Source organism: Coleofasciculus sp. B1-GNL1-01, assembly GCF_040220235.1.
Taxonomy (GTDB): Bacteria; Cyanobacteriota; Cyanobacteriia; order Cyanobacteriales; family Coleofasciculaceae; genus Coleofasciculus.
Genome location: NZ_JAVJTO010000035.1, coordinates 1 through 57008, shown reverse-complemented (window position 1 = coordinate 57008; position 57008 = coordinate 1). Strand labels below are relative to the sequence as shown.

At 43.9% G+C, this 57008-nt stretch carries 54 protein-coding genes, 2 tRNA genes and 1 pseudogene; 37 read left to right on the top strand and 20 right to left on the bottom strand.

The window, feature by feature from the left end:
- The first annotated feature begins 148 nt into the window (after positions 1–148).
- The 10 genes and pseudogenes from RID53_RS08495 to RID53_RS08450 all read left to right on the top strand — a co-directional run bounded on the left by RID53_RS08495 (position 149) and on the right by RID53_RS08450 (position 5666).
- Positions 149–280: a hypothetical protein gene (locus RID53_RS08495; protein ID WP_446387693.1), complete on the top strand. Its 132-nt coding sequence runs from the start codon at positions 149–151 to the stop codon at positions 278–280.
- A 516-nt stretch (positions 281–796) separates the two neighbouring features.
- Entirely contained in the window at positions 797–1195 is a 399-nt protein-coding gene (locus tag RID53_RS08490; protein WP_446387692.1) for an HVO_A0114 family putative DNA-binding protein, read from the top strand.
- 83 nt (positions 1196–1278) lie between these two features.
- Complete coding sequence (locus tag RID53_RS08485) at positions 1279–1734, top strand: type II toxin-antitoxin system antitoxin SocA domain-containing protein (protein ID WP_446387691.1); 456 nt, start codon at positions 1279–1281, stop codon at positions 1732–1734.
- Entirely contained in the window at positions 1731–2594 is an 864-nt protein-coding gene (locus RID53_RS08480) for a hypothetical protein (RefSeq protein WP_446387690.1), read from the top strand. Before RID53_RS08485 ends, RID53_RS08480 begins: the two co-directional genes overlap by 4 nt.
- Before the next feature lie 36 nt (positions 2595–2630).
- The gene (locus RID53_RS08475) at positions 2631–2903 is read left to right on the top strand and encodes a BrnA antitoxin family protein (RefSeq protein ID WP_446387689.1); all 273 of its coding nucleotides are present in this window, start codon (positions 2631–2633) and stop codon (positions 2901–2903) included.
- Positions 2904–3097: 194 nt separating this feature from the next.
- Positions 3098–3367: a hypothetical protein gene (locus tag RID53_RS08470; RefSeq protein ID WP_446387688.1), complete on the top strand. Its 270-nt coding sequence runs from the start codon at positions 3098–3100 to the stop codon at positions 3365–3367.
- Positions 3283–3462: pseudogene (locus RID53_RS08465) on the top strand (ParE family toxin-like protein); the annotation flags it as partial. The gene RID53_RS08470 and the pseudogene RID53_RS08465, both read left to right, overlap by 85 nt.
- A 320-nt stretch (positions 3463–3782) precedes the next feature.
- Complete coding sequence (locus RID53_RS08460) at positions 3783–3998, top strand: hypothetical protein (RefSeq protein WP_446387696.1); 216 nt, start codon at positions 3783–3785, stop codon at positions 3996–3998.
- Positions 3991–4419, top strand: a complete 429-nt coding sequence (locus tag RID53_RS08455; RefSeq protein ID WP_446387687.1) for an aspartyl protease family protein — start codon at positions 3991–3993, stop codon at positions 4417–4419. Before RID53_RS08460 ends, RID53_RS08455 begins: the two co-directional genes overlap by 8 nt.
- A gap of 134 nt (positions 4420–4553) precedes the next feature.
- Positions 4554–5666 (top strand): hypothetical protein, encoded by a 1113-nt coding sequence (locus RID53_RS08450; RefSeq protein WP_446387686.1) that lies wholly within the window; start codon positions 4554–4556, stop codon positions 5664–5666.
- 124 nt (positions 5667–5790) lie between these two features.
- On the opposite strand, the gene hcp is transcribed toward RID53_RS08450, so the two are convergent.
- The gene (hcp, locus tag RID53_RS08445) at positions 5791–7440 is read right to left on the bottom strand and encodes a hydroxylamine reductase (RefSeq protein ID WP_446387685.1); all 1650 of its coding nucleotides are present in this window, start codon (positions 7438–7440) and stop codon (positions 5791–5793) included.
- 495 nt (positions 7441–7935) lie between these two features.
- Between hcp and RID53_RS08440 the strand changes: the two genes are divergently transcribed.
- The 5 genes from RID53_RS08440 to RID53_RS08420 all read left to right on the top strand — a co-directional run bounded on the left by RID53_RS08440 (position 7936) and on the right by RID53_RS08420 (position 9538).
- Positions 7936–8154 carry a hypothetical protein gene (locus RID53_RS08440; RefSeq protein ID WP_446387684.1) on the top strand — a complete coding sequence of 73 codons (219 nt, stop codon included), beginning with the start codon at positions 7936–7938 and terminating at the stop codon, positions 8152–8154.
- On the top strand, positions 8151–8420 hold the full coding sequence (locus RID53_RS08435; RefSeq protein ID WP_446387683.1) for a type II toxin-antitoxin system RelE family toxin: 270 nt from the start codon (positions 8151–8153) through the stop codon (positions 8418–8420). Before RID53_RS08440 ends, RID53_RS08435 begins: the two co-directional genes overlap by 4 nt.
- Before the next feature lie 68 nt (positions 8421–8488).
- Positions 8489–8845, top strand: a complete 357-nt coding sequence (locus RID53_RS08430) for a hypothetical protein (RefSeq protein ID WP_446387682.1) — start codon at positions 8489–8491, stop codon at positions 8843–8845.
- Positions 8846–8849: 4 nt separating this feature from the next.
- Positions 8850–9092: a hypothetical protein gene (locus tag RID53_RS08425; protein WP_446387681.1), complete on the top strand. Its 243-nt coding sequence runs from the start codon at positions 8850–8852 to the stop codon at positions 9090–9092.
- Positions 9089–9538: a type II toxin-antitoxin system VapC family toxin gene (locus RID53_RS08420; protein ID WP_446387680.1), complete on the top strand. Its 450-nt coding sequence runs from the start codon at positions 9089–9091 to the stop codon at positions 9536–9538. The genes RID53_RS08425 and RID53_RS08420 overlap by 4 nt, the downstream gene beginning before the upstream one ends.
- Before the next feature lie 281 nt (positions 9539–9819).
- On the opposite strand, the gene RID53_RS08415 is transcribed toward RID53_RS08420, so the two are convergent.
- The 4 genes from RID53_RS08415 to RID53_RS08400 are packed head-to-tail and all read right to left on the bottom strand — an operon-like array spanning position 9820 to position 16783.
- Positions 9820–11022 (bottom strand): cysteine desulfurase family protein, encoded by a 1203-nt coding sequence (locus RID53_RS08415; RefSeq protein ID WP_446387679.1) that lies wholly within the window; start codon positions 11020–11022, stop codon positions 9820–9822.
- 10 nt (positions 11023–11032) lie between these two features.
- Positions 11033–12433 carry an HNH endonuclease domain-containing protein gene (locus tag RID53_RS08410; protein ID WP_446387678.1) on the bottom strand — a complete coding sequence of 467 codons (1401 nt, stop codon included), beginning with the start codon at positions 12431–12433 and terminating at the stop codon, positions 11033–11035.
- A gap of 4 nt (positions 12434–12437) precedes the next feature.
- Positions 12438–15863 carry a hypothetical protein gene (locus RID53_RS08405; protein ID WP_446387677.1) on the bottom strand — a complete coding sequence of 1142 codons (3426 nt, stop codon included), beginning with the start codon at positions 15861–15863 and terminating at the stop codon, positions 12438–12440.
- Positions 15860–16783, bottom strand: a complete 924-nt coding sequence (locus RID53_RS08400) for a DUF4007 family protein (RefSeq protein ID WP_446387695.1) — start codon at positions 16781–16783, stop codon at positions 15860–15862. The genes RID53_RS08405 and RID53_RS08400 overlap by 4 nt, the downstream gene beginning before the upstream one ends.
- A 562-nt stretch (positions 16784–17345) precedes the next feature.
- Between RID53_RS08400 and RID53_RS08395 the strand changes: the two genes are divergently transcribed.
- From RID53_RS08395 to RID53_RS08380, 4 genes are all read left to right on the top strand, one after another.
- Positions 17346–18287, top strand: coding sequence for a GNAT family N-acetyltransferase (locus RID53_RS08395; RefSeq protein ID WP_446387676.1), 942 nt, complete (start codon positions 17346–17348; stop codon positions 18285–18287).
- Positions 18288–18289: 2 nt separating this feature from the next.
- On the top strand, positions 18290–19261 hold the full coding sequence (locus RID53_RS08390) for an N-acetyltransferase family protein (protein ID WP_446387675.1): 972 nt from the start codon (positions 18290–18292) through the stop codon (positions 19259–19261).
- Positions 19262–19656: 395 nt separating this feature from the next.
- Positions 19657–19857: a hypothetical protein gene (locus RID53_RS08385; RefSeq protein ID WP_446387674.1), complete on the top strand. Its 201-nt coding sequence runs from the start codon at positions 19657–19659 to the stop codon at positions 19855–19857.
- 117 nt (positions 19858–19974) lie between these two features.
- A complete protein-coding gene (locus RID53_RS08380) occupies positions 19975–20175 on the top strand; it encodes a hypothetical protein (protein ID WP_446387673.1) in 201 nt (66 codons plus the stop codon).
- Between the two features lie 221 nt (positions 20176–20396).
- Here RID53_RS08380 and RID53_RS08375 read toward each other — a convergent pair whose 3' ends face one another.
- A complete protein-coding gene (locus RID53_RS08375; RefSeq protein WP_446387672.1) occupies positions 20397–20588 on the bottom strand; it encodes a hypothetical protein in 192 nt (63 codons plus the stop codon).
- A gap of 230 nt (positions 20589–20818) precedes the next feature.
- Between RID53_RS08375 and RID53_RS08370 the strand changes: the two genes are divergently transcribed.
- The 7 genes from RID53_RS08370 (at position 20819) to ctpC (ending at position 27165) form a co-directional block, all read left to right on the top strand.
- Positions 20819–20888, top strand: a tRNA-Leu gene (locus RID53_RS08370).
- A 93-nt stretch (positions 20889–20981) separates the two neighbouring features.
- Positions 20982–21055: transfer RNA gene (locus tag RID53_RS08365), tRNA-Tyr, on the top strand.
- Between the two features lie 50 nt (positions 21056–21105).
- Positions 21106–21495 carry a 50S ribosomal protein L7/L12 gene (gene rplL, locus RID53_RS08360; protein WP_446387671.1) on the top strand — a complete coding sequence of 130 codons (390 nt, stop codon included), beginning with the start codon at positions 21106–21108 and terminating at the stop codon, positions 21493–21495.
- 336 nt (positions 21496–21831) lie between these two features.
- Positions 21832–23313, top strand: a complete 1482-nt coding sequence (locus RID53_RS08355; protein WP_446387670.1) for a hypothetical protein — start codon at positions 21832–21834, stop codon at positions 23311–23313.
- Positions 23314–23648: 335 nt separating this feature from the next.
- Positions 23649–24593, top strand: a complete 945-nt coding sequence (locus tag RID53_RS08350; protein WP_446387669.1) for an ABC transporter ATP-binding protein — start codon at positions 23649–23651, stop codon at positions 24591–24593.
- Positions 24594–24775: 182 nt separating this feature from the next.
- Positions 24776–25555 (top strand): ABC transporter permease, encoded by a 780-nt coding sequence (locus RID53_RS08345; protein ID WP_446387668.1) that lies wholly within the window; start codon positions 24776–24778, stop codon positions 25553–25555.
- 317 nt (positions 25556–25872) lie between these two features.
- Entirely contained in the window at positions 25873–27165 is a 1293-nt protein-coding gene (gene ctpC / locus RID53_RS08340; protein WP_446387667.1) for a carboxyl-terminal processing protease CtpC, read from the top strand.
- A gap of 172 nt (positions 27166–27337) precedes the next feature.
- Here the strand turns inward: ctpC and RID53_RS08335 are convergent, their stop codons facing one another.
- The 3 genes from RID53_RS08335 to RID53_RS08325 all read right to left on the bottom strand — a co-directional run bounded on the left by RID53_RS08335 (position 27338) and on the right by RID53_RS08325 (position 30746).
- Positions 27338–27517 (bottom strand): DDE transposase family protein, encoded by a 180-nt coding sequence (locus tag RID53_RS08335; protein ID WP_006100277.1) that lies wholly within the window; start codon positions 27515–27517, stop codon positions 27338–27340.
- A gap of 44 nt (positions 27518–27561) precedes the next feature.
- Positions 27562–28455 (bottom strand): prohibitin family protein, encoded by an 894-nt coding sequence (locus tag RID53_RS08330; RefSeq protein WP_446387666.1) that lies wholly within the window; start codon positions 28453–28455, stop codon positions 27562–27564.
- A gap of 230 nt (positions 28456–28685) precedes the next feature.
- Positions 28686–30746, bottom strand: a complete 2061-nt coding sequence (locus tag RID53_RS08325; RefSeq protein WP_446387665.1) for an elongation factor G — start codon at positions 30744–30746, stop codon at positions 28686–28688.
- A gap of 625 nt (positions 30747–31371) precedes the next feature.
- On the opposite strand from RID53_RS08325, the gene RID53_RS08320 reads away from it, so the two are divergent.
- Positions 31372–32220 carry a tetratricopeptide repeat protein gene (locus RID53_RS08320; protein ID WP_446387694.1) on the top strand — a complete coding sequence of 283 codons (849 nt, stop codon included), beginning with the start codon at positions 31372–31374 and terminating at the stop codon, positions 32218–32220.
- A 14-nt stretch (positions 32221–32234) separates the two neighbouring features.
- On the opposite strand, the gene RID53_RS08315 is transcribed toward RID53_RS08320, so the two are convergent.
- Positions 32235–35093 (bottom strand): CHAT domain-containing protein, encoded by a 2859-nt coding sequence (locus RID53_RS08315; protein ID WP_446387664.1) that lies wholly within the window; start codon positions 35091–35093, stop codon positions 32235–32237.
- 218 nt (positions 35094–35311) lie between these two features.
- On the opposite strand from RID53_RS08315, the gene RID53_RS08310 reads away from it, so the two are divergent.
- Positions 35312–36877 carry a leucine-rich repeat domain-containing protein gene (locus tag RID53_RS08310; RefSeq protein ID WP_446387663.1) on the top strand — a complete coding sequence of 522 codons (1566 nt, stop codon included), beginning with the start codon at positions 35312–35314 and terminating at the stop codon, positions 36875–36877.
- Between the two features lie 53 nt (positions 36878–36930).
- On the opposite strand, the gene RID53_RS08305 is transcribed toward RID53_RS08310, so the two are convergent.
- Positions 36931–38358 (bottom strand): FG-GAP repeat protein, encoded by a 1428-nt coding sequence (locus tag RID53_RS08305; protein WP_446387662.1) that lies wholly within the window; start codon positions 38356–38358, stop codon positions 36931–36933.
- 173 nt (positions 38359–38531) lie between these two features.
- On the opposite strand from RID53_RS08305, the gene RID53_RS08300 reads away from it, so the two are divergent.
- Positions 38532–39485 (top strand): leucine-rich repeat domain-containing protein, encoded by a 954-nt coding sequence (locus RID53_RS08300; protein ID WP_446387661.1) that lies wholly within the window; start codon positions 38532–38534, stop codon positions 39483–39485.
- A gap of 145 nt (positions 39486–39630) precedes the next feature.
- Here RID53_RS08300 and RID53_RS08295 read toward each other — a convergent pair whose 3' ends face one another.
- The 3 genes from RID53_RS08295 to RID53_RS08285 all read right to left on the bottom strand — a co-directional run bounded on the left by RID53_RS08295 (position 39631) and on the right by RID53_RS08285 (position 41310).
- On the bottom strand, positions 39631–40779 hold the full coding sequence (locus RID53_RS08295) for an ankyrin repeat domain-containing protein (RefSeq protein WP_446387660.1): 1149 nt from the start codon (positions 40777–40779) through the stop codon (positions 39631–39633).
- Positions 40780–40810: 31 nt separating this feature from the next.
- Entirely contained in the window at positions 40811–41044 is a 234-nt protein-coding gene (locus tag RID53_RS08290) for a hypothetical protein (RefSeq protein ID WP_446387659.1), read from the bottom strand.
- An 86-nt stretch (positions 41045–41130) separates the two neighbouring features.
- Complete coding sequence (locus RID53_RS08285) at positions 41131–41310, bottom strand: hypothetical protein (RefSeq protein WP_446387658.1); 180 nt, start codon at positions 41308–41310, stop codon at positions 41131–41133.
- Here RID53_RS08285 and RID53_RS08280 point away from each other — a divergent pair.
- From RID53_RS08280 to RID53_RS08265, 4 genes are all read left to right on the top strand, one after another.
- Complete coding sequence (locus tag RID53_RS08280; protein ID WP_446387657.1) at positions 41305–42546, top strand: GerMN domain-containing protein; 1242 nt, start codon at positions 41305–41307, stop codon at positions 42544–42546. The genes RID53_RS08285 and RID53_RS08280 overlap by 6 nt on opposite strands.
- Before the next feature lie 614 nt (positions 42547–43160).
- Positions 43161–43448 carry a hypothetical protein gene (locus RID53_RS08275; protein ID WP_446387656.1) on the top strand — a complete coding sequence of 96 codons (288 nt, stop codon included), beginning with the start codon at positions 43161–43163 and terminating at the stop codon, positions 43446–43448.
- A gap of 112 nt (positions 43449–43560) precedes the next feature.
- A complete protein-coding gene (locus tag RID53_RS08270; RefSeq protein ID WP_446387655.1) occupies positions 43561–44100 on the top strand; it encodes a hypothetical protein in 540 nt (179 codons plus the stop codon).
- Positions 44101–44211: 111 nt separating this feature from the next.
- Entirely contained in the window at positions 44212–44898 is a 687-nt protein-coding gene (locus RID53_RS08265) for a hypothetical protein (protein ID WP_446387654.1), read from the top strand.
- A gap of 11 nt (positions 44899–44909) precedes the next feature.
- Here the strand turns inward: RID53_RS08265 and RID53_RS08260 are convergent, their stop codons facing one another.
- The gene (locus RID53_RS08260; protein WP_446387653.1) at positions 44910–45212 is read right to left on the bottom strand and encodes a hypothetical protein; all 303 of its coding nucleotides are present in this window, start codon (positions 45210–45212) and stop codon (positions 44910–44912) included.
- 524 nt (positions 45213–45736) lie between these two features.
- Between RID53_RS08260 and RID53_RS08255 the strand changes: the two genes are divergently transcribed.
- The 3 genes from RID53_RS08255 to RID53_RS08245 all read left to right on the top strand — a co-directional run bounded on the left by RID53_RS08255 (position 45737) and on the right by RID53_RS08245 (position 48744).
- Positions 45737–46909, top strand: a complete 1173-nt coding sequence (locus RID53_RS08255; protein ID WP_446387652.1) for a phosphotransferase family protein — start codon at positions 45737–45739, stop codon at positions 46907–46909.
- 84 nt (positions 46910–46993) lie between these two features.
- Complete coding sequence (locus tag RID53_RS08250) at positions 46994–48115, top strand: T3SS effector HopA1 family protein (RefSeq protein ID WP_446387651.1); 1122 nt, start codon at positions 46994–46996, stop codon at positions 48113–48115.
- 443 nt (positions 48116–48558) lie between these two features.
- On the top strand, positions 48559–48744 hold the full coding sequence (locus tag RID53_RS08245; RefSeq protein ID WP_446387650.1) for a hypothetical protein: 186 nt from the start codon (positions 48559–48561) through the stop codon (positions 48742–48744).
- A gap of 322 nt (positions 48745–49066) precedes the next feature.
- Here the strand turns inward: RID53_RS08245 and RID53_RS08240 are convergent, their stop codons facing one another.
- The 4 genes from RID53_RS08240 to RID53_RS08225 all read right to left on the bottom strand — a co-directional run bounded on the left by RID53_RS08240 (position 49067) and on the right by RID53_RS08225 (position 55173).
- Entirely contained in the window at positions 49067–49774 is a 708-nt protein-coding gene (locus tag RID53_RS08240; RefSeq protein WP_446387649.1) for a peptidylprolyl isomerase, read from the bottom strand.
- A 289-nt stretch (positions 49775–50063) separates the two neighbouring features.
- Positions 50064–51665: an HlyD family efflux transporter periplasmic adaptor subunit gene (locus RID53_RS08235; protein ID WP_446387648.1), complete on the bottom strand. Its 1602-nt coding sequence runs from the start codon at positions 51663–51665 to the stop codon at positions 50064–50066.
- A gap of 178 nt (positions 51666–51843) precedes the next feature.
- On the bottom strand, positions 51844–54597 hold the full coding sequence (locus RID53_RS08230) for a peptidase domain-containing ABC transporter (RefSeq protein WP_446387647.1): 2754 nt from the start codon (positions 54595–54597) through the stop codon (positions 51844–51846).
- A 3-nt stretch (positions 54598–54600) separates the two neighbouring features.
- Positions 54601–55173 (bottom strand): helix-turn-helix domain-containing protein, encoded by a 573-nt coding sequence (locus tag RID53_RS08225; RefSeq protein WP_446387646.1) that lies wholly within the window; start codon positions 55171–55173, stop codon positions 54601–54603.
- A 289-nt stretch (positions 55174–55462) separates the two neighbouring features.
- Here RID53_RS08225 and RID53_RS08220 point away from each other — a divergent pair, with 289 nt between their 5' ends.
- Positions 55463–56590 (top strand): tetratricopeptide repeat protein, encoded by a 1128-nt coding sequence (locus RID53_RS08220; RefSeq protein ID WP_446387645.1) that lies wholly within the window; start codon positions 55463–55465, stop codon positions 56588–56590.
- A gap of 44 nt (positions 56591–56634) precedes the next feature.
- Here RID53_RS08220 and RID53_RS08215 read toward each other — a convergent pair whose 3' ends face one another.
- Positions 56635–56772: a hypothetical protein gene (locus tag RID53_RS08215; protein WP_446387644.1), complete on the bottom strand. Its 138-nt coding sequence runs from the start codon at positions 56770–56772 to the stop codon at positions 56635–56637.
- Positions 56773–57008: the final 236 nt, after the last annotated feature.

Here is a 57008-nt window from a genome sequence, read left to right as displayed (position 1 = left end):
CCTGAGTTGTTTGACGATAACCTCTTTCTAGCTCTTCCAAGCTTAAGTGGGGGGCAATCGTAATCCGTTTTGGCATAACCACCAGCGATAATTGCACCTGTGGACTATCATACCATGTGCAATCAACCGGATTCGATATAAATTGGGTATGAGTAGCGAGCAAGATGCTCAATGTAGCGAGCAAGATGCTCAATGTAGCGAGCAAGATGCTCAATGTAGCGAGCAAGATGCTCAATGTAGCGAGCAAGATGCTCGCACTACGGCAAGGATTTCGCCATGATTAATATTAAGGTTTAAATGCCGAACGGTTTAAGCATTTGGGTATCACCGAAACCCTTGATCTACCGTAGGGTGGGCATTGCCCACCAGCCTCATCTGAGCGTGCCATTTAAGTTGGGTGCATGTCAACGCAAGTAGGTTGCGCCCTTGGAACGAAACCCAACTTATCCGGTTAGCTGGAATATTGCGTGCTTTCCCTGACATGCTCCCGTTCGTTTCAAATCCACTACTAACGAGCAATGGGATAAGCTAGCCCAAATGGTTCGTCAGGAAATTGTGGCTGGCGATATCATTCCACTTGATTAGGTTTTTCCACCTCTGGACTTGTTCAATCAGACTGTAGCACGAACTGGCAGCGTTTCCCTTTCACAGATGTTGATTGACAAAGGAGATATAATCAAGTTATGATCTGATGATAACTATCTCTACGGAATATAAAGACAAGTATATTTTGAGCCAAGAAGATAGGGACTACGGACTTGAAACCTTACTTGACCTAGATGGGTAAATATTCCCCATGGAAAATAAAGTTATGAAAATAGGTATTATCTCTAAAGAAGATTACATAAAAAGAACTATAGCGATTGCCAAGGGGCAATACAAACCGCAAGACGATGAACCTAAAGTATGGTTTGAATCGATGAAATCACTAGCTCAAGTCTTGAGTAATGAAAATCAAGACTTGCTGAGAATAATCATTGATCATGAGCCACGTTCTATTTCAGAGCTTGAAGAGCTAACCCATCGAAAGAAGTCTAACCTGTCTAGAACACTAAAAACTTTAGAAAGATATGGAATAGTTGAGCTATTCAAAGATAAAGGCAAAGTTATTCCCAAGGTTAAAGCTACAGATTTCCAAGTTGAGTTCAGCCTTGATAATAACCTCTCTAATCTTGCTGATCATGCAATTGTTTAGTTGGCTTATCCCTGTAGGTTAGGAAAATGCTGGGAAACCTAACGCCTACTTTATCTGTATCACTTTACAAGGAAATAGTAAAAATGAAAAATCAGTCAAACATAAAAAGAATAGCTGAAATTATTGCTCTTGTATTACGGTTAATGGGAGGTTATGCCTATTCAAAAACGAAACTCGTCAAACTAGTTTATTTGCTAGATATAATACAATCCAGAAAAGGAAATAAACATTTTAGTACAGCAACTTATAAAAGTTATTACTACGGACCTTATTCAGATGATATAGAAGAAGCAATAAATTTACTGGATAATTTTGGCTATGTAGAAGTTGGCAAAAAAACCAGTGTCAATGGTAACACTTACTATACATTTCAATTAAAAGATACACCTTATTTTGGTGAGTTAAGTCAGAATGAAAAAAATGAGATAAGTCAATATACTTTTCAATTAGTAGAGCTAGAACGGGAAAAATTATTAGAGTTAGCGTACAGTACAAAAGAATTTGAGAATACTCAATTTGGTGAAGAAGTTAAATTATGAATGCCAAACAACGCTTTCCTTTTACGGTTCATAGAAACACTGAGTTTGATAGGTTAATTGACAATTTAATCACGACAGGTGTAATTAATTTAGGTAAAATTGACTCTGCATACAAAGTTGAAATCCAGAAAGTGGACGTGTTTTATGAAATTTTTTCAATCATATTTTTACAATATTCAACGCCAGATATAAGCAATATTGTGTTGTGCAAAGAAACTCAACAAATAATTTTGAAGGGTAATAATATTGGATATATACTTGAAGACCTATCAAGTGAAGCACTAGAAATTTTGACAATCCTAATAACAAAAGAAGATGACGCTGATTATGAAAATGCTTTTAATGCACTAATTTGTGTTTGTCTTGGAAGTATCAAACCTTGTAAATTTATATTTCCTAATACTTATATAACTGAACTGGGTAGAGATACTCATGAGTTTGATGTTTTTGCTTGCACAAACGAAGATAAGTATATCATTGTTGAGTCAACAAGAGGATTTGACAAGAAAGTTGATAACATTGATGCAAGTTATACATGGCACTTCAAGAAAGCTGTTTTCCGAAAATGGATGGTTGAAAAAATATATAGTATAGAGTGTCAATTAGTTTATATTTCTTTAAAAGAACTTTTATCTGGAAGTTCATTTAAGCCATCGCTGCCAAAAGAACTTGATGAAGAAGCTACAATTTTAGATGAATCTAGGGAAAATGAACTTATATCTAAACTCCTGCAAGTAGAAGGTGATAATATCTCTATTATAGATTTTAATGAAAACATATTAATGTCTTTAAACAAAGAAAAAATAATCAATCCAGTATACAATGAGATTTATCAAAAGTTATCGGATGCTTGTTCATAAATAGCATCTTGACATTGCACGAAAGGCTCTCTCGATATGAGCGAAAACGATTTGAACAATACCTCACGTACTAATTGGGAAACACTCGAATCAATGTCTGATGAAGATATTGATTATTCTGACATCCCACCGTTGACCGATGAATTCTTTGAGGGCGCGATACGGCGAATTCCAGCAGATAAAGCACGCCATCTGATTCAGATCGACCCAGATGTAATAGCTTGGTTCAAAGCCCAAGATATAGAATACAAGAGACTCATTAATACTGTTCTACGTCGCTACATTGAAAGCAATGGCGACAAGCACTGAGCCTAACCGATTGGTATACCGGACACAAGCCAGTGCGATCGCTGATCGTCGTAGGTTGGGAAAACGACAGGAAACTTAACCTCTAGTTTATCTGTAGCCCCCTTGCGATCGCGCCACAGTCGTTAGCTTTTCAACCAGACGTTTACAGCGTACTGCTATGATGCTTTGTAGAGGACTATCTACAGTTAGGAAAGATGACTGAATTACTTGAGCGCGTTATTGCACAGCTTGAGAAATTGCCAGAAGAAGAACAAGATGCGATCGCTACTCGTCTTTTAGCCGAATTAGAAGATGAACGCGCATGGAAAATTCGTTTTGAATCCACGACCAACGAGCAATGGGATAAGCTAGCCCAAATGGTTCGTCAGGAAATTGCGGCTGGCGATCTGATCGTTATCACAACAGCCTTCGGTTTAAACGGGTTAGTCAACGTCAACCAATCTACTCGGCTCGTATTGGATTGAACTACCGAGTTTTGGGTTTACTGGAGAAAGACCCTATTTACTGGTTTTGGATTGGGAGTCATGCAGAGTATGATGAGCTGCTTCAAAGGTTGTAGTGCGATCGCGTCTCAGATGCTGGAACTTGTCCAATCGCACCGTAGACGGTCTGCCAAGCTATTATGGTGGTGACTAGCCCTTAGTTTGTGTCACCTATGTCTATCTCTGATCCTTTAGCTCTTCCACCTGGATTCGAGCAGTTAAGCAAGGAGCAGCAAATTGATTATGTTGAGCAACTTTGGGATTTAATAATTGCTGTACCTGAGCAGATACCTGTTCGGTGAATGGCATCTTGAAATTGTACGCGATCGTGTTTCCTCGCAGGATGCTGTTGACCGACAAAGTTAAAATTGGAATAAATAGGCTAGGTTTAACTAATATGACTGTAACAGAGCTTCTTCCGACACTAAAAAATCTCTCCCGCGCCGATAAACTAAGGATTATGCAGTTTTTAGTCATTGAGCTAGCCAAGGAGGAAGATTCGCTTTTACAACCCGGAGCAACCTATACTGTTTGGTCTCCGTATAATTCACATGAAGCTGCCCACAAACTCGCTGAGTTGCTAGAAGAGGATAAGGGAACAAGTAATGCTTAACTCGCAGCGTTTCCCCTTCACAGAAACACAGGATACTTGTGGCATTACCGATCTAGTTCCACTCTTGCCTCTTACTCTTACACATGGCGATGCTTCTGTAGAAGTTACAGGCTTAGTGGATACTGGTGCTAGTGTCAATGTCCTACCCTATAGTGTTGGCGTTCACCTTGGAGCAGTTTGGCAAGATCAGATGACATCTGTAACACTTGCTGGAAATTTAGCACCTGTCGAGGCAAGAGGTTTGATGGTATCTGCAAAAATAGGGTCTTTCTCTCCGGTGCGCTTAGTTTTTGCGTGGAGTCAATCTAATGATGTGCCATTGCTGTTAGGGCGCATGAATTTCTTGGTGGAGTTTGATGTTTGCTTTTATGGATCACAGATGGCATTTGAGTTGAGTCCAAAACAGCCACCAGTCATCTGAGTTATCCTAAAATCTCGAAAAATTCCTAAAATGTTTCAGTATTGAGGTGCAGTCTGTGAAGCTCACCACAATGTATTATATGTATTATAATTAATTACAAGTGTAATAGGAGTTCCAAATATTTGGTAGGATCTGTGGATAACTTGATCAATGTAGCTCGTGAAGCTCACTTGCTAGGTGGTTTGAGAGCTATCAATAAGTCTGGCTCAAGAGTTGCTGTAATTGTTCCGAATATCATCTCAAACAAAAAACATGAAAGATTTAACATTTCTAGTTATCATGACTTTATTGCTAAACTGAGAGAGTTAAAGCTAGAGTTAATAGGCATTGATTTTTATACAAGTTCTCAAGAGATTTTAGGAATTTATCCTCCCGAATGGTATTCATTCAGCCGTATTATGAGTACAAGTGAGCCACTGAATGATCCAGTTAGAGCTTGGAACAACATAAGTTTTTACGCCTATAGACAGCAGAATTACTGCCTTGCAGATATTACCGGAAGAATCAGTTTTGAGCTAAATGCATGTGAATTACGGTTACGTGACTTGTCAGAGAGCTACTATAAAGAGCTTTTAGGTTTGTGCAATCAAAATACCTTTGAAGTTGGAAAAAGATTTAAGACTTTAAATTCATTTAATATTTATCTAGCCGTACATTCTTTTTTAGTTGAGTCTTGCTCTCTAAGAGACTATCTAGCTGAGTTTATGCGACTTTATGTATTTCATCAAAAGTATGGGAATGAACAAGTATCTACGATGGGTGCGCTAAGGAAGAAAATCCTGAAAAAAGAACATGAGTATGACGTTTTGGCTAAAAATTTGTATGAAGCAACAGATCCAGACTCAGAAGATGGCTGGCTAGCCAAGCTAGGTGAGTACAGAGATTTAGTTGTACATTCTGTTCCACTTGAACAAGCAAGTACTAGATCATTTTTAGTTCAGAAACTTAGCCACCTTGGTGATGACAAATGTCTCCCATCTATTGCACTTCCGTTACCAGCTAATCCTGGTAATATTTCTGCAAAGCGCTCTAAAGGTATTTACTTTTCCAGTTTTGATGAATGGTTGGCAGCAGTACAAAAAGATGCTGAGGAGAGCAAACTTGCAACAGATGCTTTAGAGTATTGCTGCTTGGCTAATGCAAATCTTACTCAGCTAGCAACAGATCTCGTTAAGTATTCTCCTATAAAACCGAAAACTCCTGTATTTACCGAAGAAGATATTATCGAGATGCGTACCTTAGAATAATTCCTCTATATATATATATGTTAACTCCTGCCATTGGTAATCCTCCACTTTAAATTAACACCACAAAACCCAAAAACCAGATAAAAGGGGCGCGACAAAAGCCACACCCCCTCACCTAACTAACTCAACCTAAACAAGCCGCTAAATCCTCATCCGGTGTCGTAATCGCCTTCAACTGATACTTCTCCGATAACAATTTGAAAACATTCGGAGAAATAAACGCGGGTAACGTCGGACCCAAACGAATATCCTTAATTCCCAGATACAGCAGCGTCAACAACACAGCAACCGCTTTCTGTTCATACCACGACAGAATCATCGACAAAGGCAATTGATTCACATCCATATCAAACGCCTTCGCTAATCCCAAGGCAATTTGAATCGCGGAATAGGCATCATTACATTGTCCCACATCCATCAACCGAGGTAGAGAACCAATTTCTCCCAACTGTTGGTCAAAGAAACGGAACTTCCCACAAGCTAGGGTGAGAACGATACAATCTTCCGGTACTTTTTCCACAAATTCAGTGTAGTAATTGCGTTCGGGTTTCGCGCCATCACAACCACCAACTAGGAAGAAGTGACGAATTTTGCCTTGTTTAACCCCATCAATCACTTGATCCGCAACATTTAACACCGCATTCCGGGCAAATCCTGCCATCACCTGACGCGGCGGTTGCTCTTCCACAAACCCAGGCATATCTAAGGATTTTTGAATCGCTGGGCTAAAGTCGGGAATGTTACCCTCCTCCGCCGGAATATAGTTGATGCCAGAAAAGCCAACAGGACCAATCGTAAACAATTTCTCATCATAGGTGTCATGAGGCGGCATTAAACAATTGGTGGTAACAATAATCGCCCCTGGAAACTTACCAAATTCTTTGGTTTGATTCTGCCAAGCTGTACCATAATGCCCGTACAGATGGGGATAATTCTGTTTGAGTAAAGGATAACCGTGAGCCGGTAAAAGTTCGCCGTGGGTGTAAACGGTAATCCCTGTATCCGCCGTCTGTTTCAGGATGGCTTCCAGTTGTCTGATATCATGTCCCGAAACCAGGAGAGCTTTGCCCTTTCGCGGATTGAGGGGAACAGGTGTTGGCGTGGGATGTCCATAAGTATTGGTATGTCCCGCATCCAATAATTCCATCGCCCGCAGGTTCATTTCTCCTACCTTTAAGGCTAAATTCACCCAATCATCCAAGGTGAAATCTTGATGATTCAGGGCATCTAATGCTTCTTGAATGAAGTGATACACCTGCTCATCTTCCTGTCCCAATTCTTGAGCATGAAAGGTGTAGGAAGCAGCGCCCTTAATTCCATAGAGAACCGTGAGTTTTAGGGAGAAAATGTCAACATCACGCGCCGATTCACTAATGAAGCCCAATGCTAAATCTTGACCCTGTTCGACTAAACTCTCATTAAAGTCAGGATGATACCCAGACACTCTTGTCCATTTGACGGGTTCGGGACTAACTTCTTTGACTTTAGCTTTTAAATTATCTCGCTTCTCGATACACTCACGAACGTACTTCGTAAAGCGTTTTCGGTCAAAATTGACATTCGTCATCGTGGCGAATAACGATTCGCAGGTGAAGACATCTTCATCGTGAGTAGAAATGCCTAACTGACGGGCTTTAATCACCACTGGCGCAAGTCCGCGCAAGCAGTAGACTAATAAATCTTGAACGGCGTTGAGTTGGGGACTTTTACCACATGCGCCCCACTGATGACAGCCATTACCACTGGCAGTTTGTTCGCACTGTTCGCAAAACATAAGTTACTTTTTCCTATATTTCGTCTCTATGTCTCTACTCTAGGAAATTTTTGGCAGATAACGCTTTGACTTAAGTCAATTTTTGTAATCTCTAGCAGTTTGTAAAGAAGTTTTACAGTTTCATGCCAGTTTTTTGGGCGCAAGGATGGTGCCCCTACAAATAGAAGGCTAATGGATCAAAATCACCTCTATCTTTAGATAGAACTTCAACGTTCAACTGTTTAGCCAAGGTTTAATATCTCTCCAGCGTCTAGCTTCAATGTGATGCTGTTTGAGTAATCGGTTAAATTTGGCTGGCTTTTACATTTCTTAACACAGAGCCGTTTATTTATGTCCGACTACTTAACAGGATTGCCAGAAATAAGCGTCAGCAAGGCATGAGCGTTGCCGAAGACTAGCATTCCCCGATACTACACGAGTGAGCTGCTGCCCAATACCGTAGATCACAGCCCAATTGCGTTACCATAATTGGTAAAGTTTTTTTCTGTAGTGACTATGACTAAGTTGCTTGAGCAAGCGATAGAAAAGGTAAAAACACTCCCTGAGACTGACCAAGATGCGATCGCTGCACTCATTCTGGAAGAACTCGAAGATGAAACTCGCTGGGATCAAACATTTTACCAGTCTCAACATGCACTTGCCCAACTTGCAGAAGCAGCGTTAGCTGAGGATCGTGCAGGCAAAACTCAGGAGTTAGATCCAGAAACATTGTGAAATCACGAACGACAGCTCAATTTCGCAAAGCGTTTGCTGACTTGCCAAAGCAAGTTCAGGAACAAGCTCGCACGGCTTATAGACAATTTAAGCAAGACCCTTGGCATTCCAGTCTCCGCTTCAAACAAGTACATCCAAAACTTCCTATCTACTCGGCTCGTGTTAGCAAGAGCTATCGTGCTGTTGGTGTGTATAACGAGAACGATATTGTTTGGTTTTGGATTGGTTCACACGCAGATTATGATAAAATTATATCTCAGTTGTAGTGACGGCTCTAACCCACCTTATGCTACTATTAAATCCTTAGAGTCTAAAACAGTGTCTGATTTCTGCCGTGATAAATACTTCAGACAAGGAAGAATACGATGCAAAAGACAAAGCATACTACAGCGCTGCGCTCAGCGCTTGGTTTACGACAAAACTTGAGCGGGATAAACAGCTATTAAGCTTGTCGGTCACGGCTATCGGATTACTGGTCACTTTGCTCAAGATAGGTGGTGTCTCAACCATCCGACAAGCTGTCCTTTTTGGGATTGCTATTTTTTTATTTTTGATTACAGCAATCACCATTATTTTGATTTTTGACAGAAACGCAATTCATATTGAGCAGATACTCAGTCAATCTGAAGATCAAGATAAAATTTTAGGTATATTAGATGTGGAAGCAGTTAATTATCTAAGAACTCAATAAAGCAATGGTTACACGGCGAGAAACCCTGAAAAATGAAATAGACAAGCTGAGTGAGGAGCAACTAGAAGTCGTCGCTGCTTTCATTAACTATCAGCTTGGGCGAGTCAGCGTATCAACTCCTATCTGGCAAAAAGCAACACCAACGGAACGGGCGAGATATTTTCGGGAATGGGTATCGCAACTACCTAAAAATAGTCCAAGCTTATCAATAGAAGCGATGAGTCGAGATAGCATTTATGAGGAATGACGCGATACCTGCTAGATACTAATATCATCCTGCGCTTCTGTAATCGTTCGGATTTAGATCACACTCTAGCTGTAGATGCCGTTACTCAATTGCTGAACCAGGGTGACGAGTGTTTTATTACAGCACAAATCTTGATTGAATTTTGGGTAGTTGCTACCCGTCCAGTTGAGGTTAATGGTTTAGGATGGACAACAGAGCAAGTCCATGACATAATCCAACAACTTTTAGTTCAATTTCCCTTATTGGAAGAGTCTCCAGACATTTTTCCCAACTGGTTAAGTTTAGTCAGTGCCAACAAGGTAATGGGTAAACGTACCCATGATGCTCGAATTGTTGCCGTAATGTTGACCCACGCCATTACACATCTGTTGACGTTTAATCCCAAGGATTTTACAGTCGCACAGAACATCATTATTGTACATCCTCAAGAGCTAATAAATCCTTAACGTACAAGTTTTAGTCGTCAATTTATTGGGGGACAGAAACCGCTTAAGATTGGGCGATGAGTTCACCCGGTTGGGTGAATCGACAGGATGAAGTACTATTTCTGCTCCAACTTGTAGTATACCTGTAGTAAATTAAGGATCGAGTTGCACAAATTGCAGCAACTGACCCATCTGCTTAATTCTATGACAACTCTAACCATGCGCCCTCATCGGGGTAAAGCTGATTTAGACGCGATCGCCCTGATTATTTCTCAATCCCGTAGCCATGTTGGAACTTGAGTTTAGGCGTTCTCAGTGAGTAAACGAGAAATGTCTTTAACAGTACTCGCTAAAATATCCGCCGCTTGGTCAATTTCAGCTTCTGTCGTAAATTTCCCGATTCCGATTCGGAATGCTCCCTCAATAACATTTTCAGGAAGATTCATCGCACGCAGAACATGAGAAGGGGCTTCTACGCCCGATGAACAAGCTGATCCCCTGGAAATGGCTAATTTTCCACGTACTCTGGCGATCATGGCACTGTTGGGGATACCTGGAATGGAGATATGCAGGTTTCCAGCTAGACGGGAGTTAATATCTCCATTAATGATAAGTTCGGGAATTTTTGCTTGCAATTGAGCTTGCAGGCGATCGCGTTTAGCGGCGATCGCACTCTCATCTTGTACCATCTCCAACTGTCGCCATCGACAGGCTTCCCCTAAACCGACAATTCCAGGCAGATTTAACGTACCCGATCGTAATCCTTTTTGATGTCCTCCTCCAAACAAGATTGGCTCTAGGGTATAACCACGTTTAACCACCAAAGCGCCAACCCCTTGGGGAGCATAAAATTTATGTCCTGACACCGCTAAATAAGTGATTCCCCATTCAGCAACGTTAATCGGAATCTTACCTACGGCTTGGGAACCGTCGCATAAGAAAGGAATATTATGATTCTGGGCAATACGACCAATTTTTTCAAGGGGATAGATGTTCCCAATCTCGTTATTAGCTGCCATGACACAGAGCAAGGAAACCCCATCCCGACAGATTTGTTCGAGGTGGTTTAAATCTAACCTGCCTTGGGAATCAACGCGAAGGTAAATAATTTCCGCCCGTCTTCTTTTCTCTAATGCTTTACAGGTATCTAAAACCGCTTGGTGTTCTACCGGAGAGATGGCAATGCGAGGTAAAGAGTCATGACTGGCGGCGATAGTGCCTTGAATTGCAAGATTAATACTTTCGGTTGCCCCCGATGTAAAGATAATTTCTTTCGGGGATGCGCCCACTAATTGAGCTAGATGTTGAGCAGCTTGGGAAACGGCTTGGGCGGCGCGATCGCCTACAATATGATCCGTACTGCTGGCATTGCCAAACTGAGACGTCATAGATGCTAAGACTTTTTCAGCAACTCTCGGATCAGTCGGAGTGGTGGTGTGATAATCTAAATAAATCAGGACAGTGAGTGCAAAGTAAGATTTGCCTTTCCCGAAGTCCTGCACCATTGAATTTAAGTCAGTGATATGACCAATCGGGGCTAAAGCCTTGAATAGTAGCTAAAGACATCAAAGGATTAATTGTTAGTTCGTATGCCTTCCTTAATTTTTCGATGTCGAGTAGATCTTCAGCATCGCTCATCTTTAACTCAGAAATATGGGATTCAACGGCTTTTAACCATTTTTGATGACTCAGGACTTGGCAAGAAGCAGTCAAGCCCAAATATTGTAATTTAACAAAATCGTTAAAGTAGGTTACTGAAGGTAAGTTATTAGATTTAGAAGCGTTGACACTTGGATGAGTTGGAATTAAGTTCCAAAGCTGATCATGGGCAACAAATGACCAAGGCAAGTAATGATCCAAACTGAGATTTTTTTGATCTAAAAGTTGTCCTGAATAAATACAGCTAATCGGTTGAACCGCTAAAACCTGTTTCCAGTATTTCGTCTGTGAGGATAAAGAGCCTCTTTGCTGAGGCATAAATATTTTACTGACGATGTTGGGCGCGTTGGGATTACGTTGCTGCATATACTTCACCCATTCCCAGGATGCCCAACCCCGAATAATGGCATAGTGTTTTTCTAAATAAGTCGCCCAATCGGGATGAATGAAAATGGATTCACAATCGTTGTAATCTGTTTGGTCAAATTTATATAAAGGTTTTTGGGAGTCAAAATATTGATCAGCAATGGCAGGAATAGCCTTTTCTAAATCATTACCTCTACCTTTACTAACCTTTGCTGCTTTGAGTTCCGCATCTAAGAAAGGGGCAATGAGGCGAAAGGGAACATAGCGTTTAAGATCAATAATTAAATTGATCAAGTCTTGAGATACAATTGTTTTCCGTAATAACTTTTTGTTGGTGTCTGTAAACTTTAGTATTGGCTCGGTAATCTCTAACGTTAAAGAGTCCAGTTTTTGAGCAATTTTATCTTGCGTTCCAAAGGACAGCTTAAAGTAAGTGTGAGGATACCAAGCATTTGCCAACATTTCGACGATTATTTCTTTAAAGCTGATTGAAGAAAGCACTTCAAACTGTCGTCGTTTAAGAATGTCAAGAAGAGACAGGAAAAAGAGGTATTTATAAGATGTGGTGGTGTTTGAAAAGAGGCGAGATAGCGCAACTACATCAACTTGATCTGATTCGGGTAGCTGTTCAGAGTCAAGTCTGATCAAGTTCATAGGTGCGTTGGTTGTCAGATGACCTAAGTAAAGCTCAACAAACTCTCTAGAGGCTTCTGGATCAATGGCTTGTATAGCTCTGACAATCTCCGCAACGGTTTCAGCGGTAGGATCGGTCTGCTCATGAAACCAACGAAAGACGATAGGACGCTCAACCCCCAACTCTGTCGCCAGTTGGCTTTGGCTGATGTCGTAAGACGTTAAAACTTGTTTGAGTGCTTGACCTGCTTTTCCCATAGTTTCAATTTAAAACTAAGGTTTTGTTAAGTTGAGGATTATCCCGCAAAATCTCCTCCTGCAAGACTTTATTGACCAACTGATCCAGCTTCTGGGATTGATCACGCTCAACCCAGACTAAACGGTGGGTTTCCTTTCCATCCGGTTGCGTTACCGTAATGCGACGCGCATCAAACCCTTCCCCTTGGTCGCGAGTTTCATGATCTAACGCTTCCAGATTCTTAAACCGCCGCGCTAAATCCGACAGTTTAATTTCAAACCCCGTGACATTTTCATCCGTCCATGACTCCGCCGGTTTATCGGCGACAATCATTACCAAAGCTGCTAACCACTCCCTGTCTGTCTTCTCCTCATCCACCGCCGCTTGGGTAAAACTTCGCAACGTTCGTTCGACACATTTCCCCACCAAAGGACGCGATCGCACCCGCAATTCTTCCCGTAGTTTTTGTTCCCGACTACTGACCCCAAACGCATTGTGCAGCAAGCGTTGACATTCACTCAACAAGCCTTTGTAAGCTGTATTAATCTCCCGTAGTACCTGCACCAGTTGCGAACGCAGGCTTTTGGCAATTGTCCCATCATCCCCGGCTTCTGTCTCAATCGGCGGTAAATTGAAGGACCTGGGTAACTGGGTAAATAACAACTCATCCGGTTCAGTTGTCTCCTTGAGTGCGGTCAAAACCCTCTGCGCTTCCTGACTAATTCGCTTGGTTTGCTTCGTATAAGCCGGAAGCCGATTAACAAATTGATATAAAGGAGTCACAACCGTTAACAGCGTAGCATTCCGGATTTTCCCTTTCTTAAGCTTTGATTGGCGTAAAATCGCTTCGAGTTCCTTAAAGACTTGCGATCGCAACCCCACCACTTCAAAATACTTCACCGCGTACCGCGAGGGATCTTTGACCAATAACTCAAAATGTTCTGAACCCAAAATTGGAATATACGTTCCATCTCGATAAACCCCCAGATCATCAACATGGTGTAGCAGAACCGCCGCTAACATCACCGGAATTGCCCCAGGTTTGATACCGTAGGGTGCAGCCGCTAAACGCTGATAAATTTGGTCAAGGCTTTTGGGTTTCTCCTTAGCGGATAAACAAAAGTCCTCAATCGCTTGCCAAAAGGAACCCACGTTAGACCCTTCCGAGGGTGGGTAAAAGTCCCACTCCCCCTCCTCTTGACGGTGAATACCTGTTTCCCCTAACAGGGAATAGTACATACTCACTTCCGGACCATAGCCTTTTAGTCCTAACCTTTCCTGATTCCCCCGTTCAACCATTGCTGTAATCAGTTCCCGTCTGGCTTTTGCGCCTTGGGAGGTGAGATCCCGACGGTTAATCAATTCATTCCACAGAATCGGACTTTGATCATAGACGCGATCGCACACCTCGGACAGCTTGGCATTAAAATCCGTAATGTGACCAATCCGTTCTGCTTCCCCCTGTACCCAACATTGCTGGTCATTCCCAGTCATCTCAAACGCTTGCGCCAGGGTTTCATCCAAAAGCTGTTCGGCTTGAACTACCCGAAAGCGCACTTCTTTGCGGGCTACCCCATCCGATTGTAATTCTGATGCCGTATCTTGAATCGCTTTCAAAGCCGCATATTCTCGGCTACGTAAGCGAAGAACATCTAATTTTGCTGCACCCAGTAAAACCAAAGGTTTGCCATCGTCAGTTACGGCGGGAACCTGAGTTGGCGACTCATCATCCACCCAATATCCCACATAACCATCCGCATCAGCACTGTCGCACTGGAGTTGAGTTAAATCCGATGTGCTATCTAAATAATGCCGTTCAAAATAGCGTAATGTCCCTGTTTTATAACTATGCCGTTGTACCACGATTGGTGGCAATGAACGCAGGGATGCTAACAAATTGACCAAAGAATAACGGTCTTTTTCCAAATACTCCGACAGGGCTTGATCCACATTAAAATCAGATCCCTGCCAAATTCGCAGTTCATCCATGGTGCGACGATGGGTAATTACTCCCCTTCGCAAAAGACCCTCAATAACGGTTTCCCAATAGGCAATTTGATCCGGGTTATTGGGAAAGTCACACATTGCCAACGTGACTAACCGCTTTGTCGCCCGAGTCGCCCCCGTTGTCGTCACCAGATTCAAAATACCAATCGCTTTGAGCACCTTGAGATAATCGGGTTCTAAATACCTCGCATCAGCAATCAAATCTTGGATTTCCACCCATCGTTGTAGATTAGGACGAGATGCCAGTCCCATCCCCGCCGCTTCAATGAAATAGTCGTAAATCCAATCTAATTTTAGAGTCGGTAAACTGAAACTTTCCCCGTCAAGACTAACCGTTTGGAGAAAGTTTCTCAACCCATAAGGTTCAGCACTGGTGAGAAACGTAAATAAGGAACGGTCATTTTGGGCATAACGATGGCAGAGTGTCGGTAACACTAAGGCGGATAGAGGATGTAGCGGATAAACCCCCTTAAAGATATTAGTTGGCAATTCCTCTCCTGTCAAAACCCTTGCTAATCCCTCTGACCACTCATTACCATAACTATTAAGTTGACAGGCAATTTTATCAGGGGATTCAAGGTTAATCACGTTCTCGATTAACCGCATCATTTGTCCAGCCGATTCAGTAAACGGAATATCCTCAAATCGCCCCTGAATCTTCGCCCACTCATTCCGCTGAACTGTGGCTAATCGTTGTCCGTATTCGGCAAAGGCTTGATGGAGAATGCCTAAAATATAAATCGGCGTTTTGCTATCTCCAGGAAGTTCCGCTAATTGTTGTAAGACATAGAGGTCTTCTGTCCCTTGGTTATAAGCGGCATATTCCAGATTTTTCCCTAATTCATCAATAACCAGAAAGACTCCTGTATTCGCTGCCTTAGCCACGTCTTGGACTAACTTCGGTATTTCTCGGTTGTCAATAATTTCTCCAGACTCTATTTCTGTATCTAAGTCCACCAACCTAGCCACAACAGGGATTTGATTCCGCTTAGCAGGAGATTTCCAAAACGTCTCTGCTCCTCGCAGCAATCCCCGCACAATTGTATGACTAATCGGTTCTCTTGCTGCTGTGGCTACAGCTCGAAATAAACCCTTTTCCGGAAGTTGGGTTAACGCTTGATAGTCACTACTTTCTGTACCTAATGTATGCCGAGCAATTTCTAAAGCAGAGGAACGCATTTGGCTCTGAGCAGGAGCGCAGACGGAGGTAAGATAATGGGTAAACGCAGACTTTCCGGTGCCATAAACACTGGTTAATGTCCAAGCATGATTGGCTTCAGCCGTGGTTAAGCCTTTTAAAATCCGTCGCAAAGCATCGACTGCCCGTTCCGTTAAAACATAACCCTTTAAAGCCTCTATTCGAGTTAAATCTCGCTCTACGTTCACTGAACGAGAGTAACGACGGTTGAGACTAAAATATTGTTCAAGCGTTTGACGATTCATTGATGACCTCTCGTTCGGTAATACTGATTTAATATCTCTTCTATAAGTACAGTAGCGTCTTGAGTAAACGAAAATTGAACTAATCCAGCGGTATCAGAAAGGGCAAGTCCTTTCGTGCTACGAGATGTCTTCTCAATCGCTTCGGCAATTGCACTTTCGGGGAGTTTAAAGACGACCCCAGGACTCCCCGTGTCGTAAGTCAGACTGGAAACTGAAATGGTTTTTGAACTGCCACGAGTTTGGGCATAATCTAAACAAGCCGTAACAATAATCTCAGCCGGAAGATTCACTTTTTGTCCAATGCGGAAGGTATAGTATTTAGCGTCTACTGTCATCCGGATAATTCCAAGTTCAGCAAAAGGGCAATCAATAGAGTCTTCTATTAATTTCGTTTTCCCTTCTGGCTGACTATACATGCGGAGAATACAGGTTACATCTTTCTTGAGAGACGATTCAGCGGTACGAGTTCCTAATTCAGTTCTATAGTTTTTGAGTCCTCTGAGCAAATCTTCAGATGTAAATTCAACTTGACGGAATACATTAAAAGCGTAGTACCAAGCCGCAGCCTCACAAGGCGGTTTTAGCAGATACCAATGAAGTAACCATAACGAAGCTGGATCTTCAAGGAATGGATCATAACCCCTATCATCGAGAACTTTCCACCCGAAATCAGTCGGCTGGTCTTCTTCTAGAACCTTAAACGCTTGACACCAGTAGCGAATAGAACGTACCATGTTCTTCCCCACCCCTAAAATAACGGGGGCATCGTCTTTTAGAAATACGCTGGAGTCTTGACGAGCAGCATCAAATCCTTTTTTGAGCCAACTAAACCTTGGGTGAAAGGTTTCATGGCGGGCAAAAATAGGGGCAACTTCTTTTGGTGAAGTCTCTGCTTGGGATATTAGGGTCACTGTGACTATTTCTTGATTAATTATACAGCTTAGTACAAATATACCCTGTCAAGGCTTTTTTGTAAACCCCGAATTAACTTTATTTTTTATTTGTTAAATGCTTTTTGTTGATTATTAGTCCTAGGTATTACATTTTTTATAATAAGTTAAATTACATCAATAAAATCGATTAATCAAGAGCATTTTTATAAAAAATAACACGATACCTGTTGACTATTAAGATTATAAGTAGTCGGACAAAAGAAAACGGCACGCTCATTAAGTGCAAGTAAATCGCCCTCAAACCCTTACTATTGCCTGTTGCCTGTTGCCTGTTGCCTAATCTCAACCGTTAAACTTTAATTGTGTCCACCTACTTATATCCTTAATACGGAATTAATCCTTAACTTACAAGTTGATTAGTAGCCAATTTATTAGAGGATAGAAACCGCTTCAGATTAGGCGATGAGTTCACCCAATTGGGTGAATCGACAGGATGAAGTGCTATTTCTGCTCCAGCTTGTAGTATACATGTAGTAAAATTCTTATGGAGTTGCACAAATTGCAGCAACTCACTCATCTGCTTAATTCTATGACAACTCTAACCATGCGCTCCCACAGGGGTAAAGCCGACTTAGATGCGATCGCACTCCTCCTGAAAACCTGTGCCGCCGTTGATCCGCCCGACGAGTACCCCCCAGTATCCGACATATTAATGCAATTTGATGCGCCCTCAGTGGATCAGCAACGGGATATTCGCTTGTGGGAAGATGCAGAGGGTCAATTAATTGCATTAGCGGGGTTGATGACTCCCACAGAGGGCGATGTCCTTGATGGTTTTCTCTGGTTTCGTGTTCATCCCACGCAACGGGTTGAGTCTCTATACAGGAACATTATCGCTTGGGCAGAAGCACGAATGCAGGAAGTTTGTCAAGAACGTCATCTGGCGGTCAAACTGCTGGCTGGTGCTGGCGCTGAACAAGCTAAACGCATGACTCTTCTGGAAAACTATGGTTTCCGGATTGAGCGCTACTTTCTCACGATGATGCGTTCACTGTCTGAACCGATACCAGAACCCCAGTTACCCGATGGTTTTACCTTACGCCCGATTCAAGGTGAACCGGATGCTCAAGCTTGGGTGGCACTATGTAACGATACGTTTATTGATCACTGGAATTATCACCCAGATACCGTTGAAGCCTTTAAGCACAAGCTGAAGCATCCAGACTTTCGAGCGGACTTATCTGTAGTTGCGATCGCGCCTGATGGTACTTGGGCTGGATTTTGCGACTGCTACATTCCCAAACAAGGGAATCAGGGCTGGATTAATCTGCTGGGTACTCGGCGCGGTTACCGCAAGCAGGGTATAGCACGAAGCATGTTACAAGCAGTGATGCAACAGTTAAACCTAGAAGGTATGGAAACCGCCATGCTGTATGTCGATGCGGAAAATCCTTCTGGGGCGCGGCGGTTATACGAATCGGTGGGTTTCCAGACCACACACAGTCAAATCGCTTATGTTAAGGATATTTAAGGATGAATAGTATTACCCGACGTCCCTATCGTGGGGAAATCGACTTAGACGCGATCGCGAATTTAATCAATACCTGTGAAACTGTTGATCAGCTTGAGGAAGGCACATCCGTCACGGAACTCCAGCAATCCTTTGATGACCCCTTTATCGATAAAGAACGGGATCTCTTTCTCTGGCAAGATGCCGATGATCAGCTTATTGGTTTTGGTCGGCTGTGGATTGTTCCGACTGATACAGTGATTGATGGATTTCTGGGGTTTCGGGTTCATCCGACAGCACGAAGCGGTGATTTGCAGGAACAGATTATCACTTGGGCTGAGGAACGCTTGCGCCAGGTGAGTCAAGAACGAGGTTTACCTGTAAACGTGCGCTGTGGTTCTCGCGCTGATCAAACTGACCGGATTACTATTTTAGAACGTTGTGGTTTTAAGCGCGATCGCTATTTCTTCACCATGACGCGAAGTCTCCAGGAACCTATCCCAGAACCCAAACTTCCAGACGGTTTCACTCTGGGTTACAGCAAAGGAAAAGAAGATGTTGAGGCGTATGTAGAACTGTATAACCAGACATTTATCGATCACTGGAATTATCATGAGTTAACCGTTGAGCGCATATTACATGAATTGCAAGATCCATACTACAAACCGGAATTGAGTCTACTGGCGATGGCTCCAGATGGAACGTATGCGGCGTTCTGCTACTGTCGTGTGAATCCTGAAGAGAATCAACGCAACGGACGCAGTGAAGGCGAGATTGCTGTTCTAGGAACCAGGCGAGGCTTTCGCAAGCAAGGGTTAGGACGAGCCATGTTACTGGCTGGGATGCAACAACTCAAGGCGGCTGGTGTGGAAACAGCCAAACTGGGTGTTGATGCGAAAAACCTGTCGGGGGCGCTGCGGCTTTATGAATCTGTTGGCTTTAGTACGGTAAGGACTCATATTAGCTTGGTTAAACAGTTGCAAGCAGTCGGCTGAAAGTTAAGGGTGAGGAGCGTCTGTTGATTGGGCAGACTCTTCGCTTCGCTAGTCAGGTGTAGTACGGTGTGTAGGGGCGGGTTTTACTATTATCGTTTCTAGCTTTACCTATAAGTGACTAAACCCGCCCCGACCAATATGTTGCAGACGTTCCGGTGCAACGTCTCTACAGGCTTCCCCCGCCCCCACATCTCTGCCCCAGGAACTCCCCGAAAAAAATTTTTGTCCAGTCTCTTGACAAGTCTGTAGTATATATGTAGTATAAATACATGACAGAGAAATGAGAGGCACAACTCTTAACCTCAAACGTCCAGTCTGAACCTTGAAAATTGAATAAAACGTCGGGAATTTTCACGAAGGTCAATCAGGATTTTTGTAATCGGAATCGGTTCATTATGTTATTCCTGTATACCCCCCTGGTTCGTCATGTTCTCACGCCTATCGAGTGGGATACTAAACCGAATCAGCGAAATTCAACCCCATCTATGACGGCAAAAGAACATTTAGAGTCAAATGATAATAGTCAAAATCAAATGACTGCTCAAATCCGTTATAGCCAAACCCTCTATTCTTTAGAGCGGCGCTTCTTACTCTAAGAACTATCAGTGTTTGTGAACCTAACTCAATGCTGGTCGTTTTAACAAAATGAAGATGTTCGCTCCAGAAATAGATAAGATGAACACCAATCGAATCAAATTTGAGGAGGTGCCAGCATGGTTCACATTCGCTTTGAAGGTCGTTCCTATGATATTCCTGAAAATCAGCTTGGTGTCAAAGTTGGCATGAGAGATTCAGTTGTCAAGGAACGCATTGCTAACTATTTTGATGTCGGACGCGATCGCTTAACTGATTATGTTATTGATCGGCGTCCGAGTGGCGACCTAATCATCCGTCCTGAAGCCGTTTACGGTTAAAGTATTTGCATCAGAAATTAGTGGAATTCGCGCCCTAACTGGAAAAGCATACAAACGGTAGAGCATTCGATTGATAATCGAACTGTCAGAGGTTCAAATCCTTTCTCCCCCACTATTTGGGGGAGTAGCTCAGAAACACAAACCGCTTTTTGAACTTGCGCGAATTCCCACTCAATACATCGCGAGATTTACGGGTGCGATCGCGCCCCAACTGAAGAAGCTTACAAACTGGTAACGTCTGACTTAAACTCAGATTGTAGGTTCGATTCCTGCCCTCTCCGCCTCTGGGAGAGGTGTAAAAAAACAAGCTGCTTTGACTTGCGCGATCGCACCAATCCACTCAGATTTTGGATCAGTACAGATAACGGTAATTTTACCGAATTCCCTTCAATCCAAAATCTAAAATTCAGCACTTAATATCCCGCGCCCTTACTTGTGAAGCTTACATACTGTTCCGCCTACGAAGCGGGAGGTTGTAGGTACCCTTCGGGAACGCCTACGGCGAACGAGTCCTACTAGCTGCACTCAATGCAGCTATAGCTCAAATGGATAGAGCGCCAAGTAATACGGCTTTGCTAACTTGCGCGGGATATCTCTTATTTGCAAGTGTTGAAATTCACTTCGCGCCCCAACCGGAAAAGCTTACATACTAGCCAAATGGAAAAGGCGCTTGATTTAGGCTCAAGATCATGCAGGTTCAAATCCTGCGTATGACTCACGGCTTTTTAAACTTGCGCGAAGTGATTCATCCATTCAATTTTGCCCGCAGAAATAAAGAGCGCTAACGCGCCCAAACTGAAAAAGCTTACATACTAGCTCACTGGTAGAGCAATCGACGGTAAATCGGTGTGTTGCGGGTTCGATTCCCGTGTATGAACCAACGGCTTTTTTGACTTGCGCGTTAGCTTTAATATTACGGGGGAAACGTCGATGTCAGTCAAAACGTTTGAAATTCTAGAACAACTTAAATCGTTAACTCTCCTGGAAACCTCTGAATTGGTCAAGCAAATTGAAGTCACATTTGGCGTCGATGCTTCTCCAAAACCCCTATTTTATAACAGCATAACCCACCTAAGTGATGACCATTCACCACTACCACCCGTACCGACTGAGGTTAATGTGATTTTAGATCATGTTCCCGCAGAGAAAAAAATCGCCATTCTCAAAGTGGTACGGACGCTAATGGGATTAGGATTAAAGGAAGCCAAGGATTTTGTTGAGTCAGTACCCCAAGTGGTGAAGGAAGCTGTTACGCCAGAAGTGGCTGAAGAAATCAAGCAACAGTTAGAACTTGCTGGGGCTGGGGTTTCGGTTCAGTAGGAGATTTTGAGTATGCGCGATCGCATTAATAAATCTTGGACATTTCCAGAGATCGAAGCTCTGATTCAAGTATTTTAGAATGTCACCTTTGGTTCGGATGTAGGGGCGACCCGCTTGCACAACGTAACACCGTTGTCCGCTTAATAGGCTCGGGTCGCCCTTTCCTCAACCCCATCTTTGCAAAAACAAATGGCAGTTGTCGCCGCGCCCTAATTGGGAAAGCTTACATACTTACCCTGTCACGGTAAACCCAACAGCTTTCTAAACTTGTGCGGCACTATTTTTTAGTCAAAACGTGCGACATTTGCCTCCATTCTTTTCTTAAAGGAGGTTGTCATGAATACCGCAGAACGCGACTTGCGTTTGGAAATGCTCAATAGTCTGTTAACCACCCCTCACCGAGAATTAAACAAAGTTGCAGACTTGCACAAAATGATGGTGGAACTTGACCCCATTTTCTATGGACACCTCGGTGTATGGTATCAGAAAGAAGGGGATGTTCGTGACCACAAAGAAGTCTTTGTCGGGAATCTGTTAACCAGTCAGTTAACAGAACACCGGGAAGCCGGATTCATGTTGCTGCAAACGTTTCCCCCTTACCAAGTGGCGCGAATTGTGGACTTCATGAAGCAGCATCAACAGAAGGTTCCTCGTTCCGCCCGAACCGCAGTACGGCGCTACTTGCAAAAGCGGGAAAAACAGCCCCAATTCTTTGATCGCGCCGCGTTGCGGGGACGCAAGTCAATGAAGCACCTCTACGCTACCTTGCACATTAAGCCGAGTGAGCGTGCGAATGCCATCCTGTTTAAGGATGCGCCTCCGGAGGATAGTTTAGCGTTTGCGCTCAAGCAGTTAGCAAAAGCAGAGACTCCCACGGAACAAGCACGGCAAATTGTCGCCCATAAGATTCCGTACACGATTGCCATTGGCGCAGTCAAGCAAATCACGCCCACGGTATTAGTCGCCCTGATTAATTCCATGACACCCCAAGAGGTGATTAATAACCTCAAGTCTCTCAAGGCGCGGGGAGCCATGGAACACCCTCAGGTGAAGGCGTTAATTGATGAAAAGCTGGTTGCAGCTCAATCGGATAGCCGTGTATCCGCCCTTAAGGGACGAGTTGCGGCTGAAGCCGCAGGGTTAGATCTCGCCACTACCGCTCAGTTAGAGCGCGTCATGGATGAGCAGGTGAAAAAGCGCGGCAAAATTGCCAAACCCACGGCGCTGTTGGTGGATAAGTCAGGCTCCATGTATCAAGCCTTGGAGGTAGGTAAGCGCCTCGCGGCGTTGATTTCCGGGATTACGGAAGCGGAGTTGTTTGTCTATGCCTTTGACACAATGCCCTACCCCGTCCAAGCCAACCTGAGTCGTGATACCCGATTGGGCGATATCTTGGCGAATAATCTGCCTCAAGAGCATCTCTACAGCCACTGGGAGCGTGCCTTTCAGCACATCCGGGCTGGGGGTGGAACCAGTATCGGCTGTAGCGTTGAGGCGATGCGTCGGCGTAAGCAGTTGGTGGAGCAGATTATCTTGGTGACAGATCAAGGGGAAAACACAGCGCCCTACTTTGGTAACGCTTTTGATGCCTATTGTCAGGAGTTGAATGTGTTGCCAAATGTGATCATCGTCAAGGTAGAGAGTTCCTACGACTGGATTGAACAAAAGTTGCGAGAACGGCAAGTGCAAGTGGATACGTTTACCTTTGCAGGTGACTACTACTCACTGCCAAATCTGATTCCGCTTTTGTCTCGTCCTTCCCGGCTGGAGTTGTTGATGGAAATTCTGGAGACTCCTTTGCCTGTAAGGGATGATTAATTGTAGTGGTGTGACCGATTAAATTGGGCGCACGTCTGTGCGCCCCTACAGTTTCCGGGTATATCAAAGCGAATAAAAAATTGGCATCTAATACAACAGGCATTAACTATAACATACATTCAAATTAAATAACGGATGACATAAGACATAAGACATAAGACATAAGACCAATAACCTGATTGGGTGAGGTGCAGTCTTCACCGCCTGTGATAGCTTGACTTAAGCACATAATACAATATACTACATATTCATGAAGCTTACCTTGGGACTGTTCGATCTGACTCTATTTTCAGGGGCAACAACGTAAACAATCGGCGGTGTAATCACCATTACTTATGACTCTAACAACGGCTCAACCTCAAACCCAATCCGTGGTACTCACGGCTTATGACTTGTGGAAATCTTATGGTTCCAACCATGTTGTTCAAGGTGTCAATTTTACGCTGAATTCTGGAGAAATTTTGGGTCTGCTTGGTCCCAATGGTGCTGGGAAAACTACTACAGTGGGAATGCTTTATGGTGCAGTAATTCCCAGTCGGGGTTTTGTTCAACTTGGACAGCATCAAATCCAATCTCAAGGACGTTTGGCGCGTTCCTCGATGGGAATTGTGACTCAAGACGATAATCTTGACCCCGATTTTAGTGTTTTCGATAACTTGATTTTCTTTGCCCATCACTACCGGATTGTTGGCAAAACTGCCCGAAAACGGGCAGGGGAGTTACTGGCACAAGTGGGGTTGCAAGACTATGCTAAACATCGGGTTGATCAACTCTCTGGCGGTATGAAGCGGCGTCTGGTGTTGGCACGGGCGTTGATTAATCAGCCGCAAGTGGTGTTTCTGGATGAACCGACAACTGGGCTTGATCCCCATGCGCGGCAAGATTTTTGGAAGTTGGTCAGTCAGCTTAAGCAAAAAGGCTGTGGGGTGCTGTTGACAACCCACTATATGGATGAAGCCCAACGATTGTGCGATCGCCTGATTTTACTCCAACAGGGTAAAATGATTGATCAAGGCACACCTGAGGAACTGATTGAGCGTACTGTTGGCACAGAGGTGATAGAAATTGAGGGTATTTCCGCAGAAATCCTCCAACAACTCGCCCATCAGTATCAAACATGGTATCGCTCTTTTGGCAATGGTTACCTGATTGGCTTACCAGCCGACAATCCCCACCCTCTTTGGGACTATCTGAGTGATACGCATCCTGTTAGCTTAACCCGTCGCCATACCAATTTAGACGATGTATTTTTGCGCCTGACAGGTACGTCACTTGACTAATTTTTCATTTGTCCTTCGCCATTTGTCATTTGTAAAAGAAAAAAGAATTATCGCATTGAGTCGGGGCGGGTTTATGAGCATCTGGGGGGCAACAAAGGGTTAGGGGAAACCCCCCTTACAGTTGCTAATCTGCTGCCACAAGGGATTCATACAAAATACAATCTTTGAAATCGCAAATCACAATGAAAGGCATTTCTGTTACCCCTTGGGGAGTCTACTCAGTCTGGCATCGTCATGCTAGGGTTTATCAGAAAACTTGGTTAGTGAATAGCTTACCACCGCTTTCTGAACCGATTATTTATCTCGTCGCTTTTGGCTATGGGCTTAGTCCCTTAGTCGGCGATGTCACCTACCACGGTGAAACGGTTCCCTACTTAAAATTTATTGCTCCCGGTATGATCGCCATTGGCGTGCTATTCCAATCTTTTTTTGAAGGGGCTTTTGGCAGTTTTATTCGCCTCAAATTCCAAAAAACATGGCAAGCTTTACTCACAGCGCCGTTAAGCTTCACAGAAGTGTTTTTGGGGGACTGGCTATGGGCAACGACCAAAGGAACTATCGCGGGTAGCTTGACAGGATTAGTGGCGGTGGTGTGGGGACTCTATTCAGGCTGGCATTTACTGATATCATTACCCCTAATTATTTTGGGCAGTATGCTATTTGGCGTTATGGGACTGTTTACGGCGGGTATAATGCGAACGATTGACCAAATTAACGTGCCACTTTTCTTGTTCATCGTTCCCATGTTTACCTTCTGTGGAACCTACTTTCCCCGCGAAACGTTACCGCCTATACTGGGGACGATCGCCAATCTATTACCCCTGGCTGCTTTGGTTGACCTATTGCGTTGGTCTCTAGGGTTACCAAAATTCTGGTTTTTGGAGTTAATTGGGCTGGTTCTAGGGATCGCTATTTTTTCCGGGTTGGCTTGGCGACAGATTTATCCCCAGTTATTTCGTTGATTGAATCAAAATAAGGGGACGACATTGCCGTGACCCTACCTCATTGGATACCATTGTGGGGCGACTCGCAGGGGAAACGGTGACCTATTGGACACCTGTAAGCCTTACTGGGTATTTACTGTAGCGATTGGATCAGGGCAAATACAGCCGCATTTCCCTTCAGCCGTCCCGATTTAAAACTCAACAACCTTATCATCCGGACTGTAAGCAAGTTAGGATGGATAACAAAGATGTGCAACAGGAGCGTGCTGGCATAGCCTGTGTTAGAGTGAGCGTAATTCCTTTGCAGTCGTTTTCCTCCAGCTTGTGAAAGGATTATGGTAATTACAAAACGTAGCCTCGTGGTCGGGGCGACCGCAGTAGTCTTAACAACGGTTGCAGTTACAGGGGCTGGTCTGCATTTATCTCAAAGTCAAGCTTTCTTTCAGGAAAGCCCCAAAGAGCTAGTCGATGAAGTCTGGCAAATTATCGATCGCCAGTATGTAGATGCGACCTTCAACCAGGTGGATTGGCGAACCATTCGGAATGAGTATTTAAACCGTGAGTATTCTGACAAGGAAGAAGCTTACGAAGCCATTCGGGAAATGCTCGAGACGCTGGATGATCCCTATACCCGATTCATGGACCCCGAAGAGTTCAAAAATATGCAAATTGATACCTCTGGGGAATTAACGGGTGTGGGAATTCAAATCGCCCAGGATGAGGACACGAAAAAGTTGGTGGTGATTTCGCCAATTGAGGATACACCAGCGTTTAAGGCTGGTATCCTAGCGAAGGATATTATCGCCAAGATTGATGGTCAGAGTACCGAAGGCATGGATGTGAATGACGCCGTGCAACTAATTCGTGGGAAACCCGGTACAGAGGTAACACTAACCATTCAACGCGACGAGGAGGAAATCGACTATACAATCACACGGGCGCGGATTGAAATTCATCCAGTACGCTACAGTTATCGGAGTACACCCACGGGTGGGATTGGTTATATTCGCTTGAATCAGTTTAGCGCGATCGCGGCACAGGAAATGCGCGAGGCGATTAAGGAGTTAGAGACGCAGGAGGTTAATGGCTATATCTTAGACTTGCGCTCTAATCCGGGCGGATTACTCTACTCCAGTATTGAAATTGCCCGTATGTGGATGGATAAAGGCAAGATTGTGTCTACGGTGAATCGTCAGGGTAGCTCAAATGAAGAGATTGCCAGGAATCGAGCTTTGACCGATAAACCGTTAGTTGTCCTAGTTGATGGCGGTTCAGCCAGTGCGAGTGAAATTCTGTCGGGCGCTTTGCAGGATAACGAACGAGCCACATTAGTCGGAACTCAGACCTTTGGCAAGGGCTTGGTACAATCGGTACGCGGACTCGGAGATGGTTCGGGTTTGGCGGTGACCATTGCGAAGTATTTGACGCCCAGTGGTCGTGATATTAATAAGGAAGGGATTCCGCCAGATATTGTTATAGAACTGACTGAGGAACAACGCAAGGAATTACAGAAGGATCGAACTAAAATTGGTACGCCAGACGATCCCCAATATGTAAAAGCCCTAGACGTTCTCAACCAGGCAATTGCCGAGGAACCCAATGATCGGGCATCAGTTCAAACTCCATAGGTAGTAGGGGATGTAGACGATGCATGTTCTAGACGTGCCATGACACATCTGGCGACAACGAAAGTCATGTCAATCTGATCATCCTCTACCCATTGACGGCTAACCTCTCAGTGTCATCAGTGCAATCAAAATCCCCCACTCTAATCTCTCTCTACTCCGTGAAATCATTGTTTTAGGCAGGTTGGCATTTGCCTGCCCGAATCAGTCCAATTCGACGTGCGATCGCGTCTTGCTGAGATGAAAAAGGTCCCCAGCGTTCTGAGGTTTCTTCACCTTCTACTTGAGTGCTGGGAACAATTTCGCATTGTCCATTTTTTTGCTTGACAATATACCAGTTTCGTGTATCAGACATAGGGATTTAGAACGACAGACTCTGCTAGCAAAAACCAATAACAATCACGGACTTTGAGCCGAATCAAGCTGGAACATGACTGGTGTTCCCCCCGATTCACCGCCCATAATCACGACTTTAGCATTGTTGGAACCTGCCAGTTTTTCCATCGCTTCAATTTCCTTTAACCTGAGAAATTGGGGATTAAGAGCCTGAGAGATAATCTTTTGAGCATCCGCCGTCCCTCTAGCTTCAATCCGTTTGCGTTCTGCCTCTTGACGCTCTTTTTCCAACGTAAATTTCATTTGCTGGCTTTCTTGCTCTGTCGCCAGCTTCTGCTGTACAGCCGCTTGCAGCGTTTCCGGTAATTGAACTTCTCTCAACAGAGCCTGCTCAACCACAAAACCGAGGGGAGCCAACTGTTCACTGAGCCGTTGACGTAGCTGATTGGCAACCTCTTGGCGTTTCGACGAGTAAATGGCTTCGGCTGGATAGCTAGCGGTCGTTTCCCGCACCAAGGAACGAAATCGGGAAATGATAATGTCTGTTTCCTCGGTGCCAATCGTTTTATACACATTAACGGCTTTATTTGGCTCAAGTCTGTACTGAAGAGAGACATCAATGTTAAACGCTAACCCTTCCTGGGATGTTGCTTCAATGGTTTCCTTGATATCTCGCAGTCGCGTGGAAAAATCTTCAACCTCAGCGAACGGGTTAACTAAATGGACACCCGGATTCAGGGGACGTTGAGAAACTTGTCCGAATAATTCAACCACACCAACATTCCCCGCCGGGATAATAATCAAAGTCCTAAAAACGGAAGCAATGACAGCAACGACACCAACGAGTAATGCTACGGCTCGCACGGTTAAACTTGTCCGTTTGTCTGGAAATTTGGAACTTGTTAAAAAGACAAGGATTGCTACGAGGGTGGTTAAGAGTGAAGCAATGAATGACATAAGCTTTTGGTTTGAGTGATTGTGTCGTCAGTTCTGGTTTTGGGAACAACCGTCACTAGCGATTTGATACCGATCACTCTGGCTTCACGCCTGAATTCTACGCAGAAGACCTATTTTTTTTACAAAGCTTAATATATCAAGCATATTACTACACTCTTTGGCGTTTGTAGTCGGCGCTTAAGTGCTTATGGCGCTAAAGCGCAACTACAAACCTAGCTTAAACTCAGTATTTATCCGTTGCCATTTCCATTTCCGGTAGCCGCGAGTACATTATCAGCCACCTTACCCGGAACTTCCTGGAGATGGTCATATTCCCAGTTAAAGAAGCCAATCCCCAACGTGAGCGATCGCAACTCTATGATAAAGTCATGCATTTCGGACTGAGGCAAATACCCAGAAATACAGTCCCATCCGTTCCAACCCGACACCGGTTCATAGTTGAGAATTTGTCCCCGACGCCCGGATATCAGTTGCAGCACTTTCGAGGTAAACTCCGTTGGTGCAGACACCTGAATTGCCATAATCGGTTCCAACAGTACCGGATTACACTTGGGCATTCCTTCCGTCATAGCCACTCGTGCGGCTTGTTTAAACGCCTGTTCAGAACTATCGACAGAATGATACGACCCATTGGTTAACGTAACCGCCACATCGACAACCGGGAAGCCTAAAGGACCTTGGGACAAATACTCCCGCACCCCCGTCTCAACGCCCGGAATATACTGTTTTGGCACAACACCACCGACAATGGTTTCCGAGAAGCTAAAGCCTTCACCACGCTCCATGGGCTTAATATCGAGGTAAACATCCCCAAATTGCCCATGACCACCACTTTGGTGCTTATAGCGCCCGTGAGAGGACGTAGATTTACGAATCGTTTCTTTATAAGGAATCCGGGGAAGGTGAGTATCCATCGGCAAGTTATATTTGCGCCGCAGTCGGTCTAATGCCACTTTTAGGTGTATTTCACCTTGTCCCCAGAGGATAATTTCATGAGTGTCCTCATGTTGCTCCCACGTTAATGACGGATCTTCTTCTAAAAGCTTCGTCAGCGCCCCACTGAGTTTAACTTCATCCTTGCGCTTTTCGGCGGTAATCGCTAAACCATAGACGGGTTTCATGGCTGGGGCTTTGGGTAATTCTTTTGCCCCTTTCTCCTCTGTACTCAGAGTGTCACCCGTTTGAATCCCTTCTAATCGCCCGATCGCAACAATATCACCTGCTTGGGCGGCTTGGGTAGACTGCTGTTGTTGACCAAAGATATGGTATAGTCCACCAGCCCGAATTCCATTCAGAACCGCACCATCGGTGAGTTGACCTGCCCAAACTCGCGCCAAGGACAGTTTGCCTCCTTGGGGAGTGTAATAGGTTTTCAGCACCTGGGCTACGGTTGTGCCACCTTTACCCGTCAATCCCCGACGTTCCGCTGTGGCTTCTGGGGCGGGGGCTTCCCGTAATAGGGCATCAATCAGGTGGCGCACCCCATAATCTTGTTCCGCCACGCCGATAAAGACAGGCACAATTAAATCCGCCCCTAATTCCATTTTCAGGTCTTTGACAATTTCCTCTTGGGGCGGTTCAATTTCCTCTAGGAGTTCTTCAAGTAAGTGGTCATCAAAATCTGCCAAGGCTTCCAGCATTTCTTCCCGTGCGGCATGTTCAGCGTCTTTCAGGGAATCGGGCAGGGGTACAGGGTCAGCCGGAGCGCCTGTATGATAATGAAACGCTTGTTCGGTGACTAAATCAATAAACCCGATTAGCTGTTCTGCTTTGCCAATCGGGTACTGATGAGGAACAATGGGACGGGAGGATATCCCTTTCAAGGCGTCTAAAATTTGGCGATAGGGTTGACCGCAGGCTCCCCCCTGGCAGGAGAGTTGATCAATTTTGTTGATAAAGACGAGGTGAGGGATTTTCCAGTCATCCAGAAACTTGAATAAAGGGGCGAGCATCAAGACGCGATCGCTCGTGGGTTCACAGACGACAACGGCAGCATCGACACCCATGAGCGCATTATAGGTTTCTTGGGCAAACTCAATCGAACCCGGACAGTCAATCCAGTTAAAGCGAATGCCCTGATATTCGCTACTGGCGACATTAATCTCCACCGTCATCGTGCGATCGCGTGCTTCGGCGATGGCATCACCAACGGTGTTCCCATCTTTGATGTTGCCTTTGCGAGATGTCGCCCCGCTAACGAACAACAAACTTTCTAACAGGCTGGTTTTACCACTCAAATAGGGACCAACAATTGCCACATTACGGATAGCTGTTACAGCGTTTTGGTTCATGATTTTCCCCCAGACTACGGGTAATCAGGTGATCGGTTAAGGGAGTGAGGTCTTGTCTGCTCTTTCAATGAAGCGATTGGCTCACCTCTTCATCTGCTCATTTGTGGCATTTATCGCTATGAAGAGCAGATCAGTAACTCTCTGTTTATCAAATTAGCGCGTTCTGTCCTCAATTTGATAATCTCAGCCCAGTTGGGTCAGGAAAATTACTATTGAGGTTAAAGTAACGTTGCTTTCCATCAATGAGTTCTAATTTTTCTGTATATTCTCTGGTTTAACAGTTAATTTTGTCTAAAAATGGTATAATTTTAGCGCCACATAAACTTAATATTTTTTTAACAATGATAGCTGGCTGGGTAGGCAAGCCGGGGAAGATATATGAGATCTGGTTCAGTTGACTATGAAACACCCACGTACCCCTAAAAAACCGTCTGTCCTCTGTCCTTTCACGACCTGCGAGGGTATACGTCTGTCTTCTGCCTTTTGCTATAAATTGAGCTTACTGTTGCTAAGTATTAGTATCAATGCAATTGCCGCTAATCCTTCCTTCGCATCGAATCGGGAAGGAAAACTTTCCCTGAACTCAGACGTGCCATGGCATGATTCTACATGCCTACTTGCCCCCCTGCACCCCTGCGAACTAACTGACTATCTTGCTCAATCTATCCCTCCCCTGAAGCCAACCCAACCCGCCGCACTCGAACAGCTAAACCAGGGATTGAGGTTAATTCAGCAAGGGAATGTCGCCGAAGCGATCGCGGCGTTTCGTCAAGCGGCACAACTGAACCCCCAGCTTGCCCCAGCGCACTATAATTTAGGGCTAGCCTTGCGCCAAGCGGGACAGTTACAAGCTGCCGCCAATGCATTTTACCAGGCGGCTCAGATCGATCCCAAGTTTGCTCTAGCTTACGCGAATTTAGGCGCAGCGTTGTTGGAAGGGAATAATTTACCCCAAGCACGGGAGGCGTTGAGACAGGCGATCGAACTTGATCCGGAGTTGGGGGTTGCCCATTATAATTATGGGTTGGTGCTGTCTGAATTGGGGGAGTATGACGTGGCGATCGCGGCATTCCAGAATGCGATACAGTTGAGCAGCAATGCGCCAGAACCTGCGTATCATTTGGGACTGGTTTATCTGCGACAGGGGCAGCTGGAGCAGGCGAAAGCCGCATTTGAGCAAGCCATCAAAATTAGTCCCCAATACCCCGAAGCTTACTATAATCTAGGGTCAATTTTATTTGAACAGGGAGATTTAGACGGAGCGCTAGAAGCATTCCGCCAATCTGCTGAAAGTAATTCGAATTATGCCAATGCTTATTATGGGGCGGGGTTAGTCTTTCTGCGCCAAAATCGATTACGCGATGCCCAGCAAGTTCTCGAATATGCCCGAAATCTGTACAGAAACCAGGGAAATGAGGAATGGGCAATCCGGGCTGAACAACTCTTGCAGCAAACTCAGAATCCTAACCGTTAGCTAATTTTCTATTTTCATAAACCATTGCCAATGAGAATAAACGGTGCCCAATAATAAGGATGATTAAGATGATTCATAACTTCAGGTTTTAGCCCATTCCGCACCCGCACGGCTACCCTCGCACCTCGTTGTTCTCCCAAAGCCGTATAATCACCCGTAATCAGAGCAATTTGGGCTTGTCGCAGGGCTTCAGCTTTCGTGATAGCCTCACCTTGCCATGCCGCATAAAAGGCATTCATCAACGCTTGAGTGCCGCCATCATCCACCGTCCATAATGAAGCAAGAGAAGCCCTAGCACCAGCCCTTTGCATCTGATAGCCTAGACCGAGAATTTCTGCACCTGTACCCAGATTGCCACCAAGTCCAGTTTCGCAGGCAGAAAGAACCACTAAATCCACGTTATTTAGGTTCCAATTGCGGACATCAGCAATGGTAACCGGAGTCCCATCGCCAAAAAGAATAAAAGAATCTTCGGGTGTCCCTACCACAATTGCCCCATGGGTGGCAAAGTGCAAGACGTTATAGTCGCCCATTTTCGGTTTTGTGTCTTCCGGGTTGAAGGCGTTATCAAAGAGTTGAGTGGTATTGGGAACCGTTGCGGCTAACGTTTCCACTTCCACACCGGCATAGGGTAAACCACCAAATTCAAACTGTTCTTGACCAATTGTAAAGCTGTAGTGTCCTTCCGTAAATGCCCCCGCCAGAATCTTGAGTTGGGATTGGGGTTTTGTGTTGAGTTCAGTCAGAGAAGCCGCCGTAATATTATTGATGCGGTAGCGTTCAACTAACCATTGTTCACCATCGTGCAAAGCCGCAAGCGGAATGTAGCGGAGTTGTCCGTCGGGGGCGTAGATCAGGGTTTTGGCATCTGCTGCGGTAAGGTCATTTTCTAAGGGTTTAATCAACCAGTTGTAGAGTTTTTGAGCTGGGGTTTTGGCATTATAGGTAGGATTTCGTAAGGCTTGATGTAAACTAACAATTGCTTGATTAAGTTGTTCTTTAGTAACGGTAACAGTACGGCGAATAGGGGGAGAGTCAGGGGTGGCAAGGATAAGTTCAATGCGGTCATCTAGAATTAGGGGATAGAGAAGGACGGCATTCTGGTGGAGATTTTTGAGGTTATCTTGTAAGCCGATAAAATCTTCTAATTCGTCTACTAAATCAGGTTTGCGTGTCTTTGGAGTGAGTTTAGAAATTAGTGCTTCTACTTCGTCACTTTCGATAAAGGTGTTGAAATCGGCGAGAATGGTTTCTTGAGTTTCCACGAGTTGAGCGATGCGCTGTTCCTCTTCGGGAGTACGATTACTTTTCTGTCGCAATTGGGTCAGTTCTTTCCCCAGAGTAATGGCTTGATCAAGAATGGCTTGGTAGTTTTCTGTAACTTGTTGTTCTGGGGGTAAATTGGGTACGCCTTTAGCTGTATTTCCTGTACCGCGCACGTTGTTCAAGTAATCGTCGAGTTCTTGTACTTTGAGTAAATCGAGGACTCGTTGGGCTTCGAGGATACGGTTTTGTTGTAATAATAAGTCAGCTAAATGGCGATAATCCTCAGCAATGGTTTCAGTGTAGGATTCCTGTTGGTCTTGGGAAAGTCCTTTGATATTATCCCGAATCGCTTCTCTAACATTGACTGCCTGCTTGAAGAAGATAATCGCTAATTCTGGCTGGTTTTGTGCCTCTAGCAAGTAACCAATATTATTGAGAGTATGTCCTTCACCTCTTTTGTCACCCGTTTCCTGAGCAATGACCAAAGCTTGCTGATAGAAATCCCAGGATAATTCGTACTGCTCTAGTTCAAAGTAAACTATTCCCATATTGCGGAGAAACAACTCTTTTAATGGCTTGTTCTCAAATGACTGGCTAATGGTTAAAGCTTGCTGTAAGAACTCCAAAGCTAATTCATAGTTTCCCTGTTTGAGATAAACCATCCCAATATTATTGAGAGTCAATCCTTCCAGCAATTTTTTTTCTTCTTTATCCCTGTCGCTAACTGTTTTGAGGTCGGCTAAAGCTTGCTGGTAAAAATCTAAGGCTAATTCGTACTGTTTGAGCTGGAAGTGAACATCCCCAATAGCGTTGAGTGCTTTCACTGCATCCGGATAGTTAACAACCCTACCGTTAGGTAATTTATAGCTTGTGCTTTTGGCAAGTTCTAGGGCTTTCTGATAAGACTCCAAAGCTAGGTCATATTGTCCGAGTAACTCATAAATCTCTCCGACCTCGAAATTGACGTTCGGCAAACCCCACAAAGCAAATTCATTACGAATTGACAACAATTGCTGATAGGATTCCAACGCTAATTTATACTCTCCTAAGCTTCTGTAAGCAAAGCCCATTCGATAGAGAATGTAGCCTTCCGATTCCTTTCGACGAAGTTTTCTCTCAATAGTCAAAGCTTGTTGGAATTGATCTAGGGCTTCTCGATATTGATTTTTCTCGATGAGCTGGCGAGCTTGGGTATAATACAGATTTGATATCACAATGAGGGCATATCTTTCCCTAGAGTCACTTCCGACTTCGCTACTAATTAGCAAAAATCGCTGGTAGTAATTCAACGCCTGATCATATTCTTTTATCCGTTCGTAAACTTCTCCAATATGGTAAAGGGTTTCTTCTATACCCGCCTTGTCGCCTATTTCTTGATAAATTAATAAGGCTTCCTCGAAGCTGCCTAATGCTCTTTCAAAGTTACCCCTGGTCTGGCGATGGAACCCTTCTCTAAACAGTCGATCAGCTTGATTTTTCTTATCTTGGTCTTGCTCGGAAAGAGTCTGTGCGACTGAAGGCGGAAGACTCAAGGTAGGTAGTAAGAAGGCAGAAGTTAGCGTAAGCAGCAGCGTGGCAAAGCTGAAACTGACTAGATTTAGACGCATGGTTCAGTCCTCGATCACGGGAAAGTGCAGATGGCTGGTCAATTATCTATCTTTCATCGGTCAGGGAGACATACAGTATCTTTCTTGTTGTGTTAAACAGTAATAGGTACAATAGCACGTCTAATTCAGTTGTACAACTCAGATAGTTGCTTGGCAATTCGATAACAATATAGACAGTAATTATGAGAAGTTTACTAACGATGAAATTGACTAGCACAATGGCTCTGCTGATAAATTTATGGGCATTCAGTAGTTGGGGATGGGAAGTCACTCAAGCGGCTGAACCTAGTCAGGGGAGTTCTTTTAAAGAGTTATGTCAACAGCAAGCCACTTTATCAGTTGAGGCGGGACGAACCGTACAGGTGTTGTTAGCAGAAGTAGACACCAATGATTGTGAACTCGCTGCCGAAAATCTGTCAAATCGTACTAAGCTGATCCTCAACGAGGAAGAAGTGAGTGATCTGAGTCCCTTATCAGGACTAACCAACTTGGAGGAGCTTGTTCTCAGCGGCAACCAAATCACTGATGTTACCCCTCTAGCAAAACTCATCAATCTCACTCGGCTTTCCCTGGATGACAACATAATTACTGATGTTAGCTCACTAGCCAAACTACAAAACCTGGAATCGCTTTCCCTCAGCCGTAACCAAATCACTGATGTTAGCTCTCTAGCAGAACTACAAAACCTGACTGGGCTTTACCTTAGCCACAACCAAATTACAAATATTAGTCCTTTAGCAGGACTACAAAATCTGCATTGGCTTGACCTTGACAGCAACCAAATCACAAATATTAGCCCTCTGGCAGGATTACACAACCTGCACAAGCTTAACCTAGAAGACAACCAATTCACAGATATTAGCCCTCTGGCAAAACTCACTAACTTGACTGAGCTTGACCTCACCCTCAATCAAATTACAGATATTAGTCCTCTGGCAAAACTCACTAACCTGGAGACGCTTTTTCTCACTCTCAACCAAATCACAGATGTCAGGCCACTGGCAGGACTAAAAAATCTGGACGCCCTCCTTTTAGAAGATAACAAAATCACCGATATTAGTCCTCTTGCCAGACTCACTAACCTGGAGAGTCTTATCCTCACCTACAATCAAATAACAGATATTAGTCCTCTTGCCAGACTACAAAACCTGAAATGGCTTCGCCTCGATAACAACCAAATCAAACATATTAGCTCTCTGCCTCTGGCAAGACTCACAAGCTTGGAGAGCCTTGACCTAACAAACAATCAAATAACAGATATTAGTTTTCTTTCCAGACTACAAAACCTGAAATGGCTTGACCTTGAAAGCAACCAAATCATAGATATTAGCCCTCTGGCAAGACTCACAAGTCTAGAAAGCCTTGATCTAACAGACAATCGAATTACAGATATCAGTCCTCTAGCCAGACTCACCAATCTGAAGCATCTTATTCTCACCGACAATCAAATCACAGATATTAGCCCTCTAACAGAACTCACAAACCTGACTAAGCTTGGTCTCAACGGCAACGAAATCGAAGATATTAGTTCTCTTTCCGGACTACAAAATCTGAACTGGCTTTACCTCTACGACAACCACATCAAAGATGTTAGCCCTCTGGCAAAACTCACAAGCCTGGAGAGCCTTGACCTAACAAACAATCAAATCACGGATATCAGTTCTCTAGCGGGACTTACCAGTCTGGAAGTGCTGTACCTTACAGGCAATGCGATTCCTTCGGATAGCTCCGCTAACGCGCAACCAATTTGCCCAGTCAGTCCTCCAGATATTTGCTATTTTTGAGAACTCGCTTGATGGGTGAGATTGTGATAACCCTATTTTAAAGACTTTCATTTTTATTTCCTAAACAGGTATACAGAACCTGAACCTTCGTTGAATGGAGCGCTAATTAAAGCATTATTTCCATCTATAGCAATTGAACTACTAAATGCATCAAATTTAGCCCCATCAGGCGCTGTAATTCGCTGGAGTAGTGAACCGGATCGTATGTCAAAAAGGTAGGCAGAACCAATTTGATTATCATCCGAAGAGCCGATGATAGCATAATTACCGTCTATAGCTACTGAAAGACCAAATGCGTCAATCGCATCGCCCTCCGGCGGGATGAACTTTCGGAGCAGAGAACCAGTTTTTATGTTAAACAGGTAAGCGGAACCTATTTCATCATGAGTCCAAGAACCAATCAGAGCATAGTCGCCATCTATAGCTAATGAACGACTGAATCCGTAGCCTAGATCACTATCAGGAGCCGTAAATTTTTGGAGTAGGGAGCCAGTTTTTACGTTAAACAGGTAAACCGAACTAACGTCATCGTAACTCCCAGAGCCAATCAGAGCATAGTAACCATCCATGACTAATGAGTGACCGAATATCGTAGCCGTATAACCATCAGGGGGCAAAAATTTCTGGAGTAGAGAGCCAGTCCTGACGTCGAATAAATAAGCGGCTCCACTATCATCTCCCTTATCATCATCTAACCAGGAACCAATAAGAGCATAATTACCATCTATGGCGACCGAATTACCAAATTCATCATCCCAATTCCCATCAGGAGCGGTCAATTTCCAGAGGAGGGATTTAGTGTTTATGTCAAACAGATAGACTGAACCACCATTATTACCATTGGATGAGCTAATCAAAACTTTATTGCCATGGATAGCGACTGAACGACCAAATTGGTCTCCCCAATCACCATCAGTGGGTTCAAATTTCCAGAGTAAGGAGCCAGTCGTCAAATCAAACAAATAGGCTGCACCACTATCCGTTGAATTATCACCTGCATCGGAGCCAATAATAGCATTACTCCCATCTATGGCGACTGAATTACCAAATCGGGAGGTGAAACCCCTAATTTTTTTTATGAAGTTAAACGTATGAGTTGTCGCAGGAGCCTCCAGCCTCCAGCCAAACACTACGCTTGTCCGTGCTGGAGCGTTATTTGTCGTCGATACGGATAATGTCTCTCCCGTAGCATTCTGGAATTGAAACAAGCAAAGTCCCAATCCAGTACCTGAACAGTCAACCACTTCGGTGTATCCTTTTTCAATTAAACTGTCAATGACTGCGCCTCGCTCCGGATTATTAAACTGAGCCATATTAAATATCGCTTGCCACCCTTGCTCAATTAACAATGTTCTGGCATCTTCATAGATCATGCCTTGACGCAGCTCAGGTATGGGTTGCGCCAAGGCGGAAAAATTTACCCAGAATACCGTATTCAAAACCAGGCTCGAACAGAATAGTTTAAGCATTTTGGCAACCATAAAAATATTTCTTGATTTTTGAAATTAGTCTCTGTAAACTGTAATAGTACCATAAGTGTATGGTTATTGAATAGAGAAAACCATTGAGGGGAAGTAATATTTTTACGTCAGCCCTAATTAATCCGCACAATTACTCATCATTCCCTGGACTTCATTGTATGAACAGAAAATGCTTGACAGCTAGTTTTGTTGTTTTATTAATGTTCTTGGGCATTGTCTTAACAGCAGATGATATGTTTTTGGCTTTAAAGAAGGCGACCAACATAAATTTCACTGAAAAATCTAACCAAGAAAATGCGGCGCGAATATTGAAATGGAATTTACAGAAATGCCCAAAAATAATTTACACAGGAAGTGAATATGGAGAAGCAACTGTAACGATAAAATGTAGTAACGGTAAAGCGTATTTGTTATCCCATAGCTCTACTCATTCAGACTTTCTTGATGTTTATGATTGGAATATAGACGAAATAGACTTCAATACATTAAAATACAATCTGGGAAATTCTTTTGAAGAGTGGTGTCTCCAACGAACCGGCTTGTCAGCCGAAGCGAGAAAAACAGTAGAGGTGCTGTTAGAAGAAGCAGGAACGAGTGATTGTAAACTTGCTGCCAACAATGTTTCCAGTCGTACTGAGCTTTACCTTAGCGGAAAGGAAATCACAGATTTAAGACCTCTGGGAGGACTCACAAACTTGAAGACGCTTCGACTCCACAACAACCAAATAACGGATGTCAATCCTCTTTCTGGACTCACAAATCTGGAGAAGCTTTACATCAGCAGCAACCCACTTGCAGATATTAGACCTCTTTCCGGACTCACGAACCTGACTGAACTGGATCTCAACGACAACCAAATAGAAGATGTTAGCCCTCTTTCTGAACTCACGACTCTGAAGGATCTTCGCCTCAACAATAACCAAATTACAGATATCAGTCCTCTAGCCAGACTAACAAATTTATGGGTACTTTACCTCAGCTACAACCAAATCACAGACATCAGTCCTCTAGCCAGACTAAAAAACTTAAGGCTGGTTAACCTGACAGGTAATCCAATCACACACAGAAATTGCCCAGTCTTTCCTCCAGAGATTTGCGATTTTGATACCTCACCCTGGGTTCCTTAAAGTTAAATGGCTACCCACCTAATGCGGGACAAAATTTCAGAGAGATTGTCTGAACCCCTTGCAGCCTGAAAGCCTTTTCCCGTGGGCTGTCCCGTCTTAAGTTGGTAGCCGTTAAATTAATCTGAGTCGGGAACGATTTAAGCAGTTATTCAATCAGCACAAGTTGTTTATTGTTCCAAATAAAATACTGAGTTTCTACGCCAGGAGGAACGTAAGTGGATTGGATAGTTTCGGGTGGATCAACTACCAGAAGATTACTATCAAGGCGAAAATCTAATCCAACTGAAGAAACAAAATCGGGAAAGTAGACAGAGCCTGTGTAGGCATCAACAATGGCAAATGCTTGGCAAGTAGTACCACACCCCCAGGTCGCAATTGTGTAGTGTTGGGCAAAGTTAGGACCATCTTTAATCCCATACTTTAAAGCGTCTCTGAAGGTGGAAGCTTTAGGATGACTGTCAAAATCAATAGGTGCGTGCTGTGTCAACGTTACAGTATCAACCGGATAGTCGTCGAAGGTTGGTGGATTTGTACTTGGGTTAACCTCAATGCTATCCTTTTTCAGGTGAGGATCAGCTTTTTTTAGAAGTTCAACAATTTCGGTATATCCATTGTGTTGAGCCATGGTCAAAGCTGTATCACCGTAGAGGGATTGAGTTGTTACATCAGCCCCATTGGCTAGTAATAATTTTACGATTTCGATATGTCCACCTACGGCTGCTCTGATCAGAGCCGTTGTGCCAACATCTCCAGCATCTTGGACATCAATATCTGCCCCTTTTTCAATCAAAATTTGAGCGATTGCAAGATATCCCTCTCCGGCTGCATAGATGAGAGCCGTTTCTCCTTCACCGCTTTCAAGGTTAACATCTGCATCAGCCTCTAACAAAACATTAAAGACATCGATATCTCCATTCATGGCAGCAAACATCAAGGCAGTGATAGCATTTGGATTGCTAGCATTAGCATCTGCACCATTAGCTAATGCCGCTTTCACTCCCTCAAGGTCTTGCTCCCTAACCGCTTCTAATAAAATTGAATTGTTAGCTTCCTTTGACTCAAGTGTTGCCTGTGAATTTGATGTGACTTTATTTTTAACCTTCTTAGATTCTGTCGTTGAACTGGCTGGTTGTGAAGCAGGTTGGACAGGTTCAGTTTTGGGTGAAACAGCATTGGTTGAATCTGTAGTAGATTCTTGATTGAGATTTTCTGCTGATTCTTGAGTACAACCGCCAATCAGTATTGTAGACGTTAATAATAACCACAACCATAAATAGTATTTCTTGATAATCATCTTTTTTTAACCTGTATGGAGTAACAAAATATTAACTACTTTTTGACATAGGCTCTACATTATCAATACAAGCGTTAGAGACTGCTACTGCTCGATAATTACTGGCGACTTCAAAAACTAAACCCGATTGGTCATCACGAATCGTCTTTAACCGTTGAGCCGGAGTGCTATCTTCCTCTTCACAGCTATATCCTATTGAGGATTGAGTCAGGAGAATGGATAAAGCCATTAATGGGATGCTGATTAGAGCCGTTTTGAGTTTCATCTATTTGCTCATTGGATTGACAGCTATATTATCACGCGAGTCAAGGGATGGCTTGATACAAATAATTGTCATTTGATTGCGATTTGTTAAAAATATTGAACTAAAGTAACAAAGCGATCGCGCCGCCACTGTGCCAGTGTAGGGTAAATCATCTTGACCAGAAGGGGTATGCGATCGCCCCAGCGACTTTTTGCATAAATCTGAAATCGAGGGGCAATAAGTACAATGATACCTGCCGATTCATAACAGGAACATGAATCATGCACAAGCTAAATCAGCCAAATCGACTACAGAACCAATCCATACCTCCCAGAAATCCAGTTGGGAGTGAGGATAACCACTCTAGAAGAGTATCTCCCAAACATGAATCTGGTTTCTTGACCAACGCACTAGGATGTTTACTGATTGTGCTACTAGGACTCAGTGCTTGTGGGCAACCTGTCAATCAGAATGACCGTTCAACTCAGGAACCTCAACCTGAACCTAAATCTGAATCTGAGTTATCCCAAACCGATTCACAGGAAACTGAATTGTCCCAAGCTGAATCATCTCCACGCCGTTCCCAGAAAACTCAAGTTTCAGATGCGGCTGAATCTCCCGTTCAAAACCGAGTTAAAGTCTTTTTTCCAGTTACCGAATCGTCAGATCCTACTACCGTCAAATCCGTTTGGCGAAACACATCCAGTCCAGGTGTTGCCAAATTCGCGCTCACTCAACTCCTCGCCGGTCCCACTTCCTCGGAAAAACAGCAGGGACTCTCCTCTCTTACCCCTTTAAGTGGACGTTCTAACTGTGGTCAAGATTTTACGATTTCTATCGATGAGGGTACAGCATTTGTACAATTTTGTCGTAAAATAATTCACTATGGCATTGCCGATTCAGTGCGAATGACAAGCGCAATTGTGGAAACGCTCCAACAGTTTCCGACTATTGTTGAGGTGAGTATCCTTGACCAAAACGGAAACTGTTTGCTGGCTGACGATGAAGGGACTCTTTGTTTAGAGAAAGGACTCAATCGGGCAAAGCTAAATCCCCGATCCAAAATTGCGATTAATGGCTTTGGAACTGTAGATATTGGTATGACTGTTAAGCAGGCGTCACAGGCGGCGGGAGTTGATTTAGTCCCGATGGACTCAAATCCTCATCCGGATTGTAGCTACTATCAAATGGATCAAAATCCCGAAGAACTTGGTGTTTCTTTTCTAGTGAGTAACGGACGTATTGCCCGAATTGACATTGAAGACTCTCGCCCTCAAACGATTAGTGGCGCAGGAGTTGGTGATACAGAAAAACGAGTTCAATCGATTTATAAACAACGGCTTCGGGTGAAGCCCGCAGTCCATCACGGTAATTTCCTGACGTTTGTTCCCCAAAGCCAACGCGACAAAAACTTGCGCCTTCACTTTCGTACAGATGGAACTCAGGTGTCCCAGATTGTTATTGGTCAACTTCCAGAAGTAGATTATGAAGAAGGTTGTTTGGGTTTTGCTACAGCGTACTAAGGAGAGTTTTACCTATATTTTTGTGAGTAAGTTAAAAATGAAAACACTAATACATTCCATTACCTTCGTGTTCATGTTAGGTACAATTACTCAGTTTAATTATGCACAAGCTCAGTCATCTACAACTGATGAAGAACTCCAAAAATTGACGCCTGACCTTCAGAATAAAGTTGTATACCGGAGTCAATTAAAGCCTGCTCCTAGTTCCGTCAGTTTAATCGTTAGTCAATCTTCTAAACAGAATGTTGATTCTGACTATTCAGTTGAGGAAGCAACCAATCGACTAATTCAAAAAGCCAATGATTTCAGGTACACCTTGTCAAGAGGAGACAAGTTGGAGTCCTTTATGAGTGACAGTTGGTCATTTGACCATAGGATTTATCATTGGAGGATACATTATTGTCCAGATGTTCAAGGTAATAATAGGGTATAAAAAAAAGTCTTTAGGAGCTTGGTATGTACGAATATTTAAAGGAATTACAATACGAATATTTGCGTTAATAACTCTATTATGGTGTTTTTTATCCATAAAATCATTATGGAATGACTGTATAATGAGAACTTTTGACTAATAGAAATTTTGACTGATAAGAGTTTTATTGAATTTATATGTCATGCTTAATGTTTTAAATGCGACTGCTGTTGGTATCTGGTTTTTAACTGTTTATGCTAGACCTAACACGGTCGAAGTCAAAGAGGTGATGGTATTAACTATTGGATTAATGATTGAGTTGTACATTTTTACCAGAATGAGCGAGGTTTTAATGAGTAAAAACAAAGGGTATACTATACCTGGAAAGGTGAAAATTTTGGCAGGAATTACTCTATTCGTTTGCGTTATAGGAGTGATAGCACTGTTCAATTTATTGGCTGTACTAGCACCAGCTTTAATCGAAACATGAATGCTTCAATTGAAAACACTCGTTCTGATAACTAGCGTATTGATATTTAGCAACTAATGTCAATGTAATAACGACTGTTACAGACGTTACGTCGCCTTCAGGAGTAATATAAATGAGCTGCAAAATATTAACCATGAAGATGAAAACTAAGATAAACCTTTGCGATCGCCTGACTCGACTAACCCTAACGTCTCTCTCCCTAGTTGTAGGATTCCTGTTACTTCCCTCAAAATCGGCTAGGGCTGAAGGTGATGTTTATATTGATATGGATTGTCACCATGTTCCCAACTCTGTGATCGAAAACCTATCTGAACCTCCTTGGTTTGACTATAAACGAATTTTCTATAGTCGAAAGTTTACAGCAAACGGTCAACCCTACTGGTTCTACGCCGCAACACATACAGACGGAGCGGCTATGTTTTGTATCTCTCAACCCAATTTTATCCAATCTAGACGTATAAGTCTAAGTGAAATTAGTAGTCAGTTTATTGAAGGCATTGAGCAAAACTCAAATCTCAGTCCAATTTTTATTGTCCAAGTTAGACAAGGGCAAAATACGGGTGTACCCTTTGTTGACTATAGATTGGATTTGAGTAACCCTGAACGCCCTCTCATTTCTTTTGTGCGTGAGGGGTGTTGTATCTATTTCTAAAGAAAAACGATCCTGAGAAATTTAATCCAACTTGGGGACAAGAATTTTGCAGCGTTTGAGCCAGCGTAAAAGTTTTATCTTTGTGACCACGAATACTGAAGGAATTCTCAGATGAACCAGCCTGATCGAACTGTCGTTTGCGCCTTAGCTGCCGTTACATGGCTCTCTCTTGCCAGTTGTGCAAGAAACTCCACAGCCACTAAAGCGCCAACGGCTCAATCCGACAATTTGAGCATTTCAACAACCAATTCGCCTCCTTCAATTACCAGGGAGGCTGACTCCAAAACATCAATCGCTCAAAATACGGGAAATTCCCGTTATTCCGATCAAGAAATCCAACTATCTCAACAAACTATTTCCATCGTTACAACTGTAGATATTCCGGGATTTAATGCTCCCATTTTCAAACCAACCTATCTTCCCTCTGGATTTTATCTGATGGAATTTCAGGCGACTGAAAACTATTACATAAACGCCTCAAACCCTTTTAGCTACTCAATTATTTATCGAGAACGAGAAAAAAATACCTGTTTAGAACTTTATGATGCTCTTGACGGTACATCATTTGAATCGTTAGGACTATCAGAAATTTCGGTGAATGTTTTGCAAGGTGAAGTCACTGTTTATTCCGGTAATGTGGAGGACAGACCGATGATCATTGCTCGGGTCAAGGGGGAACAGGTTGGTCTACCCTCCAGTTACTATTTTACCTTGATTTCCGGTTATAGTGATTGGTGCGAGCCTGTTAGCATAGAAGAATTTATTCAGGTATTGCAATCCATGAAGCCGCTCAACTGAGTTCTCTAATGTCACCCAGTCACAACCAAAGCAAACCCGATCAAAATACTTGAGTTATTTATATAAAAAATACAACAGCATTTTGGGCAACAATTACAGTTTGCATATAGTAATTCATGGGGATCGAAAGAACTGGGCAATGCTCCAAAGTTCAATTCGGGTATTAATGCTGATCCGGCAGGATAGTGCGTTTGAGGAATCCCAAAAATCAAATTCGGGGCAAAGCTTTCGATGTCTTCTGCTTCAATTCGGGCATTCGTTAATTCTTCAGGAAACGGAACGTTGGGGCGACGACAGTGGGTATTATAAGTCATATCTCTGTTTCAGCCTTAGCTTGTGAACTCTTTGATTGACTTATTAGGGGTGGGTTTTTGAAATTATGCATTTGAGTGATCCAGACTTGGAATTCTTCCCAGAATTGAGAAGCGGTTGTCGTGGTTTTCAGAGTGAGAGCGTCTTTCTGGGAAAAAACTGTCACAATAATTACCCATGTTCTCGAAAAAAGTCAGTTCAACTTGAGTGGCTTTTACCGTCCTCACCAGTAAGAAGCTGTCTAGGCATTTAACATGGCTCTGTCATAGACGAGTTCTGGGTTGTAATAATGTTAGGCGAGGTGAAGTCGGCTTGCTTTAACATAGGGTTCAATCCCATAGGGCTGACAGGATAACCTAATTCAATCAGTTTCTTGTCTGTTGGCATTAAATGAAATGAGATAAAATCACATTATTTTTTTCTAAACAAGTCCTGGTTGAACCTTGAAGTTACACGTTTGAGTGAACTATAGTGACGGTGGATTAATTAGAAGCTTAAGCAAAAACTTAAACCGAGAACTAAAGTTATGACATTTTTATTGAACTCTGATAATGTTTTCGATTATTTAGTTGAGCATAGTTTTTGCCATCCCTCAGAGCTAGCTCTCAGTCAGGTTGAGCCAGTTGCTGCCAAAAACTTTAACTTATTGGTAAAATTGACCGATACTCATAAGCTTTTGGTCAAGCAGGAACGGCACAATCAGGACGGAAAAGCGGCTGGCGAGTTTTGGGGAGAGTGGCAGATGCAAGTGTTTTTGCAGCAATTTCCAGCGGTTGAACACCTGCGTCCGTTTTTGCCAGACGTGTTGCATTTTGATCGGGATCATTCAATTCTTGTCTGCCGTTACCTGGATGATTACCAGGATTTAATGGAGTTCTACAGTAAGGAAAATCGTTTTTTTCCAGAAATTGCGGTGGCAATTAGTACGTTCTTGGCGACTCTCCATCGCGATACGTTTAACTGCCAAGACTATCAGCATTTCTTTGCTCAACAGTCGGATCAGCTCACGAGTGACCAAGTTCCTAAATTGATTCGAGGATTGGAACGGATTAGACCGGAAATTTTTGGTCAAGTGCCTGCTGATGGGTTGAAGTTTTTTGCCCTTTATCAGCGGTATGATAGTTTGGGGTGTGCGATCGCGGAGTTAGGCAGTGCTTTTGCTCCCTGTTGCCTGACGCACAATGACCTGAAGTTGAATAATATCCTGCTGCACAGGGATTGGGAGCAAACTCCTGATAGCATTGTCCGTATTATTGACTGGGAGCGATCGACGTGGGGAGATCCAGCGTTTGATTTAGGAACACTACTTGCCAGCTATGTGCAAATTTGGCTCAGTAGCTTGGTGATCAGTAATTCACTCAGTATCGAAGAATCTCTGCGTTTAGCGGCGACACCCCTAGAACAGCTTCAGCCTTCCATTGCTGCCCTAATTCAAGCGTATTGTGACACGTTCTCGGATATCTTTAATCATCGCCCTGATTTCTTACAACGGGTGGTGCAATTTACAGGTTTTGCTTTAATTCAACAGATTCAGGCAATGATTCAGTATCAAAAATCTTTTGGCAATATGGGGATTGCGATGCTTCAGGTTGCCAAGACGTTGTTATGTCGTCCGGAACAATCAATGGCGACGATTTTTGGTGCTGCGGCGGTTCAATTGACTCAGCGTAGCACAAACACCAAACACCACATATCCTAGGGGTACGGCAGTGCCGTACCCCTACAGGTAGCGCCCGTACCGCCAAGAAAGCGTAAGTTCCAAGATATTTAGTGACAAACGATTATGCAATTACTCGATTCTCTTCAAACTCAGCGAACAACTGAGGCAACTGGGCGATTACTCGATGTTCTGGATGATATTGTTAATAAGGTTGAGATTCAGTCTGATTTCTCGATTCGCCATCCTGATTACAAACCCTTTGAACTGCCTGCTGAGGTGGTTGCCCGTTTTCAGAAAATGCCTGGGGATATTCAGCAGAAATATCTGAGCTTGCAACTGCGGAGTTTTCTCTACGGTATCTATTACAATGGCTCGATGCGAACTGCCCTCGCACCAGAGGCGGATGCAAATCCTTTGGCACTAGATCTAGAGAACAATACCTTTATGGGAGTAGATTTGGGATTTTATCAGCGATTGCATCAAAGCAATAGCGGTACTGGCTACTTTGACAGAGGTTGGTATGTTTTCAGGGAGGAAAGTGATGGCAGTTTAGCGGTGACGAATGGGAGTTTGAGGCTACATATTGAGCGAGATAAGCATCTTCAATCATTTGAGCAAGCTACTGTTGTGGGTGATTCGGTGGCTATCCGGATGCCTAAGAATTTTGTGCAAAATGGCTTTTATATGGCGGTTGGTAATGTGGGGTCAAATCGTCAAGACGATTCAAAAGGTGAGTCGGTAACGGTGCGAATTTACTTCAATTTGACTTCTGAAGGTGCAGTTGCGGTGATGGGTAGCCTGACGCGGCGGCTAAATGAGAAGGCGATTCCTTTCAATTTCAAGGTTTTGTACAATCCAAAAAACTACGGACGTCACGATTCAGGGGTACTGTACTTTGACAAGAGTGATTATCAGGGAGTTAGAGAAGTTTTACAGGCTTTGTATGGAGAGAATCAAGCGTATTTTCAGCCAGAGATTCCCTTATTTACCATGCCGCTTGCACCGGGGTTAGGGTTGGCAGAGGAACCCGACCAAAAATTCGCTCAAAAGGAAAGCTTTGGCATGAATCGGTGTCAAATTGTGGCGAATGGGTTGCTGGATGCTTGGCATCAAGGGGATGATTCCCCAGAGGGGAAGATGACCTCTATACTTCAGCAATTCTCCCTCCTGGGAATTGACTGGCAGCGTGCCTACCTCAATGCTAACTCTGAAGACATCTACACGCCAATAGACTTATGCAACTGATACTCCAAAATTGTGGCGACGCCGACTGCTGGTTAAGCAAAGCTACCAGATGACTTTGAGTAATGCAAGCAGCAGCAATAAGTCATCCTTTGACGATTCTCAGATTCAGATAGGAACTCACTCGGTTGCTTTAACCCAAGATAAAGTTTGGGTTGAATTTTTATATTTTTTTAGTGTTAAAAGCAAATTAATAAATGGATGTTGACATAAAAAATAAATTATTAATTTTTCGTTGAAACACCTTGTTAAACAAGATTTATTTTAATTTATTTGATTGCTTTATACTTAAATAGTGCAGCAAATAAGCAATAAATATTTTATTTCCATAAAATATTTATATTACAGTTGAAAAACTAGAACAAATACCATAATATATAAATGGGATGAGGCAATTCAAAGTCTAATCCCAACTGCAACAACTTTAGTTAGGAGTATATTTCCAAATGGCTAGTATTACAATTTCTGATGTACGTCCCGTTGGTGCTGACCTGTTCCTGGATTCCGAAAGCTTTCTCCATCAGCTAACGGATCAGGAAATTGGGGATGTGTTTGGTGGAGATACCATAGCGCCTGGAAAGGCCAATGGCGGCTTTGTTTTACTCTATAGCGCCGTTTGCATTTACTGGTGAAGATAATAATTCACGGTCATTCTGGAACTCTGGTGCTTCTAAGCAGTTGTTCATTTAGCTTGATTAATGAGATGTTAAGCTCCTTGATGGCATATTAGGCGTGTGCCAAATAAATGACGAACAGCTTATTGTTTGAAAGCCTCGACTGAGCGCCAAGGCCGTTAAGTAAATTCAGCAAATCTTCCTTAACCCAAGATTACTCGATTGATCTTGGGTTTTTTATGTAAATTTTTAATATTTACCTATTAAAAATTTACATGAACTTGAAAAATATCTCGTGCAAATACGGGATATTTTATAACAATCAAACGGTCTCAAGTGGCTAAACTTGTTGCTTAACCCAGGCAGAAAACAAATGTGAAAAAATCTGATGGCGCAGCATATTATCCAATTGCGGTTGAATCAACTCCTCTACCAAAATCAGATGTACTCCCTTAGAAGTCACGATGGGTTTGACCATCTGGGGAGGAGTAGCGACAAAGACAACAGCAGAAATCTCCGGCTTCAGCTCCTTGCGGCGTACTATTCCCCGATATCCCCCCTTTCGACGTAACTCGATATCCTGAATATATTGATGAGCCACCTCATAGAAACTCATCTCACCTTCCTGAATCGTATAGAAGAGTTCCATTGCTAAATCTTTATCATCCAGGATGACCTCATACATGACCACGCCAGCATAATCTAGCTGGTGTTCAAAAAAGTATGGTTCAATTTTATTTGCAAAAAGATGGGCAGCCAACTTCGTAGACATGAGCCTGTTGTAGACAATTTCTTCAAATTCATCTAAAGACAGATTATGTTTTTGCAGCCATGCCCAGGTATCGTCAGCACTCCGGAGTTTGTTCATTAACCGGAATTTATTAGCTGCTTTCTGGAGTTCCTCCGTCTCTACTTTAATTCCTGCCTCTTCTGCCGCATTCGCAATAATCTTGCGAGTAACAATTTGCTCAACTATGTCAGGAATCTGACAGGATAGCTTAACTTGATGCAGAATATCCTCATGGGAAATAGTAATTGCTTGTAACATGATATACTCCTCAATTCTAAGTTTTCAAGGCAAGTCTATAAACCTGAGTCGGGGCGGGTTTAGTCATATCTTGGGGAAACCGAAAAGATAGTAGTGAAACCCGCCCCTACAATGCTAATCCACCAATTAAGATGTGCTACGCCACTATTACTTAAAAATAACCTTCCTTCGTTGCACCACATACTGTAAAAACTAAGCTCCTCAATTAGGTTATTGACTGTCTATTTCAACCCGCCGATTTCACGGGACTAATTTTTCTGTAAATCCGAATCCATAGTCCAAAAAAAAATTAAAGTTCTAACCCCCCTTTTTGCAACTTCTTAAACGGATCAAGAATAAAATCAATAATGCGACGCTGCCGGACAATTACCTCAGCTATTGCCGTCTGTCCAGCCGCTAAATCTGTACAACCTTGTGAGGTTTGAATACAACTCTGTTTCAACTCAATTTCCAGGTCAAACGTCGCTATCTGACCCTGCTCAGTTTCCGTCACCTTAGACGTAGGTGAAATCTGACTCACCGTTCCTTCGACTACCCCGTAATCTTGAAACGGATAAGCATCAAACTTCATCTTGACAGGCATCCCTTCACGCAGCGTCCCACTTTCAGATGTCGCCATCTGCGCCCGCAGGATAAGAGAAGCATTCTTGGGCGCAATTTCAGCAATTAAGGTAGTCGGTTGTACTACCGCCCCAGTTCGTTGAATCGGCAACTGAAAAACTGTCCCACTCACGGGGGCGCGTAACACTCGTTGTCCTAACTGAAATTCCCACGCTTGAATCTGACTTTTGCTCTGAGAAATTTCGGCTTTAAGCGTCGTAATTTGGGTTTGCAGTTCTTTGAGCTGTTCTTCACTCCTAAGCATAGCCAGTTCCCCCGAATGAATCAAACTCTGATAGCTCTTTTGCTGCTCTTGTAAGCGCAGTTTAGCTTGCTCAATATCAGACTGGGCTTGATAAATAATCCTCTGATAGCTGCTTTGTTGCTCTTCCTTCCGCAGCTTCGCTTGCTGCACATCCGACTCCGCTTGTTCCTGTAATCGTTGCCGTTCTTGAGCCAAATCTTCCTGTTCAACCACCTTAATTTCGGGCACCACACCTTGCTCCTGAATTTGGCGGTAACGTTGGACTTCTCTTTGTGCTTTAGTTAAACGAATTTCGGCTAAATTCAAGGCAGTTTGGCTATAGTCAAGGTTTTTCTTTGCCTGATTGACTTGCGCCAGTTTCTCCTCTTTTTGTAAATTGTAAGAATTCCTGAGAGATTCCAAATTCTGCCGTGCTTGCTCTACTTGAGCCTGTTTTTCCAATGCTTGAGCCTGATTCTGTTGCTGTTGAGCGCGAACTCCCAGAAGTAATTGGTTTTTCATTAATTCCAACTGCGCCAGCCGATTTTGTTGCCCTTCTAATCTCGTCTGAGCTTGCTGAAGTTCGCTCTTAATCTCCTCAGATTCCAGTTCCAGTAACGGCTGCTTGTTTGTTACCAATTGACCTTCCTTGACTAAAACCTTAGCTACTGTCCCCGCCACGGGTGCATCCACTTTAAACACATTCCCCTGCGGCTCTAGTCGCCCTCTGGCACTCCCGGTTTCATCTACCTTAGATAGCATTGCCCAGGGTAATACAATCCCGGCAAACATGACTAAGAAATACAGCAACCCTCGCGTCCAGACTCGCGGTAAGGTATCAATTAGTTCCTTGGTCAATGATGACCAATCTTCATTAATCAGTTCAGATGAGTTTACCAGCTTTGGCGGTGCTGTTTGAGTCGGATTATTGGTCATAATCGCTTCAGTCTGTTCTTGACCACGAGGATAGTGACCATTCCGACTCCCTGGTTCCTGTGTCGATAGGTTGGGCATATTAGTGTTGATTGTTAATTGTTCATTGTTCATTGTTCATTGGAATTTCCAAGGAAAGCCTGTCAGTTAATTGTGGGATAAATTTGTTTTGCATTGAGGGAACTTTAGCCCTCTCCAGTTATGCGTTATAGCACTAAAGTGCTTACTACAAACAAAGCACTATTTTATACACTAGACAGTCTCGAATTCCCATTAGCGATTAGCCTTTTATTCAACCTGTCACAGTCAGTTGCTGCTGATTGAGATAGAAATACTGACCCCGCTTTGCCATTAATTCATCGTGAGTTCCACTTTCCACCAAAACCCCTCTATCTAACACCAAAATTCGGTCAGCATTGCGGACTGTTGACAAACGATGAGCAATCACCAACGTTGTCCTATCCGTGAGAATCGTATTCAAATTAGTCTGAATAATCCGTTCCGATTCAGCATCCAAATTACTCGTCGCTTCATCTAAAATCAACAATCGCGGATTTCCTAATAAAGCACGAGCAATCGCAAGACGCTGTCGTTGTCCCCCCGATAGCATTCCTCCCCCTTCACCGATTTGGGTTTCATAAGCCATCGGCAATTCTTTAATAAACTGATGCGCCCCCGCCTGTTTAGCCGCGTCAATCACATCATCCAACGTAGCTTCTGGATGACCCACTGTAATATTGTCCCGAATTGTACCCCCAAATAGAAACGTATCCTGGTCAACCACACCAATTTGCTGACGGAGCGATCGCAGGGATAAACTGGTAACATCGTAGCCATCAACGAGAATCTTCCCTTCAGTCGCAGGATAGAGCCCCAAAACCAGTTTAGAAATCGTCGTTTTCCCCGAACCACTACGCCCAACCAGCGCCACCATTTGCCCGGGGTGCACGTCAAAACTGACATTTTCTAGCGTATTCATATCACTTTCGGGATGGTAACGAAACGTGACTTGCTCAAACCGAATATGTCCGCGAATTGGGGGTAAAAATTGACGAGATGAGGAGTGTAAATCTTCCTCGGTTTCAGTGTCAATCACATCATTAATTCGCTCCACCGCAATCACGACTTCCTGCAAATCATTCCACAACACAATCAGCCGCTGAAAGGGACGAATTACATTCCCCAGCAACATATTAAACGCGACTAATTGCCCAATCGTAAGTTCATTTTGAATCACCAGCCACGCGCCAAACCAGAGTAAGGCTGTCGTGACGACGGCTTCAATGGTTAAGCTAAATGTCTGGAGTGTATTGCCAATCACCTGTCCAGAAAAGGACGTTTTAATCGACTTGCCAAACAAATCCTCCCAATGCCAGCGCACCGTCTGCTCAACTGCCATGGATTTGACAGTACGAATCCCCGTCAGGGATTGGATTAAGTAGCCCGTTTCCTCCGTATAAGCCCCAAAAATCTCACGGGAAACTCGCTGTAAAAACGGTGTGGCAATTAACGCCAATACCACAAAGGGTGGTACAATAACTAACGTTAATAGTGCCATCTTCCAACTGTACCAAAACATCAATCCCACATAGATAAATACCGTCAGTAAATCCAGCAGAATGGATAGGGCTTCCCCCGTAAGAAAACGCTGAATCTTGCGATTTTCCTGGACACGGGAAATGATGTCTCCCACATAACGAGACTCAAAGAAACTCAAGGGAAGCCGGAAGGTATGGCTAATAAACCCGACAATCAGCGCTAAATCGACTCGGTTGGCGGTATGATCTAAAAGGTACTGCCGCAGTCCAGTTATGGCGACTCGAAACAAGCCAAAGATGAGTAACCCTAACCCGACGGCGGTTAACGTCAACGTGCTGCGCTGTACCACCACCCGATCCAACAGCAACTGAGTAAATAGGGGTGTGATCAGTCCAAAAATCTGAATCAGAACCGAAGCAATCAACACCTCCAGCAACACCAGTTGGTGGGGTTTCACCAGTTCAAAGAATTGCCAGAAGGGGGTGCTGGCTTCTTGAGCCTGCTTGAGCAACGCTGTAGGCTGGAGTAATAAGGTATAGCCCGTCCAATCCGCTTTAAATTGGGCATGAGTTAGGCTACGCTGACCAATAGCCGGATCAGCAACAATCACGCGATCGCGAGTCACCTCATAAACGACAATATAGTGCTTCCCTTGCCAATGGACAATCGCCGGTAACCGTTGTTCAGCCAGTTTATTCAGACTGGCTTTTACCGGACGAGTGGTAAACCCAATACTCTCAGCCGCAGCGGCTAACCCCCGCAGTGACGCCCCATTACGGTCAACATTGGCAATATCCCGCAGGCGATTCACACTAAACCGCTTCCCCCAGTAACGCCCCACCATCACCAGACAAGCCGCACCGCAATCCGAGGCACTTTGCTGGGCAAAGAAGGGATAGCGCCGGGTGATTCGCCCCCACCACTGACCCACTTTTACGGTAGGGTTGGGGAAGTACGCTCGACTTATCTGGGACTGGGGTTTTTGTTCCTCAGACCGTTGAGACAAGACAACCGCCTCAGACTGACGGGCATATTCTGTAACCGATGGGTTGTCAGTGGATTGGCTGGCGTTTGCCCCCCTCACCTGTGAATCTCGGCGTACTGCGGATGAGTACAAATGCTCTTTTATCGAGGGATACTGGCGAATGAGCGATCGCAAAACATCACCAGGAATATAGCAAAGCCTCAACTTGACGGAAGCCCTAGCCGCATAGGGGTGGAATTCCTCCTCTGGAAACAGCGTGAGTTCACCAAATGACGCCCCTGTCTCTAGTGACGTAATTAAATCATCTGTACTATTGAGCAGTCTGACTTTACCCGCCAAAATAATATAGAGTCCCACCGTCGCCTCTGCTGTCTGCCAGAACCGTTTGCCTGGGGTTGGCTCTAGAATTTGAATCTGCTGAAAACAGTTTAAGAGTTCCGCATCGGAAAGTGTTTGTCCCAAGGTTTGGGCAAGCTGTTGACTAAGCTGTTGCTGAGAAAAGGCTGATGACTTCTGAACCATGAGTTAGTTACTGGTCTTGATAAAATTGAGTGACCACGGGAGTTCGGACTCGGAAGACGATTGCAAGTCCCCAATTCTGATTCGAGAGCCTTGAGGGGTTTCCAACTCCGTTACCTCTGGTGCTGAATCGGATTTGGGTCGAGTGGAGAGTCCCATCTTCTTGAGCAAAAGGTTAACATTGCGATCGCTCACCTCAATCCCCAATTCTTTCGCCAGATGCTTACTTAACCATTGCCCGGTCCAGCGCCCAAAGGAATAGCCATAATCACGGGGACTATGGCTCACCAGTTCTTTCAACCGCTCTAAATACTGATCATTTACCGTCTTCGGGCGACCAATCCGACTCTCTTGCCATTGGTGTGCCATTCCCGCACGGGCGATGTGTATCCAATGTCGTGCGGTTGCTGGACAACACCCCAAGGTTTGACAAATTTTGGCTTGAGATATCCCTTCATCTGCCAGCAACATAATTTCAATCCGCTGGCGGTACTTTTCCGGTAAATCCTCTTGCAGACTTTTTTGCAGCAGTTTGCGCTGAAATGGTGTTAGATACTGACCCGATGTTTTCACCGTCATCTCTCCTTATGGAATTTCAGTTATGGCGAATCACTGAGCGTCAACCATCAGGGTGATGATTTCCCCTTGCCAATCCGGTCACAAGTGAGCTTTTTTTGTCACTTTTGTGACTTAATGGTCACTATTGTGACAATTATTTCGCGAGTTGTCAATCTAGTTGCGGCAATAGACTAACCCCCCTAAAGACAGGGGAAGGCATATCGGCTAGAATTGGGGAGAAATAAATGTCACAGCCCACTTTGGAAGTAACAGTCACAAGTGTGGATGGGCTAGCAAGCGATGAACCAGAATGGATCAAAAGGAGTTCGAGGAAGCATTTAATCGGTTAACACCCCGACGCAAGCAGGTGTTACGACGAGTATTGGCGGGTGAAACCGATGGAGCGATCGCCAAGTCTCTGGAGATTGGAGAAGCTACAGTCAGAAAACATATTGAACGGATTTGTCAAACATTAGGGTTAGACAATGACCATGCCGATGAGCGCCGTTACAAACGCTTGGAAGTCGCGAAGCTTGTGGCACAGTACAAACCTGAACTACTCACAGACTCCACCCCTGTCACTGCCAATCAGGTGACACACAAAACAGCCAATGCCAAAGACACCAGTGATACTGAAATAGGGGCTGCCCAAACCCCTGAGTCAGCAAAGTTAGCCGAAGACTCTCAAAATGAACCTGATGTCATCTGGCAGTTACCCGCCATGACCCAACCTGTCCGCGAGCAGCTCCTCAAAACATTCAGCCAACTGATTAACGAGGAACCCAAACGGAAGCAAATGGCTAAAAATCTCAACAAAATTGGCTATGAACATTACCTAGAGGGGGACTTTCAACGTGCTGCCTTTTACTTGCAGTGGGCAATTGAATTTAATCCCAACCTAGGCGGCGCTCACTACAACCTGGGTTCAACCTATGAAAAGTTGGAAGATAGTGAGCGTGCCTACCACCATTACCAAGCAGCAGCCAACCACAAAGGACGCGCCGCCGATGCTGCCCTGAGTAACCTGGCTCGTTTAGACATTTTGGCAGGAAACAGCGCTACAACGATTGAGCGGCTCTTGCCAAGAGTAACGCAAGTTAAGGATGCTTCCGTAAAATCCTCTGTACACAAAAATTTGGGTTGGGCGTATCTGCTGCAAAAGCACTATTCTGACGCCCAATATCACCTGCAAAAGGCAATTGAATTAGATAGCGAACGTGCGGCTAGTTACTGTTTACTCGCACAAGTGCAAGAAATTCAAGGGGACGAGGAAAGCGCTCTGGTATCATGGGCAAACTGCCTTACCTATGACACCAGAGACAAGAGACAAAAAGAAGTCGCTTGGAGATCTCCGGAATTAGATTTCTGGCAGTTTCAGGCACGCGAACGCCTAAAAGCTTCAGGTAATTACGCTGATATTTCCACAACGTCTGAATAGATAATGGCTTTTTCCTTTCAAGGTAGCGGTACTAGAGTTCGAGATCAAGGATTAGGAACAATTGGCACATCATCTTCATCTTCATCATCTTCATCCTGAGTAGAACTAGTAGACTGATCGCCGTTGATTTTCAAGAGTGATAGGTAGAGAGTCTTGGTGATTGGTTCGTTGTAATTGTTCATCTGCAAAAAAAATAGTGCTATTGAAACACCTCAAACCCTTTAACTGGCTTATTAGGAGCGAGTTTTGCGATTTATGCAGTTAACTGGAAAAAAATTTGGCTCTCCCGTACATAAGGTGATAAATTTTCCTTATATGTGTAGCGATTGGCTTGATTTGAAGAAAACCTAGCTTAATCGCTTAATTAGTTGGGTTCCCTTCGTCAACCTAACCTACAAGTATTACACCGTGAGACTTT

Coding starts and splice junctions, on each gene's coding strand:
- RID53_RS08425 (WP_446387681.1), top strand. CDS start 8,850: ATGGTTACACGGCGAGAAACCCTGAAAAATGAAATAGACAAGCTGAGT.
- RID53_RS08215 (WP_446387644.1), bottom strand. CDS start 56,772: ATGAACAATTACAACGAACCAATCACCAAGACTCTCTACCTATCACTC.
- RID53_RS08350 (WP_446387669.1), top strand. CDS start 23,649: ATGACTCTAACAACGGCTCAACCTCAAACCCAATCCGTGGTACTCACG.
- RID53_RS08260 (WP_446387653.1), bottom strand. CDS start 45,212: ATGACTTATAATACCCACTGTCGTCGCCCCAACGTTCCGTTTCCTGAA.
- RID53_RS08395 (WP_446387676.1), top strand. CDS start 17,346: ATGACAACTCTAACCATGCGCTCCCACAGGGGTAAAGCCGACTTAGAT.
- RID53_RS08265 (WP_446387654.1), top strand. CDS start 44,212: ATGAACCAGCCTGATCGAACTGTCGTTTGCGCCTTAGCTGCCGTTACA.
- RID53_RS08225 (WP_446387646.1), bottom strand. CDS start 55,173: ATGACGGTGAAAACATCGGGTCAGTATCTAACACCATTTCAGCGCAAA.
- RID53_RS08345 (WP_446387668.1), top strand. CDS start 24,776: ATGAAAGGCATTTCTGTTACCCCTTGGGGAGTCTACTCAGTCTGGCAT.
- RID53_RS08230 (WP_446387647.1), bottom strand. CDS start 54,597: ATGGTTCAGAAGTCATCAGCCTTTTCTCAGCAACAGCTTAGTCAACAG.
- RID53_RS08405 (WP_446387677.1), bottom strand. CDS start 15,863: ATGAATCGTCAAACGCTTGAACAATATTTTAGTCTCAACCGTCGTTAC.
- RID53_RS08485 (WP_446387691.1), top strand. CDS start 1,279: ATGAAAAATCAGTCAAACATAAAAAGAATAGCTGAAATTATTGCTCTT.
- RID53_RS08355 (WP_446387670.1), top strand. CDS start 21,832: ATGAATACCGCAGAACGCGACTTGCGTTTGGAAATGCTCAATAGTCTG.
- RID53_RS08275 (WP_446387656.1), top strand. CDS start 43,161: ATGCTTAATGTTTTAAATGCGACTGCTGTTGGTATCTGGTTTTTAACT.
- RID53_RS08310 (WP_446387663.1), top strand. CDS start 35,312: ATGGCTCTGCTGATAAATTTATGGGCATTCAGTAGTTGGGGATGGGAA.
- RID53_RS08280 (WP_446387657.1), top strand. CDS start 41,305: ATGCACAAGCTAAATCAGCCAAATCGACTACAGAACCAATCCATACCT.
- RID53_RS08390 (WP_446387675.1), top strand. CDS start 18,290: ATGAATAGTATTACCCGACGTCCCTATCGTGGGGAAATCGACTTAGAC.
- rplL (WP_446387671.1), top strand. CDS start 21,106: ATGTCAGTCAAAACGTTTGAAATTCTAGAACAACTTAAATCGTTAACT.
- RID53_RS08305 (WP_446387662.1), bottom strand. CDS start 38,358: ATGGTTGCCAAAATGCTTAAACTATTCTGTTCGAGCCTGGTTTTGAAT.
- RID53_RS08380 (WP_446387673.1), top strand. CDS start 19,975: ATGGTTCACATTCGCTTTGAAGGTCGTTCCTATGATATTCCTGAAAAT.
- RID53_RS08220 (WP_446387645.1), top strand. CDS start 55,463: ATGGATCAAAAGGAGTTCGAGGAAGCATTTAATCGGTTAACACCCCGA.
- RID53_RS08490 (WP_446387692.1), top strand. CDS start 797: ATGGAAAATAAAGTTATGAAAATAGGTATTATCTCTAAAGAAGATTAC.
- RID53_RS08330 (WP_446387666.1), bottom strand. CDS start 28,455: ATGTCATTCATTGCTTCACTCTTAACCACCCTCGTAGCAATCCTTGTC.
- RID53_RS08410 (WP_446387678.1), bottom strand. CDS start 12,433: ATGGGAAAAGCAGGTCAAGCACTCAAACAAGTTTTAACGTCTTACGAC.
- RID53_RS08440 (WP_446387684.1), top strand. CDS start 7,936: ATGACTAAGTTGCTTGAGCAAGCGATAGAAAAGGTAAAAACACTCCCT.
- RID53_RS08325 (WP_446387665.1), bottom strand. CDS start 30,746: ATGAACCAAAACGCTGTAACAGCTATCCGTAATGTGGCAATTGTTGGT.
- RID53_RS08240 (WP_446387649.1), bottom strand. CDS start 49,774: ATGTTACAAGCAATTACTATTTCCCATGAGGATATTCTGCATCAAGTT.
- RID53_RS08385 (WP_446387674.1), top strand. CDS start 19,657: ATGTTATTCCTGTATACCCCCCTGGTTCGTCATGTTCTCACGCCTATC.
- ctpC (WP_446387667.1), top strand. CDS start 25,873: ATGGTAATTACAAAACGTAGCCTCGTGGTCGGGGCGACCGCAGTAGTC.
- RID53_RS08415 (WP_446387679.1), bottom strand. CDS start 11,022: ATGGTGCAGGACTTCGGGAAAGGCAAATCTTACTTTGCACTCACTGTC.
- RID53_RS08470 (WP_446387688.1), top strand. CDS start 3,098: ATGACTGAATTACTTGAGCGCGTTATTGCACAGCTTGAGAAATTGCCA.
- RID53_RS08480 (WP_446387690.1), top strand. CDS start 1,731: ATGAATGCCAAACAACGCTTTCCTTTTACGGTTCATAGAAACACTGAG.
- RID53_RS08455 (WP_446387687.1), top strand. CDS start 3,991: ATGCTTAACTCGCAGCGTTTCCCCTTCACAGAAACACAGGATACTTGT.
- RID53_RS08235 (WP_446387648.1), bottom strand. CDS start 51,665: ATGAACAATGAACAATTAACAATCAACACTAATATGCCCAACCTATCG.
- RID53_RS08290 (WP_446387659.1), bottom strand. CDS start 41,044: ATGAAACTCAAAACGGCTCTAATCAGCATCCCATTAATGGCTTTATCC.
- RID53_RS08475 (WP_446387689.1), top strand. CDS start 2,631: ATGAGCGAAAACGATTTGAACAATACCTCACGTACTAATTGGGAAACA.
- RID53_RS08270 (WP_446387655.1), top strand. CDS start 43,561: ATGAGCTGCAAAATATTAACCATGAAGATGAAAACTAAGATAAACCTT.
- RID53_RS08460 (WP_446387696.1), top strand. CDS start 3,783: ATGACTGTAACAGAGCTTCTTCCGACACTAAAAAATCTCTCCCGCGCC.
- RID53_RS08495 (WP_446387693.1), top strand. CDS start 149: ATGAGTAGCGAGCAAGATGCTCAATGTAGCGAGCAAGATGCTCAATGT.
- RID53_RS08420 (WP_446387680.1), top strand. CDS start 9,089: ATGACGCGATACCTGCTAGATACTAATATCATCCTGCGCTTCTGTAAT.
- hcp (WP_446387685.1), bottom strand. CDS start 7,440: ATGTTTTGCGAACAGTGCGAACAAACTGCCAGTGGTAATGGCTGTCAT.
- RID53_RS08245 (WP_446387650.1), top strand. CDS start 48,559: ATGGCTAGTATTACAATTTCTGATGTACGTCCCGTTGGTGCTGACCTG.
- RID53_RS08295 (WP_446387660.1), bottom strand. CDS start 40,779: ATGATTATCAAGAAATACTATTTATGGTTGTGGTTATTATTAACGTCT.
- RID53_RS08315 (WP_446387664.1), bottom strand. CDS start 35,093: ATGCGTCTAAATCTAGTCAGTTTCAGCTTTGCCACGCTGCTGCTTACG.
- RID53_RS08335 (WP_006100277.1), bottom strand. CDS start 27,517: ATGTCTGATACACGAAACTGGTATATTGTCAAGCAAAAAAATGGACAA.
- RID53_RS08255 (WP_446387652.1), top strand. CDS start 45,737: ATGACATTTTTATTGAACTCTGATAATGTTTTCGATTATTTAGTTGAG.
- RID53_RS08250 (WP_446387651.1), top strand. CDS start 46,994: ATGCAATTACTCGATTCTCTTCAAACTCAGCGAACAACTGAGGCAACT.